At 52.6% G+C, this 57,671-nt stretch carries 50 protein-coding genes and 2 tRNA genes (1 of these 52 only partly in view); 33 read left to right on the top strand and 19 right to left on the bottom strand.

Features of this window, described 5'->3' with window-relative positions; translation table 11 throughout:
- The first annotated feature begins 64 nt into the window (after nt 1-64).
- The 3 genes from K5L82_RS01100 (at nt 65) to K5L82_RS01090 (ending at nt 3,019) form a co-directional block, all read left to right on the top strand.
- Nucleotides 65-140: transfer RNA gene (locus K5L82_RS01100), tRNA-Gly, on the top strand.
- A gap of 138 nt (nt 141-278) precedes the next feature.
- Nucleotides 279-1,076 (top strand): MOSC domain-containing protein, encoded by a 798-nt coding sequence (locus tag K5L82_RS01095; RefSeq protein WP_223132869.1) that lies wholly within the window; start codon nt 279-281, stop codon nt 1,074-1,076.
- Nucleotides 1,077-1,081: 5 nt separating this feature from the next.
- The gene (locus K5L82_RS01090) at nt 1,082-3,019 is read left to right on the top strand and encodes an ATP-binding cassette domain-containing protein (protein ID WP_223132868.1); all 1,938 of its coding nucleotides are present in this window, start codon (nt 1,082-1,084) and stop codon (nt 3,017-3,019) included.
- A 38-nt stretch (nt 3,020-3,057) separates the two neighbouring features.
- Here K5L82_RS01090 and K5L82_RS01085 read toward each other — a convergent pair whose 3' ends face one another.
- Both K5L82_RS01085 and K5L82_RS01080 read right to left on the bottom strand, forming a co-directional pair.
- Nucleotides 3,058-3,489 (bottom strand): universal stress protein, encoded by a 432-nt coding sequence (locus K5L82_RS01085; protein WP_133005341.1) that lies wholly within the window; start codon nt 3,487-3,489, stop codon nt 3,058-3,060.
- 121 nt (nt 3,490-3,610) lie between these two features.
- Nucleotides 3,611-4,429, bottom strand: a complete 819-nt coding sequence (locus K5L82_RS01080) for a hypothetical protein (RefSeq protein WP_223132867.1) — start codon at nt 4,427-4,429, stop codon at nt 3,611-3,613.
- 342 nt (nt 4,430-4,771) lie between these two features.
- On the opposite strand from K5L82_RS01080, the gene fadB reads away from it, so the two are divergent.
- From fadB to topA, 3 genes are all read left to right on the top strand, one after another.
- On the top strand, nt 4,772-6,919 hold the full coding sequence (gene fadB / locus K5L82_RS01075) for a fatty acid oxidation complex subunit alpha FadB (RefSeq protein WP_133005343.1): 2,148 nt from the start codon (nt 4,772-4,774) through the stop codon (nt 6,917-6,919).
- 33 nt (nt 6,920-6,952) lie between these two features.
- The gene (gene fadA / locus K5L82_RS01070) at nt 6,953-8,128 is read left to right on the top strand and encodes an acetyl-CoA C-acyltransferase FadA (RefSeq protein ID WP_133005344.1); all 1,176 of its coding nucleotides are present in this window, start codon (nt 6,953-6,955) and stop codon (nt 8,126-8,128) included.
- 265 nt (nt 8,129-8,393) lie between these two features.
- A complete protein-coding gene (gene topA, locus K5L82_RS01065; protein WP_223132866.1) occupies nt 8,394-11,036 on the top strand; it encodes a type I DNA topoisomerase in 2,643 nt (880 codons plus the stop codon).
- A gap of 95 nt (nt 11,037-11,131) precedes the next feature.
- On the opposite strand, the gene K5L82_RS01060 is transcribed toward topA, so the two are convergent.
- The gene (locus K5L82_RS01060) at nt 11,132-12,004 is read right to left on the bottom strand and encodes an NAD(P)-dependent oxidoreductase (RefSeq protein ID WP_223132865.1); all 873 of its coding nucleotides are present in this window, start codon (nt 12,002-12,004) and stop codon (nt 11,132-11,134) included.
- Between the two features lie 81 nt (nt 12,005-12,085).
- Nucleotides 12,086-13,360, bottom strand: coding sequence for a citrate synthase (gene gltA / locus K5L82_RS01055; protein ID WP_133005347.1), 1,275 nt, complete (start codon nt 13,358-13,360; stop codon nt 12,086-12,088).
- 476 nt (nt 13,361-13,836) lie between these two features.
- Here gltA and sdhC point away from each other — a divergent pair, with 476 nt between their 5' ends.
- The 13 genes from sdhC (at nt 13,837) to rluB (ending at nt 29,167) form a co-directional block, all read left to right on the top strand.
- The gene (gene sdhC, locus K5L82_RS01050; protein WP_114335565.1) at nt 13,837-14,214 is read left to right on the top strand and encodes a succinate dehydrogenase, cytochrome b556 subunit; all 378 of its coding nucleotides are present in this window, start codon (nt 13,837-13,839) and stop codon (nt 14,212-14,214) included.
- A complete protein-coding gene (gene sdhD / locus K5L82_RS01045) occupies nt 14,211-14,552 on the top strand; it encodes a succinate dehydrogenase, hydrophobic membrane anchor protein (protein WP_223132984.1) in 342 nt (113 codons plus the stop codon). The genes sdhC and sdhD overlap by 4 nt, the downstream gene beginning before the upstream one ends.
- A 3-nt stretch (nt 14,553-14,555) precedes the next feature.
- Nucleotides 14,556-16,328: a succinate dehydrogenase flavoprotein subunit gene (gene sdhA / locus K5L82_RS01040; RefSeq protein WP_223132864.1), complete on the top strand. Its 1,773-nt coding sequence runs from the start codon at nt 14,556-14,558 to the stop codon at nt 16,326-16,328.
- A gap of 15 nt (nt 16,329-16,343) precedes the next feature.
- The gene (locus tag K5L82_RS01035) at nt 16,344-17,048 is read left to right on the top strand and encodes a succinate dehydrogenase iron-sulfur subunit (RefSeq protein ID WP_262492454.1); all 705 of its coding nucleotides are present in this window, start codon (nt 16,344-16,346) and stop codon (nt 17,046-17,048) included.
- Between the two features lie 315 nt (nt 17,049-17,363).
- Nucleotides 17,364-20,201: a 2-oxoglutarate dehydrogenase E1 component gene (locus tag K5L82_RS01030; RefSeq protein ID WP_223132863.1), complete on the top strand. Its 2,838-nt coding sequence runs from the start codon at nt 17,364-17,366 to the stop codon at nt 20,199-20,201.
- 25 nt (nt 20,202-20,226) lie between these two features.
- The gene (gene odhB, locus K5L82_RS01025) at nt 20,227-21,450 is read left to right on the top strand and encodes a 2-oxoglutarate dehydrogenase complex dihydrolipoyllysine-residue succinyltransferase (RefSeq protein WP_223132862.1); all 1,224 of its coding nucleotides are present in this window, start codon (nt 20,227-20,229) and stop codon (nt 21,448-21,450) included.
- Between the two features lie 35 nt (nt 21,451-21,485).
- Nucleotides 21,486-22,928: a dihydrolipoyl dehydrogenase gene (lpdA, locus tag K5L82_RS01020; RefSeq protein ID WP_223132861.1), complete on the top strand. Its 1,443-nt coding sequence runs from the start codon at nt 21,486-21,488 to the stop codon at nt 22,926-22,928.
- Nucleotides 22,929-23,124: 196 nt separating this feature from the next.
- Nucleotides 23,125-24,291, top strand: coding sequence for an ADP-forming succinate--CoA ligase subunit beta (sucC, locus tag K5L82_RS01015; RefSeq protein WP_133005353.1), 1,167 nt, complete (start codon nt 23,125-23,127; stop codon nt 24,289-24,291).
- Nucleotides 24,291-25,163 (top strand): succinate--CoA ligase subunit alpha, encoded by an 873-nt coding sequence (sucD, locus tag K5L82_RS01010; RefSeq protein WP_133005354.1) that lies wholly within the window; start codon nt 24,291-24,293, stop codon nt 25,161-25,163. The genes sucC and sucD overlap by 1 nt, the downstream gene beginning before the upstream one ends.
- 194 nt (nt 25,164-25,357) lie before the next feature.
- Nucleotides 25,358-26,572 (top strand): tryptophan--tRNA ligase, encoded by a 1,215-nt coding sequence (locus tag K5L82_RS01005; protein ID WP_207924339.1) that lies wholly within the window; start codon nt 25,358-25,360, stop codon nt 26,570-26,572.
- Between the two features lie 41 nt (nt 26,573-26,613).
- A complete protein-coding gene (locus K5L82_RS01000; RefSeq protein WP_223132860.1) occupies nt 26,614-27,441 on the top strand; it encodes a segregation and condensation protein A in 828 nt (275 codons plus the stop codon).
- Between the two features lie 16 nt (nt 27,442-27,457).
- Entirely contained in the window at nt 27,458-28,120 is a 663-nt protein-coding gene (gene scpB, locus K5L82_RS00995) for an SMC-Scp complex subunit ScpB (protein WP_223132859.1), read from the top strand.
- Nucleotides 28,121-28,159: 39 nt separating this feature from the next.
- Nucleotides 28,160-29,167 carry a 23S rRNA pseudouridine(2605) synthase RluB gene (gene rluB / locus K5L82_RS00990; RefSeq protein WP_223132858.1) on the top strand — a complete coding sequence of 336 codons (1,008 nt, stop codon included), beginning with the start codon at nt 28,160-28,162 and terminating at the stop codon, nt 29,165-29,167.
- Nucleotides 29,168-29,178: 11 nt separating this feature from the next.
- Here the strand turns inward: rluB and K5L82_RS00985 are convergent, their stop codons facing one another.
- Complete coding sequence (locus K5L82_RS00985) at nt 29,179-30,105, bottom strand: GGDEF domain-containing protein (RefSeq protein ID WP_223132857.1); 927 nt, start codon at nt 30,103-30,105, stop codon at nt 29,179-29,181.
- 265 nt (nt 30,106-30,370) lie between these two features.
- Between K5L82_RS00985 and K5L82_RS00980 the strand changes: the two genes are divergently transcribed.
- From K5L82_RS00980 to K5L82_RS00960, 5 genes are all read left to right on the top strand, one after another.
- A complete protein-coding gene (locus tag K5L82_RS00980; protein ID WP_223132856.1) occupies nt 30,371-31,048 on the top strand; it encodes a GntR family transcriptional regulator in 678 nt (225 codons plus the stop codon).
- 1 nt (nt 31,049) lies between these two features.
- Nucleotides 31,050-34,544, top strand: coding sequence for a chromosome segregation protein SMC (gene smc, locus K5L82_RS00975; protein WP_223132855.1), 3,495 nt, complete (start codon nt 31,050-31,052; stop codon nt 34,542-34,544).
- A gap of 120 nt (nt 34,545-34,664) precedes the next feature.
- Nucleotides 34,665-35,642 (top strand): cell division protein ZipA, encoded by a 978-nt coding sequence (gene zipA, locus K5L82_RS00970; RefSeq protein ID WP_223132854.1) that lies wholly within the window; start codon nt 34,665-34,667, stop codon nt 35,640-35,642.
- 23 nt (nt 35,643-35,665) lie between these two features.
- Nucleotides 35,666-37,702, top strand: a complete 2,037-nt coding sequence (gene ligA, locus K5L82_RS00965; RefSeq protein WP_223132853.1) for an NAD-dependent DNA ligase LigA — start codon at nt 35,666-35,668, stop codon at nt 37,700-37,702.
- 154 nt (nt 37,703-37,856) lie between these two features.
- Nucleotides 37,857-40,526, top strand: coding sequence for a hypothetical protein (locus K5L82_RS00960; RefSeq protein WP_223132852.1), 2,670 nt, complete (start codon nt 37,857-37,859; stop codon nt 40,524-40,526).
- A 21-nt stretch (nt 40,527-40,547) separates the two neighbouring features.
- Here the strand turns inward: K5L82_RS00960 and K5L82_RS00955 are convergent, their stop codons facing one another.
- The 3 genes from K5L82_RS00955 to K5L82_RS00945 all read right to left on the bottom strand — a co-directional run bounded on the left by K5L82_RS00955 (nt 40,548) and on the right by K5L82_RS00945 (nt 43,778).
- Nucleotides 40,548-41,183, bottom strand: coding sequence for a CBS domain-containing protein (locus K5L82_RS00955; RefSeq protein WP_223132851.1), 636 nt, complete (start codon nt 41,181-41,183; stop codon nt 40,548-40,550).
- 97 nt (nt 41,184-41,280) lie between these two features.
- Entirely contained in the window at nt 41,281-43,173 is a 1,893-nt protein-coding gene (gene mnmC / locus K5L82_RS00950; RefSeq protein WP_223132850.1) for a bifunctional tRNA (5-methylaminomethyl-2-thiouridine)(34)-methyltransferase MnmD/FAD-dependent 5-carboxymethylaminomethyl-2-thiouridine(34) oxidoreductase MnmC, read from the bottom strand.
- Nucleotides 43,173-43,778 carry a peptidylprolyl isomerase gene (locus K5L82_RS00945; RefSeq protein ID WP_223132849.1) on the bottom strand — a complete coding sequence of 202 codons (606 nt, stop codon included), beginning with the start codon at nt 43,776-43,778 and terminating at the stop codon, nt 43,173-43,175. Before K5L82_RS00945 ends, mnmC begins: the two co-directional genes overlap by 1 nt.
- Before the next feature lie 214 nt (nt 43,779-43,992).
- Between K5L82_RS00945 and K5L82_RS00940 the strand changes: the two genes are divergently transcribed.
- A complete protein-coding gene (locus K5L82_RS00940) occupies nt 43,993-44,748 on the top strand; it encodes a pilus assembly protein PilB (RefSeq protein WP_223132848.1) in 756 nt (251 codons plus the stop codon).
- A 66-nt stretch (nt 44,749-44,814) separates the two neighbouring features.
- Here K5L82_RS00940 and K5L82_RS00935 read toward each other — a convergent pair whose 3' ends face one another.
- The 3 genes from K5L82_RS00935 to flgA form a co-directional block, all read right to left on the bottom strand.
- Nucleotides 44,815-45,285 (bottom strand): flagella synthesis protein FlgN, encoded by a 471-nt coding sequence (locus tag K5L82_RS00935; RefSeq protein WP_223132847.1) that lies wholly within the window; start codon nt 45,283-45,285, stop codon nt 44,815-44,817.
- A gap of 7 nt (nt 45,286-45,292) precedes the next feature.
- Nucleotides 45,293-45,613: a flagellar biosynthesis anti-sigma factor FlgM gene (gene flgM / locus K5L82_RS00930; protein WP_133005368.1), complete on the bottom strand. Its 321-nt coding sequence runs from the start codon at nt 45,611-45,613 to the stop codon at nt 45,293-45,295.
- A 127-nt stretch (nt 45,614-45,740) separates the two neighbouring features.
- Nucleotides 45,741-46,445 (bottom strand): flagellar basal body P-ring formation chaperone FlgA, encoded by a 705-nt coding sequence (gene flgA / locus K5L82_RS00925; protein WP_133005369.1) that lies wholly within the window; start codon nt 46,443-46,445, stop codon nt 45,741-45,743.
- 157 nt (nt 46,446-46,602) lie between these two features.
- On the opposite strand from flgA, the gene K5L82_RS00920 reads away from it, so the two are divergent.
- On the top strand, nt 46,603-47,532 hold the full coding sequence (locus tag K5L82_RS00920; RefSeq protein WP_223132846.1) for a chemotaxis protein CheV: 930 nt from the start codon (nt 46,603-46,605) through the stop codon (nt 47,530-47,532).
- Between the two features lie 37 nt (nt 47,533-47,569).
- Entirely contained in the window at nt 47,570-48,397 is an 828-nt protein-coding gene (locus tag K5L82_RS00915) for a CheR family methyltransferase (RefSeq protein WP_133005371.1), read from the top strand.
- A 32-nt stretch (nt 48,398-48,429) separates the two neighbouring features.
- On the opposite strand, the gene K5L82_RS00910 is transcribed toward K5L82_RS00915, so the two are convergent.
- Both K5L82_RS00910 and K5L82_RS00905 read right to left on the bottom strand, forming a co-directional pair.
- Nucleotides 48,430-49,083, bottom strand: a complete 654-nt coding sequence (locus K5L82_RS00910; protein ID WP_223132845.1) for a cupin domain-containing protein — start codon at nt 49,081-49,083, stop codon at nt 48,430-48,432.
- A gap of 18 nt (nt 49,084-49,101) precedes the next feature.
- The gene (locus K5L82_RS00905) at nt 49,102-49,632 is read right to left on the bottom strand and encodes an isochorismatase family protein (protein ID WP_133005373.1); all 531 of its coding nucleotides are present in this window, start codon (nt 49,630-49,632) and stop codon (nt 49,102-49,104) included.
- A gap of 190 nt (nt 49,633-49,822) precedes the next feature.
- Here K5L82_RS00905 and K5L82_RS00900 point away from each other — a divergent pair.
- Nucleotides 49,823-49,913: transfer RNA gene (locus tag K5L82_RS00900), tRNA-Ser, on the top strand.
- A gap of 58 nt (nt 49,914-49,971) precedes the next feature.
- Here the strand turns inward: K5L82_RS00900 and K5L82_RS00895 are convergent.
- Nucleotides 49,972-50,922: an AEC family transporter gene (locus K5L82_RS00895; RefSeq protein WP_223132844.1), complete on the bottom strand. Its 951-nt coding sequence runs from the start codon at nt 50,920-50,922 to the stop codon at nt 49,972-49,974.
- A gap of 101 nt (nt 50,923-51,023) precedes the next feature.
- Between K5L82_RS00895 and K5L82_RS00890 the strand changes: the two genes are divergently transcribed.
- A complete protein-coding gene (locus K5L82_RS00890) occupies nt 51,024-51,428 on the top strand; it encodes a DUF1330 domain-containing protein (RefSeq protein ID WP_133005375.1) in 405 nt (134 codons plus the stop codon).
- On the opposite strand, the gene K5L82_RS00885 is transcribed toward K5L82_RS00890, so the two are convergent.
- Both K5L82_RS00885 and K5L82_RS00880 read right to left on the bottom strand, forming a co-directional pair.
- Nucleotides 51,429-51,773, bottom strand: a complete 345-nt coding sequence (locus K5L82_RS00885) for a branched-chain amino acid transporter permease (protein ID WP_133005376.1) — start codon at nt 51,771-51,773, stop codon at nt 51,429-51,431. It abuts the gene before it with no gap.
- Nucleotides 51,766-52,470 carry an AzlC family ABC transporter permease gene (locus K5L82_RS00880; RefSeq protein WP_223132843.1) on the bottom strand — a complete coding sequence of 235 codons (705 nt, stop codon included), beginning with the start codon at nt 52,468-52,470 and terminating at the stop codon, nt 51,766-51,768. Before K5L82_RS00880 ends, K5L82_RS00885 begins: the two co-directional genes overlap by 8 nt.
- A gap of 77 nt (nt 52,471-52,547) precedes the next feature.
- Between K5L82_RS00880 and K5L82_RS00875 the strand changes: the two genes are divergently transcribed.
- From K5L82_RS00875 to pgsA, 4 genes are all read left to right on the top strand, one after another.
- Complete coding sequence (locus K5L82_RS00875; protein WP_223132842.1) at nt 52,548-52,796, top strand: hypothetical protein; 249 nt, start codon at nt 52,548-52,550, stop codon at nt 52,794-52,796.
- A 117-nt stretch (nt 52,797-52,913) separates the two neighbouring features.
- Nucleotides 52,914-53,576, top strand: coding sequence for a UvrY/SirA/GacA family response regulator transcription factor (gene uvrY, locus K5L82_RS00870; protein ID WP_133005379.1), 663 nt, complete (start codon nt 52,914-52,916; stop codon nt 53,574-53,576).
- Nucleotides 53,560-55,419, top strand: coding sequence for an excinuclease ABC subunit UvrC (gene uvrC / locus K5L82_RS00865; protein ID WP_223132841.1), 1,860 nt, complete (start codon nt 53,560-53,562; stop codon nt 55,417-55,419). Before uvrY ends, uvrC begins: the two co-directional genes overlap by 17 nt.
- A 7-nt stretch (nt 55,420-55,426) precedes the next feature.
- Nucleotides 55,427-56,008 (top strand): CDP-diacylglycerol--glycerol-3-phosphate 3-phosphatidyltransferase, encoded by a 582-nt coding sequence (gene pgsA / locus K5L82_RS00860; protein WP_133005381.1) that lies wholly within the window; start codon nt 55,427-55,429, stop codon nt 56,006-56,008.
- A 25-nt stretch (nt 56,009-56,033) separates the two neighbouring features.
- On the opposite strand, the gene K5L82_RS16765 is transcribed toward pgsA, so the two are convergent.
- The 3 genes from K5L82_RS16765 to K5L82_RS00845 form a co-directional block, all read right to left on the bottom strand.
- Nucleotides 56,034-56,549: an ABC-type transport auxiliary lipoprotein family protein gene (locus tag K5L82_RS16765; protein WP_410505841.1), complete on the bottom strand. Its 516-nt coding sequence runs from the start codon at nt 56,547-56,549 to the stop codon at nt 56,034-56,036.
- A gap of 89 nt (nt 56,550-56,638) precedes the next feature.
- The gene (locus K5L82_RS00850) at nt 56,639-57,577 is read right to left on the bottom strand and encodes an MlaD family protein (protein ID WP_223132839.1); all 939 of its coding nucleotides are present in this window, start codon (nt 57,575-57,577) and stop codon (nt 56,639-56,641) included.
- On the bottom strand, nt 57,577-57,671 hold the 3' portion of the coding sequence (locus tag K5L82_RS00845) for an ABC transporter ATP-binding protein (RefSeq protein ID WP_133005384.1). It continues 727 nt past the right edge of the window; the window shows 95 of its 822 coding nt (coding positions 728-822); its start codon lies beyond the right edge, outside the window; its stop codon occupies nt 57,577-57,579. The genes K5L82_RS00850 and K5L82_RS00845 overlap by 1 nt, the downstream gene beginning before the upstream one ends.

The raw sequence follows: 57,671 nt of genomic DNA, 5'->3' as shown, positions 1-57,671 counted from the left end.
TGACGGTCCAGCCGGGATCAGTAGAATACGCAGCCGTTGAGAGGCAATGCCTCACAGCTGAAAAGCGGGAATAGCTCAGTTGGTAGAGCACAACCTTGCCAAGGTTGGGGTCGCGAGTTCGAATCTCGTTTCCCGCTCCAGAATTTAGAAAAACCCGACCTTTGTGTCGGGTTTTTTGCTATTTGTTCTTGGTCTTTCGTTCCCTTTCTGCGTGAGCTGCCTACCTCGGTTATACTCTGCTGCTTCATTGATGTAATCGCGAGCTCGAAGAGTTCTTTATGAACGTACAGTCTCTCTTTATATACCCGGTAAAATCGCTTGCCGGTATTCCGATGTCGTACCTGGAGCTGGATGACTTTGGTCCTTCCGGGGATCGCCGTTGGATGATCGTTGATGCCCAAGGGAAATTTGTCACCCAACGGCGATTGCCACAGCTGGCATTGATTGCGGTCGTTCTGGATGATGGAGTGGTGACGATCCACGTGCCAGGTCAAGGCGAATTCGTGTTGACTCCCGCCTTAGAGCAGCAGCAAGTAACGGTTTGGCGAGACCAAGTGTTCGCCAGCTCCGCGCAGCATGTTGCAAATGAGGCGTTGAGCCGTTTCTGTGGTGAACCGTTGCGCCTGGTGTATATGCCAGACTCAAGCTTTCGTAGAGTGGATCCGGGTCGGGTAGCCGATGTACGCCGAGTCGGTTTTGCCGATGGCTTTCCTTTCCTTGTTGCTAATACCGCATCACTGGAAGAGCTCAATGGCCGGCTTGCGCAAAGGGTCGATATGCGGCGTTTTCGTCCTAATATTGTGATCTCCGGTGTGGAGCCTTGGGCTGAAGATGAGTGGCGTGAACTCAACATCGGTGGCGTGAGTTTCCGAGTGGTTAAGCCGTGTTCCCGGTGTGTCCTGACAACGGTTGATCCGGATACCGGTGAAAAAAACCCGAATACCGAGCCGCTTAAGACTCTCTCTGGTTATCGCAAAACCCCGGATGGCGTGATTTTTGGTCAAAACGCAGTGCACGAGGGGTGTGGAAGAATTGTAGTAGGGGATTCCGTTTCTATTATCGAGCAGGAGTGTTGAATACAGTGCCTTTGTTAACCCTGGATAAAATATCCCTGTCGTTTGGTATGCACCCGCTATTAGATGGTGCATCTTTGATTATCGAACCGGGTGAGCGAGTGTGTTTGCTTGGCCGCAACGGTGAGGGAAAATCGACGCTGCTCAAAATCGTCAAGGGTGATGTTACGCCTGAAAACGGGATCGTGCGATTGGAAGAGGGCGCTGTGTTGTCGGTGTTGCCTCAAAACCTGCCGTCAGAAGAATCGCGCACGGCTTATGAGGTGGTTGCGTCAGCGTTCCCCGAAACCGGCGAATTGCTTGCCCAGTTTCACCATTTATCTCAGCAAGCTGATGAAGCCAGCCTGAATAAAATGATGGCGGTTCAGGAGCGGTTGGAAGCTCTTGATGGTTGGCGGCTCGACCAGAAAGTGACCACCATTCTAGCTCAGTATGGTGTAGAGCCAGACCGGACTCTGGACACTTTGTCTGGTGGCTGGCAACGGCGTGTATTGCTGGCAAAAGCTCTGGTGGCTGAGCCGGATGTTTTGTTGTTAGATGAGCCGACGAACCATTTGGATGTTCCAGCCATCGCTTGGCTTGAAGAGGCGTTGGGCCAGTTCCGTGGCGCAATGTTGTTTGTGAGCCACGACCGAGCGTTCATTCGCCGCATGGCGACGCGAGTCGTTGAGCTGGACCGTGGGCAGCTCGTTAGCTTTTCTGCAACTTACGACAAATACCTTGAGCTCAAGGAAAAAGCGCTGGAAGAAGAGGAGCGGCAGAACGCATTGTTCGATAAGCGGCTCAAGCAGGAAGAAGCCTGGATTCGCCAGGGTATCAAAGCGCGTAGAACCCGGAATATGGGACGTGTGCGTCATTTGAAAGCAATGCGGGATGAGCACCGTCAGAGGCGCGTTCGCGGAGGAACCGCCAGTTTCGCAGTAGAAGAAGCTGCGCGCTCCGGAAAGTTGGTCGCCGAAGCCAGTCATGCTGATTTCGCTTACCCTGGGCAATCTCCAGTTATTCGTGATTTGGATCTAACCGTTCTGCGCGGAGACAAAATTGGTTTGGTGGGTGAAAACGGAACAGGGAAGACGACACTGGTTCGCCTGCTGCTAGGTGAATTGGAACCGAGTGCGGGCAGCATAAGGCTGGGCACTAACTTGAAGGTTGCTTATTTTGACCAGCTTCGTGGTGAGCTCGATCTTGAGAAAAACGCGCTTGATAATCTTTCTGAGGGGCGTGAATTTATCGAGATTAATGGCCAGAGCAAACATGTGCTCGGTTACTTACAGGAGTTTCTGTTTACTCCGGAGCGCGCACGCTCCCCGGTGAGCGTGTTTTCAGGAGGGGAAAGAGCGAGATTGTTGCTGGCGAAGTTATTCAGCAAGCCTGCGAATATCCTGGTGTTGGATGAGCCGACTAACGATCTCGACGTAGAAACGCTGGAGTTGCTTGAAGAGCAGGTATCGGAGTTCAAAGGCACGGTGCTTGTTATAAGTCACGATCGTGAATTTCTTGATAACGTCGTGACCGACGTTATTTTCCTGGATGGCACCGGTTCGGCAAGGGAGTACGTTGGCGGTTACAGTGATTGGCGCCGTCAGGGCGGGGCTTTCCCCTCGGAGGCATCCGGTAATCGCCCGGATAAACAAGATAAGCGCGGTAAGGGTGTTGGTGAAGGTGCGAGCATCAAACCCGAGGAAGCCCCTGTGAAGCAGTCGTCAAAGGCGAAACCGGTCAAGCTTAGCTACAAGCTCAAGCTTGAGCTCGAACAGTTGCCGGGCAGAATTGAGCAGCTTGAAACTCGCGTAGCGACATTACAGGAAGAGATTTCTGCTTCAAACTTCTATTCGAAAACGTCCGACGAAGTGGAGGCTACTTTGGATGCACTAAGTGAGGCTGAAGGGCAGCTCGAGACTGTGATTGAGCGCTGGATGGTCTTAGAGGAACAAGCCGGCCAATAAAGTCGGGGGCGTAGGTTTGCCCCCGTTTTTATTCAGACTCAGTGGATTCTGATGGCCATGACATCGCACTCTGTTCCGTGTAACACACCGTTGGCTGTGGAGCCTAAAAGTAGCTGAATGCCTTTGCGGCCATGACTGCCCACAATGGTAAGGTCAATATCGTGTTCGGCTACCAAGCGATGAATTTCAGATTCTGGCCGGCCCACTGTCACAATTTGATCTTCGTTGCTTATACCGTACTGCTCGCCGTATTTCCCAAGCTGTTCTCGCGCAGCCTTATCCAGCTGGTCCTGCAATTCCGACAGGTCCATGGGTATATCTCCACCATAGGCATAACCAACTGGCTCGACTACGTGTGCAAGGATCAGCGTTGCGCCGTGGGCTTCGCAGATAGCTTTCGCTTTGTCCAACACTTGCGGGGCTTCTTCCGTTAAATCGATCGCCACCAGCATTTTTTTGTACGTCGGCATGCGTTCACTCCTTTGTGATTGATAAGGCATGAATCAAGCATAGTACCGTTAACCAGTGGATGGAAGAGGAAAGTAGGTGGCGTTGGGGCAGCTGGAAGGGTCTGCCCTAATGATTGTGGGGTTAGCTATTATTGCCCATTAATTCAATGGCAGATGCTAATCCGTTAATGATGCCTTTCGAGTATCGGTCGATAATAAAGGAAACGTTATTGTCGTTGAAATTGACGTAGGAGCTCCGAATAAATTGCCACTTTGAAGAAACGTCGCTTAGAGTTTCCTTTAGCATGCCTGTGGGTGAGCCGGAGCTGACGTTTTTCAGGTAGTTGTCAAAGGTTTTGGCCTGTTCGTCCAGCGGGGTTTCGGTTGTAGCGCCTTGGAAGGTTTGCGATACGGACGAGTGAGTGCGAGCGGCGTAACGTGCCATCATTTGGGCCATAAGAACGGCCGCAGATCTGGCGGATTCAACGCGATCGTCGGCTTTAGCGCCGCTGTTTTGTTGGGCAACGCTGTACAGCTCGGTTGCTGTGGTGTTCATGGTTGAGGCTTGATCGGCCATATCTGCCATCAAGCGGAGGTCGGGGTAGCCTCGATCTCGAACTTCGTTGATATTGCTACGCATGAGATCTTTAAACTTATCAAAAGACTCGTTGAGTGTTTTGATCTGATCGCTGGAGAGCACGCCGCTCGTACTGGCAATCACTGAGTTCATGGCGTCATTTGCGTTGTTAATCGCCACTACAATCCGATTCAGGGTTTCGGTGTCGCCTGTTGCGCTGAAGCTGTAAAAGGCGTCTACGGCGAGGTAGTTATTGATGCGAAAACCGTGAAGGTCAGCCAGAAATTCGCTGCCGGCTTCTTGGGCGCGAGCGCCAAAGGCTGCTAGTGATAGAAATAGAATTGCCGAGATTATCGAGGTGAAGCGCGTGCGACTGCCTGTCATCGGAAGAGTCTCCGTAATGCGGTTTTATTATTGTGGACTATTGTCTTTCAGCGAAGTTAAAGTAACTTCATCGCCTTATCAAGTAGTTTCCGCCAGTTACAGAGGGTTCCGTGAGCTAGTTCCGCTCGAGCCACCGCGGGTTTTATGTTGGCTTCCGAAAGAAACAAATTGACAAACGCTCCGTTTTTTTTCATCGTGTCCCCTCACGATTCAAACAAGTGTATGAATCTTTGAATCGGAAAGATCGGGCAGTGACCGAAATCTCGCTGCACAAACAGCCGGTAAGGCGCATTAGCGTCCGCTGGTTGTCAGCAGTTCCAAACACAGACTGGAGATCAGTTGATGATTTACGAAGGTAAAGCCATCACGGTTAAAGAGATCGACGGTGGGATCGCTCAGTTGGACTTTGACTTGCAAGGCGAGTCAGTCAATAAGTTCAACCGTCTCACTATCGAAGAGCTAGGCGCCGCAGCTGAAGCACTCAAATCCCAGAAGAACCTGAAGGGTCTGGTTGTAACCAGCTCTAAAGACAGCTTCATCGTTGGTGCAGACATCACCGAGTTTACTGAGCTGTTTGCGGGTTCTGAGGAAGAGCTTGTCGCTAACAACTTGAAGGCGAACGAAGTATTTAACGCCATTGAAGATCTGCCGTTCCCGACGGTTACCGCTATCAACGGTATCGCACTGGGTGGTGGTTTCGAAATGTGTCTGGCCACGGACTACCGTGTAATGGCGCCCAAAGCCAAGGTAGGGCTGCCAGAAACCAAACTAGGCATCTTCCCTGGTTTTGGCGGCACAGTGCGTTTGTCTCGTCTTGTTGGTGTGGACAACGCAGTTGAGTGGATTGCTGGTGGTACTGAGAACCGTGCTGATGCCGCTCTGAAAGTTGGCGCTGTTGATGCCGTTGTTGCTCCTGACCAGTTGGTTGCCGCTGCAGTTGCCATTATTGAACAGTGCAATGAAGGCAAGCTGGACAACCAGGCACGTCGCGAAGAGAAGAAAGGCAAGATCAAGCTGAACGCCATGGAAAGTATGATGGCGTTCGAGATCTCCAAAGCGTTCGTAGCGGGTAAAGCGGGTAAGAATTATCCGGCACCGGTTGAAGCGATCAAGACCATGCAAAAGCATGCGGGCATGACTCGCGACAAGGCTCTTGAAGTCGAAGCCAAAGGCTTTGCCAAGATGGCCAAAACCAATGTTGCGGCTTGTTTGGTTGGTCTGTTCCTGAACGACCAGGCGCTAAAGAAGAAAGCCAGCGCTTGGGAAAAAGAAGCTTCTGATGTAAATCTGGCCGCTGTATTGGGTGCCGGCATCATGGGTGGTGGTGTTGCTTACCAGTCTGCACTGAAAGGCACGCCGATCATCATGAAGGACATTAACCAGGACGGCATCGCGCTGGGCCTGAAAGAAGCCAAGAAGCTTCTGTCCAAGCGTGTTGACAAAGGCCGTATGGACGCTGGCAAGATGGCCGACGTTCTGAATAGCATCACTCCATCCCTGAACTACGGTGATTTCAAGAACGTAGACTTGGTTGTTGAAGCAGTTGTTGAGAACCCGAAGGTTAAAGATGCTGTTCTGCGTGAAACCGAAGATGCGGTTCGCGAAGACGCCATCCTGACGTCCAATACCTCCACAATTTCCATCAACCTTCTGGCTAAAAACCTTAAGCGTCCGGAAAACTTCTGTGGCATGCACTTCTTCAACCCGGTGCACATGATGCCGCTGGTTGAGGTTATCCGTGGCGAGAAGACCAGTGATCGCGCTATCGCGACCACGGTTGCTTACGCCAAAGCCATGGGCAAGACTCCCATCGTTGTTAACGACTGCCCAGGCTTCCTGGTTAACCGTGTACTGTTCCCGTACTTCGGTGGCTTTGTAGGTCTGGTCCGTGACGGTGCCGACTTCCAGAAAGTCGACAAGGTTATGGAGAAGTTCGGTTGGCCGATGGGTCCTGCGTACCTGCTAGATGTTGTTGGCATGGATACCGGCAAGCACGCTGGTGAAGTCATGGCGGACGGCTTCCCGGATCGCATGAAGCACGCCGAAACCACCGCTATCGACGTAATGTTTGAAAACAACCGTTACGGTCAGAAGAATGACGTTGGTTTCTACAAGTACGAGTTGGACCGCAAGGGCAAGCAAAAGAAGGTTGTAGACGAAGAAACCTACAAGCTGCTTGAGCCAGTCGTACAAGCCAAGAATGAATTCAGCGACGAAGACATCATCGCCCGTATGATGATCCCTCTGTGTCTGGAAACTGTACGCTGCCTGGAAGACGGTATCGTAGAAGATCCGGCTGACGCGGATATGGGCCTCATCTTCGGTATCGGCTTCCCGCCGTTCCGTGGCGGTGCGCTGCGCTACATCGACGATATGGGTGTAGACAAGTTCGTTGAACTGGCAGACAAGTTTGCAGATCTGGGTCCTTTGTATCACCCGACCGAGAAGCTGCGTGAAATGGCCAAGACTGGCGAAAAATTCTTTGGCTAACCCTGAAAGAGATTTCCGAACGGAGAAAGATCAATGAGCCTTAATCCGAGAGACGTTGTCGTCGTCGATTGCGTACGGACTCCGATGGGTCGTGCCAAAAACGGTTGCTTCCGTAACGTACGTGCGGAAACCCTGTCGGCTACGCTGATCGACGCACTGTTCGAGCGCAACCCGAAGCTCGACCCAAAAGAAGTTGAAGATGTGATCTGGGGTTGTGTAAACCAGACTAAAGAGCAGGGCTTTAACGTGGCACGGCAGATTTCTCTGCTGACCCGTATCCCGCACGAGTCTGCAGCACAAACTGTTAACCGCCTGTGTGGCTCCGCGATGAGCGCCATTCACACTGCGGCCCAGGCCATCATGACCGGTAACGGTGATGTATTCATGGTTGGTGGTGTTGAGCACATGGGTCACGTACCTATGACTGCTGGCTTCGACCACAACCCGGCTGCATCCAAATATTCTGCTAAAGCGTCCAATATGATGGGCCTGACCGCAGAAATGCTGGCTAAAATGCACGGTATCACCCGTGAACAGCAGGACGAATTTGGTGCGCGTTCTCACCGCTTGGCTCACGAAGCCACGCTAGAGGGTCGCTTCAAGAATGAAATCGTTCCTGTGCAAGGTCACGATGAAAACGGCTTTGTTAAGCTGATCGAAGAAGACGAAACCATTCGTCCGGAAACCACTGCGGAATCTTTGGGCCAGCTGAAGCCGGCTTTTGATCCGAAGAGCGGTACCGTGACTGCGGGCACGTCTTCTCAGTTGACTGATGGTGCCGCTGCCATGGTGCTGATGTCTGCAGAGCGTGCTGAAGCACTTGGTCTGAAGCCAATCGCGAAGATCCGCAGCATGGCAGTAGCCGGTTGTGATCCCGCGATCATGGGTTACGGCCCGGTTCCGGCGACCAAAAAAGCGCTGAAGCGTGCAGGTCTGAAAGTCGAAGATATCGACTTCTGGGAGCTGAACGAAGCGTTTGCTGGTCAGTCTCTGCCAGTGCTGAAAGACCTGAAGCTTCTGGGTGTAATGGAAGAGAAGGTTAACCTGAACGGCGGCGCGATTGCTCTTGGGCATCCGCTGGGCTGCTCTGGTGCCCGTATCTCTACCACCCTGCTGAACGTTATGCAGGCCAAAGGCGGTAAACTTGGTGTATCCACCATGTGTATCGGTTTGGGTCAGGGCATCGCGACGGTCTGGGAGCGTCTCTGATCGATTAATTTAGATCAGTAATGCTTTCTCAGGAGGCCCGGCTTATGCCGGGCCTTTCTGTTTCTGGTGCTCTTTTTTGGTGCCAAAAAATCAGAAAAACACTGTTTCAAGTTAAAGAATGGGTTGTCTTGCCATTCTTGACCCTGTAAAACAGTGAGCCTATACATAATGGCAGCCCTTACGTTTCCAGTTGCCTGATTTTTATGCGAGTTTGCGGTTTGTTTAGTTAATAACCGATTCGCCGCCAAGGATATAGATCTCCGATATGGGTAAAAGTCTCGTTATTGTCGAGTCTCCAGCGAAAGCGAAGACCATCAACAAGTATCTGGGCTCTGACTTCATTGTTAAGTCGAGCGTTGGCCACATTCGTGACCTGCCAGTCAGTGGCAGTGGCAGTCAGTCTGACCCGAAAGAACGGGCTAAGCAGGCGGCTGCAACACGCAAGTTGAGTCCTGAGGAAAAGGTCGAACACAAAAAGCGCAAGGCCAAGGAGCAACTGGTTGCGCGCATGGGTGTCGATCCGGATCGCGACTGGAGTGCGCGATACGAAGTCTTGCCGGGCAAAGAAAAGGTGGTCAGTGAGCTGAAGCGTTTGGCCAAAAGCGCAGACCACATTTACCTCGCAACGGATTTGGATAGAGAGGGGGAGGCCATCGCTTGGCATCTCCAGGAGACTATTGGTGGTGAAGCAGACAAATACCGCCGGGTTGTGTTCAACGAAATTACCAAGCGTGCCATTCAGGAGGCGTTTGAGGACCCGGGTAATCTCGATACCGATCGTGTAAACGCGCAACAAGCTCGCCGTTTTCTGGACCGGGTTGTGGGTTATATGGTTTCGCCACTGCTGTGGAGCAAGATTGCCCGGGGTTTGTCGGCGGGCCGTGTTCAGTCTGTTGCTGTCCGCCTGATTGTTGAGCGTGAACGTGAAATCCGTAAGTTTGTACCGGAAGAGTTTTGGCAGTTGCATGCCGATCTGAATCCGAATAAAGCACAACAGCCGGTGCGCTTTGAGGTTACTCGGCACGCCGGTAAACCTTATCGCCCAGTCAATGAAGCTGAGAGTAACGAGCATGTGGCTCGCCTCAAAGAGGGTGGCTTCAAGGTTGCCAAGCGGGAAGATAAGCCGACCCGCTCAAAGCCGTCAGCGCCGTTCATTACCTCGACCTTGCAACAGGCGGCCAGTAACCGGATGGGCTTCAGCGTAAAGAAGACCATGATGTTGGCGCAGCGTTTGTACGAGGCGGGTTACATCACCTACATGCGTACAGACTCCACCAATCTGAGTAAAGATGCAGTCGAGAGTTGCCGGGAGTTTGTACAAAAACAGTTTGGCGATCGTTATTTACCGGACGCCCCACGCCTATACGGTAGCAAGGAAGGCGCTCAGGAAGCGCACGAGGCTATTCGTCCCTCCGAGGTGACTCGTAGGCCGTCTGATATTTCTGGTCTTGAGAAGGACGCTGAGAAGCTCTACGACTTGATCTGGCGACAGTTCATTGCATGTCAGATGGCCGATGCCGAATTCCTGAGTACTTCTATTGTGGTGGCTAATGGCGACTACGAGCTGCGTACCCGTGGTCGCATCGTTAAGTTTGAAGGTTTCTTGAAGGCGGCACCTCAATCCTCCAAGAAAGATGACGATGTAGCGTTGCCTGACATCAAAATTGATGAGGCGCTTGATCTGAATAAACTGGATCCCACTCAGCATTTCACCAAGCCATCGCCGCGCTATACGGAAGCGAGCTTGGTTAAAGAGTTGGAGAAGCAGGGTATTGGTAGGCCGTCCACCTACGCGTCGATCATTTCCACTATTCAAGACCGCGGTTATGTGCGTTTGCAGAATCGGCGATTCTATGCCGAAAAAATGGGCGAGATTGTTACCGAGCGTTTGGCCGAGTCGTTCCCGAATTTGATGGATTATGATTTCACGGCTCGCTTGGAAGACGAGTTGGATCATATAGCTGGCGGTGAAGTGAAGTGGAAAAAGGTGCTCAATGATTTCTACGCCAAGTTCCGCAAACAGCTCGACAGCGCCAGTCAGACGGAAGGCGGAATGCGTGCTAATACGCCGACTGAGACTGACATACCGTGCCCCAGTTGTGGACGGAATATGCAGATTCGTGTGGCGAGTACTGGTGTCTTCCTTGGTTGCTCCGGGTATGCGTTGCCGCCTAAAGAACGTTGTAAGACTACAATCAACCTCGTATCTGGCGATGAGGTTGTGAGTGCGGACGAAGATGTAGAAGGCGAGGGCGAAACTCGTCTCCTGCGAATGAAGCGTCGGTGCGGCAAGTGCGGTACCGCCATGGATAGCTACTTGGTTGATGAAGCGCGTAAGTTGCATGTGTGCGGTAATAATCCCGATTGCTCTGGCTATGAAGTAGAGCAAGGCACATTCCGGATCAAGGGTTACGACGGCCCTACGTTGGAATGTGATAAGTGCGGTTCGGAGATGCAGCTCAAGACTGGGCGCTTTGGTAAGTACTTTGGCTGCACGAGTGATGACTGTAAGAACACCCGTAAGTTATTGAAGAGTGGAGAGCCTGCTCCACCCAAGATGGATCCGGTGCCGATGCCTGAGCTGCAGTGTCAAAAGGTTGATGATACCTATGTTCTGCGTGATGGTGCCTCGGGATTGTTCCTGGCTGCGAGCAAATTCCCGAAAAACCGGGAAACTCGTCCACCATTGGTCATGGAAATCAAACCGCACCGGAAGGAAATTGATCCGAAGCACGATTATTTGATGGATGCACCGGAGAAAGACCCTGAAGGCAATCCAACCGTTATTCGTTACAGTCGGAAAAGCAAAGAGCAGTACGTTATGTCAGAAAATGACGGCAAAGCGACAGGTTGGTCTGCTTGGTACGAAGGCGGTCGCTGGGTGCCGAGGGATAAGAAGAAAAAGTAATTCGTTGTATCGAGCCCTAGGGGAGGCGCCGGAGAGAAAGGCGTTTCCCCTAGGTGTTTTATGGTTATTTTCGGTCTAACATGGTCCAATTCTGCTTACTTTTTACGTAAGCGTTGAATCAGCGACGACGTGTCCCAGCGATTCCCCCCCATCTTTTGTACATCCCCGTAGAATTGATCCACTAGCGCGGTCACCGGCAAGGTTGCCCCGTTGCGGGTTGCTTCCTGCAAACAGATTCCTAAATCTTTACGCATCCAGTCCACGGCAAAGCCGTAATCGAATTTCCCATCCGCCATCGTGGCTGACCGGTTTTCCATCTGCCACGATTGGGCGGCTCCTTTGGATATCACATCCACAACTTTCTGAATGTCCAGGTCAGCTTGTTCGGCGAAGTGCAGCGCCTCTGAAAGCCCTTGAATAAGTCCAGCAATGGCAATTTGATTTACCATTTTTGTTTTCTGACCACTGCCAGCAGGGCCCATTAGGTTGAGTGCCCGGGCGTAGTGATCCATGATTGGTGCCGCTTGGTCATAATCTGACTGGTTCGCGCCGCACATGATCGTTAGTTGCCCGTTTTCGGCACCTTGCTGGCCGCCGGAAACGGGTGCATCGATGAAGCCAAGGCCGGCTTTGGAGGCGCCCGCGAAAAGGTGTTCAGCGATACCGGCCGAGGCGGTTGTGTGGTCTATTAAAGTTGCGCCTTTGGGGGCGTTCTCAAGAATGCCGTCAGGGCCTTCGTAAACGGCCATAAGATCTTTGTCGGCGCCTACGCAGGTCATTATGAAGTCGGCATTCTGAACGGCTTCTGAGATAGTCTTACAGGCGGTTCCGGAGTATTCGGCGGCCCATTTTTCAGCTTTTTCTTCTGAACGATTCCATACTTGCACCGAAATGCCTGCGTTGGCCAGATGGCCCGCCATGGGGTAGCCCATAACGCCCAAGCCAATAAATGCAGCTGTCGTTGTCATTATTGATCTCCTTTTCTGTTACAAACACAAAGGCCGCTGAAATCAGCGGCCTTTGTGTATTCTTCGATGTTCCACAAGCAATTACTTGGTTGGGTAGTCGCGCTTCGGTGAGCCGGTGTACAGCTGGCGAGGGCGGCCGATGCGGTTGGCACCGCTGACCATCTCGTTCCAGTGTGAGAACCAGCCGATTGTCCGGGACATTGCGAAGATAACGGTAAACATGGAGGTTGGGATACCGATAGCTTTCAGAATGATGCCGGAGTAGAAATCGACGTTCGGGTAAAGCTGGCGCTTCACGAAGTATTCGTCTTCCAGAGCAATTTTTTCCAGGCGCTGGGCGATCTTAAGTAGTGGATCGTTCTCCAGGCCAAGTTCGCTCAATACTTCGTGCGCAGTCTCGGCCATAACTTTCGCACGCGGGTCGAAGTTCTTGTAAACCCGGTGACCAAAGCCCATCAGACGGAACGGGTCGTCTTTGTCCTTCGCTTTCGCGATGAACTTTTCAATGTTGGATTCGTCACCGATCTCAGCCAGCATATCCAGCACAGCTTCGTTCGCGCCGCCGTGTGCCGGCCCCCAAAGTGCTGCAATGCCGGAGGCGATACAGGCGTAAGGGTTAGCGCCAGTGGAGCCTGCGAGACGAACGGTTGAGGTAGAGGCGTTCTGCTCGTGATCTGCGTGCAGAATGAAAATCTTGTCCATCGCGTTCGCGAGAACCGGGTTTGGTTTGTATTCTTCGCACGGGGTGCCGAACATCATCTGCAGGAAGTTTTCTGCGTATGACATGTCGTTGCGCGGGTACACGAACGGCTGACCTACGGAGTACTTATAGCACCAAGCTGCGATGGTTGGCATTTTTGCGATCAAGCGGTGACCGGTGATCTCGCGCTGTTTTGGATCGTCAACATCCATCTGATCGTGGTAGAACGCCGACAAGGCGCCCACAACACCACACATAATAGCCATCGGATGCGCGTCACGGCGGAAGCCGTTAAAGAAGTTGCGCATCTGATCGTGCAGCATGGTGTGGTTTTTAATGGTGGTATGAAAGCGCTTGTTCTCTTCTTCGCTCGGCAGTTCGCCGTTCAGGAGGAGGTAGCACACTTCAAGGAAGTCAGATTTTTCGGCAAGCTGGTCGATCGGGTAGCCGCGGTGAAGCAAAACACCGTTAGCGCCATCGATGTAAGTGATAGCAGATTCGCAGGCCGCGGTAGAAACAAAGCCTGGATCGTAGGTGAAAACGCCTTCCTGGACTAGCCCGCGTACGTCAATAACGTCAGGGCCGACGGTGCCGGAATAAATCGGAAGCTCAATGGACTTATCTCCCACCGAGAGCGTGGCTTTCCTGTCGGTCATGGTGCTCTCCTGTTCTATTAGGTTTAGCAGCTCTTTGCATTTATCGATGCGCGAGAAGGCGCGTATTATCGCAAAACTGGCGGCAAAATATAGGGTGTCAGCTTTTTTTGTCAATCTATTGATGATGAAAACACGGATTTACACGGACAAAAGTAGGCTCTGGAGGGCCGGATTCCGGCGCTTGGCGCTTCTTAAATTGTTTGTCAATAAGCTCAATAGGTGAAGCTGGTGTGCGCCTGGCAAGGCTTTCGGAGTGGTTGCAGGTTTGTAATTACCGAGGTGTCTCCTTATAATCCGTAGCCCGGAATCGGGGATGCGCCTGCCTGCAGGCTAGAGCATAGCAAGCTATCGGGTAGTCATCCGCCCTCCTGAACCAATCGGTTATCGGTTTCGTATCGATTCTCCGGTCCCAACATACTAACCATCCGCTGCCAGAATATCGGTTTTGCGGAACCAAAAGAGAGTGTGAGAGCGCTGTGAATAGCAAACGACCAGTAAATCTCGATCTCGGCAAGTTCCATTTTCCGCTGCCAGCCATTACTTCGATCCTGCATCGTATCAGCGGCATCATCATTTTTGTGGGTGTTGCTTTCCTGATGTACGGTTTGGATCTCTCCTTGTCCGGAGAAGATGGCTTCAATCGTGTTAATGAACTGCTGGACAGCTTCCTAGCAAAGCTGATTACCTGGGGCATCCTGTCTGCTCTGCTGTACCACCTCGTAGCGGGTATTAAGCACCTGTTGATGGACGCTGGTATCGGCGAAGAGCTTGAGAGCGGTCGCCTTGCCGCGAAAATCACGCTAGTGGTTTCCATTGTTCTGATTATTCTGGCAGGAGTCTGGGTATGGGCATGAACAGTGTAACGAATATCGGTCGTAACGGGATTCAGGATTGGATCATTCAGCGTGCTACAGCTTATGTGCTGGCTCTTTACACGTTGTTCCTGTTGGGTTTCTTTATTACGACTGACGTTGACTACCAGGCTTGGGCTGCGCTGTTCAATCAGGGTTGGTTCAAGATTTTCAGCCTGCTGGCGCTGTTGTCCATCGCCGGGCACGCGTGGGTCGGTCTGTGGACTGTATCCACCGACTACATCAAATCGGCACTACCGCGCTTTTTGCTGCAGGCAGCCTGCATCCTTGTGATGTTTGTGTATGTCGTGTGGGGCATTCAGATTCTTTGGGGGCTTTAATCGATGGCTAACATCAAAACCATGTCTTATGACGCGATTGTTATCGGTGGTGGTGGAGCTGGTATGCGAGCCGCCCTCCAGCTGACCGAGTCTGGTCTTAACACCGCGTGTATCACTAAAGTGTTTCCGACCCGTTCGCACACTGTTTCCGCCCAAGGTGGCATTACATGTGCGATCGCGAGTGCTGATCCCAACGACGATTGGCGTTGGCACATGTACGACACCGTTAAAGGTTCTGATTACATCGGTGACCAAGACGCCATCGAGTACATGTGTTCTGTCGGTCCTCAGGCGGTATTTGAGCTTGAGCACATGGGTCTTCCGTTCTCTCGTACTGAGCAAGGCCGCATCTATCAGCGTCCTTTCGGTGGTCAGTCTAAGGGGCCCGATAACCCGACTCAGGCTGCTCGTACTTGCGCGGCAGCTGACCGTACGGGTCACGCACTTTTGCACACGCTGTATCAGGCAAACCTGAAAGGCGGCACCAGCTTCCTGAATGAATGGTACGCCGTTGATCTGGTTAAAAACTCCAAGAACGAAGTTGTTGGTGTTGTTGCTATTGAGATCGAAACGGGTGAAGTTGCCTACATTAAATCTAAGGCAACCGTTCTGGCGACCGGTGGTGCTGGCCGTATCTACGCGTCTACAACTAACGCGCTCATCAACACCGGTGACGGTATTGGTATGGCGCTGCGTGCCGGTTTCCCTGTGCAGGATATGGAAATGTGGCAGTTCCACCCGACCGGTATCTACGGTGCCGGTACTTTGGTGACCGAGGGTTGTCGAGGTGAGGGTGGTTATCTGATTAACTCCGAAGGTGAGCGGTTCATGGAGCGTTATGCTCCGAACGCGAAAGACCTGGCTGGCCGTGACGTTGTTGCGCGCTCCATGGTTCTTGAAATTCTGGAAGGACGCGGTTGTGGCCCTGAAAAGGATCACGTACTGCTGAAGCTGGATCACTTGGGTGAAGAAACTTTGAATCTGCGTCTGCCGGGTATTTGTGAGCTTTCACGTACCTTCGCTCACGTTGACCCGGTTAAAGAGCCGGTTCCGGTTGTGCCGACCTGTCACTATATGATGGGAGGGGTTCCGACCAACGTTGGTGGTCAGGCGTTAACCCAAGACGAAAACGGCAACGATCAGCCTATCCCGGGTCTGTTTGCTTGTGGTGAGGCTGCGTGTGTATCTGTTCACGGTGCGAACCGTTTGGGCGGTAACTCGTTGTTGGACCTGGTTGTCTTCGGTCGTGCAGCTGGTCTGCATATTGAAGAGCAGATTCGTGGCGGTTTCGAAGTTGATAACGCCAGCGATGAAGATATCAAGCGTGCCATGGCGCGACTGGATCGCTTGAACAGCGCTTCCGAAGGCGAGGACGTGGCAACCGTACGTAAGGATCTTCAGAACTGCATGCAGCTGTATTTCGGTGTATTCCGTGATGGCAAGAGCATGGAAGAAGGTCTCGAGAAGTTGGAAGCTATCGGTGAGCGTGTTCGCAAGACCAAGCTGGCCGATACCAGTCAGGCCTTTAACACCGCTCGTATCGAAGCGCTTGAGCTTGATAACTTGTATGAAGTTGCATTGGCAACTGCTATTTCGGCAAATGAACGCAAAGAAAGTCGTGGCGCGCACGCCCGTAACGACTTCACCGAGCGTGATGACGAGAACTGGCTTAAGCACTCCATGTACTTCCCACTCGAAAGACGCGTGGGCAAGCGTGATGTGAATTTTGCGCCAAAGACTGTTCCGACCTTCCAGCCGAAAATCCGGACCTACTAAGGGGAGATTCTGAATATGTTGGTAAGTCTCTATCGCTACAATCCAGAAGCTGATAACGCCCCTTATATGCAGGATGTTGAAGTTGAAATTCCTGCAGGCAAAGATCTGATGGTTCTGGATGTTTTGAACCTCGTGAAGGAGAAAGATCCTTCTATGAGTTACCGTCGTTCCTGCCGCGAAGGTGTGTGTGGTTCTGATGGCATGAACATGAACGGTAAGAACGGTTTGGCTTGTATTACGCCGGTTTCCGACGTAGTTAAGAACGACAAGTTGGTTCTGCGTCCGTTGCCGGGGTTGCCGGTCATTCGTGATCTCGTTGTCGACATGGGTCTTTTCTACAAGCAGTATGAGAAGGTCATGCCGTACCTGGTTAACGACAAGCCGGCGCCCGCCATTGAGCGTCTGCAGTCTCCAGAGGAGCGTGAAAAGCTGGACGGTCTGTACGAGTGTATACTCTGTGCATGTTGTTCGACGTCGTGTCCTTCCTTTTGGTGGAATCCGGATAAGTTCATTGGTCCGGCAGGGCTGTTGCAGGCCTATCGTTTTCTGGCAGACAGTCGTGATACCGCCCAGGCTGAGCGTTTGGCCGAGTTGGATGACCCATTCAGTGTATTCCGCTGCAGGGGTATCATGAACTGTGTCAGTGTGTGTCCCAAAGGTCTGAACCCGACCAAAGCAATCGGTCACATTCGAAATCTGTTGCTGCAAAGGGCCACCTGACCGGCAAATTTTGCAGAACTAGCTATACTGGTTATCCGATACCAGTTAGCACCTCTGAAGGCCTCGCTTATGCGGGGCCTTCAACCAAAGGCTTATAGTCAAAAGTCTTACCAGGATGCAAACTGATCTCGCTGCCTGGTTCCCGCTCTCTGGTTTCCTGGCAGTGTCGCTGAGTACAAAAAAATCATAGGGGACGGAATCTTCCGTAATGGTTGTGGTTTCCGGTTGTCATGCCGTAATAACCCGTATTGACTGGAAAATACCACTGGCCGACCATACCCGCTCCCCCGCACCAGCCAAGGTGAGCTATTCAAAATGCACGAAAGCATCATGGAGCAGTTATGGCAGACTTCCCACTTGCAGGGTGGGAATCTAGCCTATGTTGAACAGCTTTTTGAAACCTACCTGTCAGATCCCAATGCTATTCCTGAAGAGTGGCGGAGCTACTTCGATAAGCTCCCGAGCGTTGATGGCCAACAAGGCCGTGACGTTATTCACTCGACGATCCGTGAACAGTTTGAACACATTTCGCGAAACCAGCGTTTTTTGGCCAGTGGCGGCGTTCCGGCCAGCGCCACTTCCGATGCTGACAAAAAGCAGATTCGTGTTCTACAGCTGATTAACGCGTACCGTTTTCGCGGACACCAGGAAGCCAAGCTTGACCCACTGGGTGTCTGGCAGCGTGAACCTGTAGAAGATCTTGATCCGGCTTTTCACGAGTTGCATGAATCCGATCTGGATTTAGAGTTTCAGACCGGCTCGCTGAGCTTCGGTTCTGATACAATGAAGCTTCGAGACATCGTTGACGGGCTTCGTCAAACCTATTGTCAAAGTATCGGCGCAGAATACATGCACGTGGTAGACACGCGCATCAAGCGTTGGTTTCAGCAGCGTATGGAGCCGGTACGGTCCCGCCCTCAATACGAGACTGAAACCCGCAAGCATCTTCTGGAACGCCTGACGGCGGCTGAAGGGCTTGAGAAGTATCTGGGCTCCCGATACCCCGGTGTTAAGCGTTTCGGTCTTGAAGGCGGTGAGAGCCTTATTCCTTGTCTGGATGAATTGATTCAGCGTGCCGGCTCGTACGGCGCTAAAGAAATCGTCTTGGGCATGGCGCACCGTGGTCGTTTGAACGTGTTGGTCAACACGCTCGGTAAGAACCCAAAAGAATTGTTTGATGAGTTCGAGGGCAAAAAGCTCGCGGATTCCGGTTCGGGTGACGTGAAATATCACCAGGGTTTCTCTTCAAATGTCATGACTCCGGGTGGCGAAGTTCACTTGGCTATGGCGTTTAACCCGTCGCACTTGGAAATCGTTGCTCCGGTGGTTGTGGGCTCGGTTCGAGCGCGTCAGGATCGCCGTAAAGATACGGACGGAACCAAAGTGTTGCCGATCGTGATGCACGGTGATGCGGCCTTTGCAGGCCAGGGTGTGGTGATGGAAACGTTCCAGATGTCCCAGACACGGGGCTTCGGAGTGGGTGGTACCATTCACATCGTGATTAACAACCAGGTTGGTTTCACCACGAGCAGGCAGGAAGACGCTCGTTCCACGGAATACTGTACTGACGTGGCCAAGATGGTCCAGGCACCTATTCTTCACGTTAATGCAGACGATCCCGAAGCGGTGATGTTTGCGACCCACCTGGCCGTTGATTACCGCAACGAGTTCAAGCGTGACGTCGTTATCGATCTGGTTTGTTACCGCCGTCGCGGACACAACGAAGCTGATGAGCCAGCGGCCACCCAGCCGGTGATGTACGAAAAGATTCGTAAGTTGAAAACCACCCGAAACATCTACGCCGATCAGTTGATGCAGGATGGCATGCTCGGCGAAGATGAAGTCAAACAGATGGAAACTGAATACCGGGATGCGCTCGATAATGGCGAGCACGTGGTTAAGTCACTGGTTAAAGAGCCTAACAAAGACCTGTATGTCGATTGGACTCCATACCTTGGCCATGAGTGGACTGCCAAATGTAAAACCAGCGTAGCGGCCAAAACCATTAAGAAATTGGGAACGAAGTTGACGCAGGTGCCGGAAGGCTTCAGCGTACAGCGTCAAGTATCCAAGATCGTTAACGATCGCGAGAAGATGACGGCAGGGGCCTTGCCTTTGAACTGGGGTTACGGTGAGATAATGTCTTACGCAACTCTGCTCAACGAAGGGCATCAGATACGATTGATTGGCCAGGATGTAGGACGTGGTACCTTCTCCCACCGTCACGCGGTACTGCATAACCAGAAAGATGGTTCGTCGCATATCTCGCTTCAGTCATTGTCCGATGACCAGCCGAGTTTCGATATTTACGACTCCCTGTTGTCTGAAGAAGCTGTGATGGCGTTTGAGTACGGCTACGCGACAACCCAGCCGGACGCGTTGATTGTTTGGGAAGCGCAGTTTGGTGACTTTGCCAACGGTGCTCAGGTGGTTATCGATCAATTTCTGACCAGTGGCGAGCATAAGTGGGGCCGGTTGTGCGGCCTGACACTGTTGTTGCCTCATGGGTATGAAGGGCAGGGGCCAGAGCACAGTTCCGCCCGCTTGGAGCGCTTCCTTCAGCTTTCCGCGCAGCACAATATTCAAGTGTGTGTGCCGACAACACCGTCGCAGGTGTTCCACATGCTGCGTCGTCAGGTTAAGCGTCCGCTGCGGAAGCCTTTGATTGCGATTACGCCGAAGAGTCTGCTGCGTCACAAAGAAGCGACGTCCAACCTGGATGATTTAACGTCTGGCACTTTCCAGACCGTTTTGCCTGAAAAAGATCTTCCGGATCCGAAGAAGGTGACTCGCCTGATCATGTGTAGCGGTAAGGTGTATTACGATCTGCTGGATAAAAAGAAAGCAGATGAGCGTGACGACGTAGCGTTGGTTCGCATCGAGCAGCTTTACCCGTTCCCCGGTGATGATCTTGACGAAATCCTGGGTCAGTACCCTAAGCTGAAAAACGTGGTTTGGTGTCAAGAAGAGCCAATGAACCAGGGTGCTTGGTATCCGAGTCAGCACCATATGCGTAATGCGCTGCAACGCCTGAACCCAAAACTATACCTTCAGTATGCCGGTCGTGAGCCTTCTGCTGCTCCTGCGTGTGGACATATGTCCGTACACATTGAAGAACAGAAGAAGTTGGTTAACGACGCGTTCGAAATCTGACGAGCTACCGAGCTAAGGAATTGTAATGACAACAGAGATTAAAGCCCCAGTTTTCCCTGAGTCGGTCGCCGAAGGCACCGTCGCGACTTGGCACAAGCAGCCAGGCGAAGCCTGTTCACGTGACGAGCTGATTGTCGATATCGAAACCGACAAAGTTGTGCTTGAAGTGGTTGCACCGGCTGACGGCGTTATTGAAGAGATCGTAAAAGCCGAAGGCGATACCTGCGAAAGTGGCGAAGTGATCGGCAAGTTTAAAGAAGGCGCTGCAGGTGAATCCAAGCCGGCAGAAAGCAAGGAGGATAGCAGCAAGGACGAAGAAAAGTCCGATGCGAGTGAAGAGGCTCCTGCATCTGGTGACGCGATTCTGAGCCCGGCTGCTCGTAAGCTGGCTGATGAGAACGACGTTGATCCGGCCTCCGTAAAGGGTACCGGTAAAGACGGTCGGGTCACCAAAGAAGACGTTCAGAATCACATCGACAGTAAGAAGTCTTCGGGTTCTTCTGCGCCCCAGCCGGCAGCTGTACCGGAAGTAAATGTTGCGCCGGGTGAGCGCCCAGAGAAACGTGTTCCGATGACGCGTCTGCGTGCCAGCATCGCGAAGCGTCTGGTTGAAGCACAGCAGACCGCAGCGATGTTGACCACGTTCAACGAAGTGAACATGGCACCGATCATGGAACTTCGTAAACAGTATCAGGAAAGCTTTGTTAAGCGTCATGACATTAAGCTTGGTTTCATGTCGTTCTTTGCTAAAGCTGCGACCGAAGCGCTGAAGCGCTTCCCGGCAGTTAACGCATCCATCGACGGCAACGACATGGTTTACCACGGATACCAGGATATTGGTGTTGCGGTCTCTACCGAGCGTGGCCTGGTTGTTCCTGTTATCCGTGACGTTGACGCACTGGGCTTAGCGGATATCGAGAAGAAGATCGTTGAATACGGTACCAAGGCTAAAGGCGGAAAGCTGGGCATTGACGATATGACCGGCGGTACCTTTACCATCACTAACGGTGGTACTTTCGGATCGTTGATTTCTACGCCGATCCTGAATCCGCCACAGACAGCTATTCTGGGTATGCACAAAATCCAAGAGCGCCCAATGGCAGTGAACGGTAAGGTTGAGATCCAGCCCATGATGTACCTGGCGCTGTCATACGATCACCGTATGATTGACGGCAAAGACGCCGTTCAGTTCCTGGTAGCCATCAAGGAAATGCTTGAAGACCCGGCGCGTATCCTGCTGGACGTGTAAGCTGATACTCAACGAATCTGAGAACAGGAAAGATTATGTCCGATAAGTATGATGTCATTGTTATTGGTGCTGGCCCCGGCGGCTACGTAGCAGCTATCAAGGCTGCCCAGCTGGGCTTGAAAACTGCATGTGTTGAATCCTGGACTGCCGAAGACGGGAAAAGCCAGGTATTGGGTGGAACCTGCCTGAACGTAGGCTGTATTCCTTCTAAAGCGCTGCTGGAAGTGACTCACAAGTTTGAGGAAGCCAGCCACGACTACGAGTCCATGGGTATTTTGGCCAAGAGCGTTGATATCGACGTGGCTAAAATGATGGAACGTAAGGCGGGTATCGTTAAGCAGCTGACCGGCGGCATCGCTGGTTTGTTTAAGGCCAACGGCGTAACGTCGATTCACGGTCACGGAAAATTGCTTAACGGCCGTAAGGTCGAAGTGACTGATAAAGACGGCAAAACCAAGACCTACGAAGCTGAAAACGTGATTTTGGCAAGTGGTTCTAAGCCGGTTGAGATTCCGCCTGCGCCTTTTGACGGTGACTACATCGTAGATTCTGAAGGTGCGCTAGAGTTCACAGAAGTACCTAAGCGCTTGGGTGTGATCGGCGCCGGCGTAATCGGTTTGGAACTGGGCAGTGTTTGGGCTCGTTTGGGTTCAGAGGTCACCATTCTGGAAGCGCAAGATAACTTCCTACCAGTGGTTGATCAACAGATCGCCAAGGACGCGCTGAAGCAGTTCAAGAAGCAAGGTTTGGACATCATCACTGGTGCACGTATGACCAGTGCTGAAGTGAAGCGCAAGTTGGTGAACGTTAGCTACGAAGACTCTAAGGGCAAACAGGAAGCGAAGTTCGACAAGTTGATCGTGGCTGTTGGTCGTCGTCCTTACACCGATGGTTTGTTGGCAGAAGACTCCGGCGTGAAACTGGACGAGCGCGGTTTCATTTTTGTTGATGATCAGTGTAAAACCGAAGCACCGGGTGTTTGGGCGGTAGGGGATATCGTTCGTGGCCCTATGCTGGCGCACAAGGCCTCTGAAGAAGGTGTGATGGTTGCCGAACGTATCGCCGGCCACAAGCCGCAAGTGAATTACGATTGCATTCCGAACGTAATTTACACGACTCCAGAAGTTGCTTGGGTTGGTAAAACGGAAGAGCAGCTGAAAGCGGAAGGTGAAGACTACAATGTCGGTTCTTTCCCGTTTGCAGCTAACGGTCGGGCGATGGCAGCCAACGCCACTGGCGGTATCGTCAAGATCATCGCAGATGCGAAGACCGATCGTATTCTTGGTTTCCACGTTGTTGGGCCTCAGGCGTCAGAAATCGTTGCCCAGGGCGTGATCGCCATGGAGTTCGGTTCGACCGCTGAAGATTTGGCCTTGACGTGCTTCGCGCATCCGACTCTTTCCGAGTCCGTGCATGAAGCGGCTCTGGCCGTTGCGGGGGGGGCGATTCACGTCGCTAACCGTCGCAAAAAGAAGTAACGCAGACCAGAAGCGAAGGGGCGCCCGGAAGAGCGCCCCTTCGCTATAACAACAACCGATTTCTGGTTGCGGACATGGTGAGCTGAGGTGATCCCCTGCTCATCAAACCGAATTCGCGTTTAAGGCTTCCCAAGAGGGGAGTAGCGGGTTCTTCTCCGTACGTGGTTATCCTCCATCAAATAGCGGGACATTAACTATGAATTTGCATGAATATCAGGGCAAACAGCTATTCGCTGAATATGGCCTGCCTGTCTCACAAGGCATCGCCTGTGATACCCCGGAAGAAGCAGTGGCAGCGGCCGAAAAAATTGGCGGCAACAGCTGGGTTGTCAAGGCACAGGTTCACGCTGGTGGCCGTGGTAAGGCTGGCGGTGTAAAGCTGGTTAAGAGTACCGACGACATCCGCGCATTTGCCGAGCAGTGGTTGGGCAAGAATCTGGTGACTTTCCAGACCGACGAAAACGGTCAGCCAGTTAGCAAGATTCTCGTCGAGTCATTGACTGACATCGATCAGGAGCTGTACCTGGGTGCCGTTGTAGACCGTGGTACTCGCCGTATTGTATTCATGGCCTCCACTGAAGGTGGCGTTGAGATCGAAACGGTAGCCGAAGAAACACCGGAAAAGATCCTGCGTGCAGAAATCGATCCGCTGGTAGGCCCGCAGCCATACCAGGGACGTGATCTGGCATTCCAGCTGGGCCTGGAAGGCAAGCAAATCGGTCAGTTCACCAAGATCTTCATGGGTCTGGCGAAATTGTTCGAAGATTACGATCTGGCTCTGATGGAAATCAACCCGCTGGTTATCACTCCGGCTGGTGATCTGCACTGCCTGGACGCCAAAATTGGCGCTGATGGCAACGCTCTATACCGTCAGAAGAAACTGCAGGAAATGCGTGATCCTTCTCAGGAAGATGCCCGTGAAGCGGAAGCAGCTGCCTGGGAACTGAACTACGTTGCGCTTGAAGGCAATATCGGTTGCATGGTTAACGGCGCAGGCCTTGCCATGGGTACCATGGACATCATCAAGCTATCTGGCGGCAAGCCAGCTAACTTCCTGGACGTTGGCGGCGGTGCGACCAAAGAGCGCGTATCCGAAGCGTTCAAGATCATCCTGTCTGATGATGCAGTACAGGCCGTTCTGGTTAACATCTTCGGCGGTATCGTTCGTTGCGACATGATTGCTGAAGGCATCATCGGCGCAGTGAAAGAAGTAGGCGTTAAAGTTCCCGTGGTTGTTCGCCTTGAAGGTAACAACGCAGAGCTGGGTTCTAAAGTTCTGGCTGAAAGTGGCTTGAACATCATCGCCGCTAGCAGCCTTGCTGACGCTGCTGAGCAAGTCGTTAAAGCCGCAGGGGGTAAATAATGAGCATCCTGATTAATAAAGACACCAAGGTTATCTGCCAGGGCTTTACCGGCGCACAGGGTACTTTCCACTCTGAGCAGGCTATCGAGTACGGCACCAAGATGGTTGGTGGCGTAAGTCCGGGTAAAGGCGGAACCGAGCACTTGGGTCTGCCGGTATTCAACACCGTGCGTGAAGCTGTCGAAAAGACCGGTGCACAGGCTACCGTTATCTACGTGCCAGCTCCGTTCTGTAAAGATGCCATCATCGAAGCGGCAGATGCCGGCCTCGAACTGATCGTGTGCATCACTGAAGGCATCCCGACCATCGATATGCTGTACGCCAAAGAATACGTTGATCGTAAAGGCGTGCGCATGATCGGGCCTAACTGCCCAGGCGTAATCACACCGGGCGAAAGCAAGATCGGTATCATGCCGGGCCACATTCACAAGCCAGGTAAGGTCGGTATCGTATCCCGCTCCGGAACCCTGACTTATGAAGCGGTCAAGCAGACCACAGACTTCGGCTACGGCCAGTCTACTTGCGTAGGTATTGGTGGTGACCCAATTCCGGGTTCCAACTTCATCGATATCCTCAAGCTGCTGCAGGACGATCCGCAGACTGAAGCTATTGTGATGATTGGTGAAATCGGTGGTACTGCTGAAGAAGAAGCGGCTGCCTTCATCAAAGACAACGTCACTAAGCCTGTTGTTTCCTACATTGCCGGCGTAACTGCGCCTCCAGGCAAGCGTATGGGCCACGCAGGTGCCATCATTTCAGGTGGTAAGGGTACTGCGGACGAAAAATTCGCCGCTCTGAATGACGCCGGTGTTAAAACCGTGCGTAGCCTGGCTGAAATCGGCAAGGCTCTGCAGGAAGTGACTGGCTGGTAAGCCTTTTTACAACCTGAGAAAACCCCCGGATTCGAAAGAATACCGGGGGTTTTTTGTTTCAGGGCGATTGTTTTAAGCCTGTTTGTTTAACGCAAGGGGGTGTTAAGACTATAATGCTCGGTCAGCCTGATGACTAACCCCGTGACTTCACGCTCATTCAGGCGCTCTATAAATAGAAAGAAGGAGTTTGTGCTTTGAGTTCCGTCGATTCCCAGCAAAGAATTTTGTCCGGCATGCGTCCGACCGGCAAGCTTCACCTCGGCCACTACCACGGTGTGCTGAAAAACTGGGTTAAACTCCAGCACGAATTCGAGTGCTTCTTCTTCGTTGCCGATTGGCACGCGTTAACCACGCAATACGACGATCCCTCTGGCATTGAGCAAAGTGTCTGGGACATGGTTGTGGATTGGTTGGCCGCTGGTGTGAACCCGGGCTCGTCCACGATGTTTATTCAGTCCCAGGTTCCGGAACACGCCGAGCTACATTTGCTGCTTTCGATGATTACTCCGCTGGGCTGGCTCGAGCGAATCCCGACCTACAAAGATCAGCAGGAAAAGCTGCGCGAGAAAGATCTGGCCACTTACGGCTTCCTAGGGTATCCGTTGCTGCAAACCGCGGATATTTTGATGTACCGAGCCGGCAAGGTGCCGGTTGGAGCCGATCAGGTTTCGCACGTGGAAATTACCCGTGAGATTGCTCGCCGCTTTAATCACATCTATGGCCGAGAGCCCGGCTTTGAAGAGCTTGCCGAGGCAGCGATTGTCAAAATGGGTAAGAAAAACGCCAAGCTGTACCGCTCGCTGAAGAAGCGTTATCAGGAAGAGGGTAGCACCGAGGCACTTGAAATTGCCCGAGCTCTGTTGAAAGAACAGCAGAATATCTCGTTGGGTGACCGCGAGCGTCTGTACGGCTATATCGAAGGTGGCGGTAAAGTGATTTTGCCGGAGCCGCAACCGTTGCTGACGCCGGAGTCCAAGATGCCAGGGCTGGACGGACAAAAGATGTCTAAGTCCTACAATAACTACATTGGCCTACGTGAAGATCCAGACAGCGTTGCCCAGAAAGTCCGCACGATGCAGACCGACCCTCAACGTGTTCGCCGTACGGATCCGGGTGAGCCTGAGAAGTGTCCGGTTTGGGGTATGCACAAAGTGTATTCCGATGAAGCAACCTGTGCCTGGGTTCAGGAGGGCTGCCGCAGCGCCGGTATCGGTTGCTTGGAGTGCAAAACGCCACTGATCGAAGCCATCGTGGAGGAGCAGAAGCCGCTGCACGAAAGGGCCAAAGAATATGAAGACAACCCGGACTTGGTGTATTCGATCCTTCAGGAAGGAAGAGAGCATGCACGTGATGCAGCAAGGGATACCCTTGAAGAGGTTCGGGAAGCGATGGGTCTCAGTTATCGCTGAGTCAGGCCTGTTGGCTGCTCGTTGAAAGAGGCGACGGTGGTATGACGGACGAGATCAAAGAACCAATCGACGCTTCTTCTAGCGAAATGGAGCAGGTTCCCCTTGCGTTGGTGTCGGGCAAACCGTTGGTCGACGTTCCTAAGGATCTCTACATACCGCCCGATGCGTTGGCTGTCTTTCTTGAGGCTTTTGAAGGGCCTCTGGATTTGTTGCTCTATCTAATCCGGCGCCAGAATATGAATATTCTGGATATCGATGTTAGTGAAATTACCCGACAGTACATGGAGTACATCGGGGCGGTGGAGTCGATGCGCTTTGAGTTGGCGGCTGAATACCTCGTTATGGCCGCCACGCTCGCTGAGATAAAATCCCGGATGCTCTTGCCGCGTCAGGAAAGTGACGATGACGACGAGCTGGACCCCAGAGCCGAACTTATTCGACGGCTACAACAGTACGAACGCTTCAAAAAAGCCGCCGAAGATATTGATCAGATGCCGCGCGTGGAGCGTGACACTTATATCGGCTCAGCCGCCTTACCAAAATTGCCTTCGAGCCAGCCGCATCCCGACGTGGATATGCGCGAGCTGATTCTGGCGCTTCAGGGGGTTCTGAAACGTGCAGACTTGTTCACCAGTCATCATGTTGAGAAAGAGCGTTTGTCTACTCGGGAACGCATGTCCCATATCTTGTCGGTGCTTCAGGGAGATCGCTTCGTCACATTTGAAAGCCTCTTTTCGGTTGAAGAGGGGCGCTTGGGCGTTGTCGTGAGTTTTCTGGCAACGCTTGAGTTGGTGAAAGAGCAGTTGATTGAACTGGTGCAAGCTGAGGTGCTCGGGCCCATTCATGTCAGAGCGCGAGCCGTGAGTTGAAGGGTAATCAACGACCATGAACGAAGACGAAATTGTCAGAATTCAGGCGATCGCAGAGGCGGCTTTGTTGGCTGCAGGGAAGCCCTTGTCGATTGACCAACTTCGAGAGCTGTTTTTGGAAAGCGAACGGCCAACCCGGCAAGCTATGGAACAGGCCATAACGCAGCTGAAAGTGGCCTGCGAGGGCCGGGGATTTGAGCTAAAGCAAATCGCTAGCGGCTACCGATTGCAGGTCAGGGCTGAATTTGCGCCCTGGGTTGGCAGGCTGTTTGAAGAGAAGCCGCAGCGTTACTCACGGGCACTGTTGGAAACACTTGCTTTGATTGCATATCGACAACCGATTACTCGCGGGGAGATTGAAGAAATTCGAGGTGTTGCGGTAAGCAGCAATATCATTCGGACCTTGCTTGAGCGAGAGTGGGTACGTGTTGTGGGGCATCGTGATGTGCCGGGTAGGCCGGCCATGTACGCCACCACCAAACAGTTTTTGGATTACTTCAACCTCACCGGTCTCGATGAATTGCCCGCCTTGTCAGAAGTGCGGGATTTGGAAGAGATCGGCCGTGAGATTGAAAAGAATATGCAGGGCGAGATTAAACTTGAAGCTCCCTCGCCAGAAGGTGAAGAGGCCGATATGCAGAACTCTGGCGAGTCGCCCTCAGAACAGACACTTCACTAACCGCCACAAGGCGTCAGATACTCAGTAAGGAATGAATTCATGGCGGCATCTAGCCCCGGAAAACCACGTGCAGGCAAAAAGGCCGCACAGGGTGACAAGTCACTAACTGAAGGCCCTGAGCGCATTCAGAAGCTTTTGGCCCGCGCCGGAGTGGGTTCACGCCGGGAGATAGAAGGCTGGATGGACTCTGGCCGCTTGTTGGTTAATGGCCAACCGTCCGTGCCGGGTCAAAAGGCAACGATAGAAGATACCTTTGAACTGGACGGAAAAAAGTTGGACGTGGCATCTGCCGGCCAGGTTGTTCGCCGGGTTCTGATCTATAACAAGCCAGAAGGTGAAGTGACTACACGCAAAGATCCTGAAGGCCGGCCCACGGTTTTTGACCGATTGCCTCGCTTGAAAGATCAGCGCTGGATCTCGATCGGGCGTTTGGACTTGAATACGACCGGCTTGGTACTGTTCACCACGGATGGCGAGTTGGCGAACCGTTTGATGCATCCGTCGCGCCAAATCGATCGGGAATACGCCGTTCGAGTATTCGGCGAAGTAGATGAAGCCATGATTCAACGATTGCTTCAGGGTGTATTGTTGGAAGATGGTATAGCCCAGTTCTCCGATATCTCGGAAGCGGGTGGCAGTGGTATGAACAAATGGTTTCACGTCACTTTGCTTGAAGGCCGGAATCGCGAAGTGCGCAGACTTTGGGAATCTCAAGGCGTCCGCGTGAGCAGGCTAAAGCGTGTTCGTTATGGCCCTATCTTCCTGCCGAGCCGTTTGTCCTTGGGCAAGTGGGAGGAGTTGGATCAGAAAGCGGTCGATTTGCTTAGCCGTACAGTTGAGTTGCAATCGGTTCCGGTTCCCCAGAAAACGCCGGGAGAACAGGCTGAGCATGATCGAAAAATGCGGAAAAGCCCCGGTCGATCCGTGCAAAAATCCAAGCGAGGCAGTTGGCAGGTTAGCGATGCAGGCCAACCTAAAGCTAAGCGGGAAACCAAAAAGAAAACCGCTGGCGCATCACGCCCAGCGCGAAACAATCGGGGTAACTAACCCCGTTTGTATCATGGAATAGAAGCAAATACGCGGCTGCAGTTGCGGCCGCCGGCCTTTGCTTGATACAGAGCCTCATCGGTACGTGCTAGCCATTGCTCAGTTTTTTCGTTAGACAAGTGGGCCGCGATACCGCAACTGCCCGTTATTGTAATCGGAGTCTCGCCGCCGTCCACCCGGATGCTTTCCAAGGCCATACGAATTCGCTCGGCCACGGTTTTTGCTTCCTGTATATCCGTGTGCGGTAGCAAAACTGCAAACTCCTCCCCCCCGAAGCGGTACACAGAATCCGAGTTACGTATTGCCCGCTCTATATTTTCGGCGGCTTTTGCCAGTATGTGATCACCCACCACGTGGCCATGGGTGTCATTAATCCGTTTGAAATGATCCAAGTCGCATAAAATTAACGTGCAGGGTGCGTTCAGTCGATCTGAAAGTGAGCTTGCCCGGGTGACTTCTTCTTGAAGCGCTCGTTTATTACCGATTCCGGTCAGGGCATCCGTCAAAGCGGCTTGTTCAATAGCAATGAACTGGCAAGCGTTACGTAATGGGCAAATGATGGCTGAGAGCATCATTTCGACCCCGGACAGCTCTTCGTCGCTAAATTTATGACGCCGATGGAAGGTGAGCCAGCCGTAATGGCTGCCTTCCAGGGATAGCCTGTATTCGCAGCGGTGCGGGCCGCCAACACCGGTAGAAAACACAAAATCTTGGCGGGCAATCCGGTGACGGTATTGCAGCGAATCGAAGGGAATCGATGCCGAAATTTCCTCGGCAATTATCTCCAGTTGGCCTTCCAGCGACAACGTTGTTGAGAGTCTTTTTGTCAGTCGTGCCAGAGGGTCTGGTTCTTGGCTCCATGCCTGATATGCCTGTCTCAGTGCCGCCAGCTTGGCAGGTTTGGATCTTGAGGACTGTATGGATGTCAGGTTTTTCACGGCAGCTCGCTTGTTCCGTAAAATAAAGTTAACTGCACCTAAGCATTTTTGGTGCCAATTTAAATTTGTGCAGTAAATCCAGACAGATGAGGGCATTGTTTGCCGAAATGGCGGGTTGGGCCGATGACAGCGTCAATGTTTCGGCAAGATATTGCCGATTTCTACGCGCCCTAAATCAAAATGTCCTACAAGGGTGTAGGCCGTTTGAGCGCCTGTGATAAACTTCCGCGCTTGAACGCAAACGTCACAGGTGAGCAGTTTTAGCATGAGATTCGAGGCCCCAGAGAGTCTGTCTGAGCAAATAGCCCAGCACATCGGTCAACGCATTGTCGTCCGGAGCCTTAAGCCCGGTGAGCGCATTCAGGAGCTTAAAGTGGCCGGTGAACTGAATGTCAGTCGCGGCTCTGTGCGTGAGGCTTTGTTGATTCTCGAGCGCCGGCATTTGGTAGAGATCTACCCGCGAAGGGGAGCGGTGGTCTCGGAGATGACTGTCAGTTCTGTGAACGCTCTCTACGATATTTATATTGATCTACTGTGCATGCTCGGGCGCAAAGTGCTTGAGCGCTGGTCCGGGCATGAACTCAGTGGCCTGGCGGATCAGATTCGTAAACATGGCTCGCTGCTCGGCGCTTCGAATCCATTGGGCAATGACCCTGAACAGGTTATCGAGGCTGGTTTCGACATCGTCCGCAATGCCTGTGGAATGGTTGAGAATCCGTTCCTGCAGGAAACTCTCGAAAACTTCCGGCCCGCCATTAGCCGAACCTATTACATGGTGCTTGAGAATCGGCCGAGTGAAACGGCAGAAACCGGGCCGTTATTCCAGAAGCTGGCCGATGCCGCCATGCAGCCCGATGCCGCTCAGCTGCAGCAAGTTATTCAGCAATACGGCGAGCATCAACGGAAACAGATTTTGACGATTCTCACGGAGGAGAACGCCTGATATGAGGCTTAAGTCCATTAAGCTTGCCGGCTTCAAATCATTTGTTGATCCCACAACTGTGCCGTTTCCGACCAATCTAACCGCGGTGGTTGGCCCAAACGGTTGTGGTAAATCGAACATTATTGATGCCGTGCGCTGGGTAATGGGCGAAAGCTCCGCTAAGTACTTACGCGGAGAATCCATGTCAGACGTAATTTTCAATGGTTCGACGGCACGTAAACCCGTGGGCCAAGCATCCATCGAACTTGTTTTCGATAACGATGCCGGAAAAGCCCCCGGCGAGTTCGTTAAATTCAATGAAATTTCGGTGAAACGCCGGGTGTCTCGCGAAGGCCAGTCTGAGTACTTTCTCAACGGTTCCAAGTGTCGCCGCCGAGATATAACGGACCTGTTCCTTGGAACCGGCTTGGGCCCTCGTAGCTACGCAATCATCGAGCAGGGCATGATTTCCCGTCTGATTGAAGCTAAACCAGAAGAGCTGCGAGTTTATATAGAAGAAGCTGCGGGCATTTCGAAATACAAGGAGCGTCGTCGAGAAACCGAAAATCGTATTAAACGAACCCAGGAAAATCTGGAGCGTTTAACGGATTTGAGGGAAGAGTTGGGCCGACAGTTGCAGCATCTGGAGCGTCAGGCGGCTGCGGCTGAAAAGTATAAGGCGTATAAGCTCGAAGAACGGCAGAAAAAGGCCGAGTTAACAGTCCTTCGATGGAAAGCTCTCGACAACGATTTGCAAGCCGGGCGGGAGAAAACCCGGAATACCGAGCTAGAGTTAGAAAAATTACTCACCGAGCGGGTAAACCTGGAAACCTCGCTGGAATCCCTGCGTGAGGCACATCACGAGCGCACCGAGCATTTTAACCGTGCTCAGGCCAAGTACTATGAGGCCGGTGCCGATATTGCCCGCATTGAACAAAGCCTTGAACATCATCGCGACCGTAGCCGCCAAGCCGCTATGGAGCTGGATCAGTCGGTTTCAAATCAGCGCGAAATACAGCGTGAGCTCGAACAAGATCAAGAAAAGCTAGCGACCATTCTTGAAGAGCTCAACATGATTGAGCCCGAGCAAGAAGCACTGGCTATGCGATCAGAAGAGTCGAACGAGAAGTTGCAGCTGGCTGAGGAGGCCATGGCGGACTGGCAGCAACGTTGGGACGAGTTCAGTACACGCTCCTCCGATGCGCGCCGCCAGGCCGAACTAGCTCAATCGAGGATTCGTTCCTTAGAAGAGGCCATCGCACAGTTAAAGACACGCCATCAACGGTTGAAAGACGAGCAAGCGTTGTTGGAGGGCCAGCTGGACCGGTCTGAACTCGAAGAGTTACTTGAACAGCAGGAAACCTTGGAGCTTCAACGCGAAGAAGCATCGGAGCAAATTGAGTTCCTGAATGACGACGTCTATCAGGTCCGCCAGCGCGTCAAAGAGGCTGAAACCGAGGTGTCGGGCCAGCGTCAGCAAGTGCAAAACCTGCGTGCATCGCTTGAATCCCAGACAGTTCTTCTGGAGGAACAGATGGGTGGGCAAGATGATGCTTTGCAAACTTGGCTTGCCGAGCATGGTTTCATGGACGCACCTCGTGTTGCCACTCAGCTCAACATAGAAAGTGGCTGGGAGTTTGCCGTAGAGCAGGTTATTGGCCGGTTTACTCAAGGTTTGGCCTTACCGGGGCTCGAGGGTTTTGGAGATGTTATCGCCCAAGCGCCCAAAGGAGCTGCGGTAGTCGTTGAGGGGCCTGAGGACAGCGGAGATAAGTCCGGGCTCGCGGCCAAAGTCAGTGGTCTGGCGGCGATCGAAACGTTGATCCGCAATGTTGGTATCGTGAACTCAACCGAAGAAGCTCTGGCCAAGCGCGCCAGCCTGGGTGCATATCATAGTGTTATTACGCCGGAGGGTGTCTGGGTCGCGCGTGACTGGGTGCTGATGCCGAATTCCGATGCGGGTCAGATTGGCGTTATCGAACGGCAGAAAAAAGTTGATGAACTTCAGCGCGAACTGGCCGATGCCGAGGATAAGTTGGAGTTGGCCGAGGCTAAGTTTGAACAGCTGAAAGAGCAGGGCGAACGTGCCGAAACCGCTCGAGAAGGTGCCCAGGGCCGTTTGAGCGAAGTTCAGCGCGACCTGTCGGGCTTGTCCTCACAGGTCAGCGGATTGGAAGCAAGAGCCGAGCAGATTGATGCTCGTATTGCCCGTATTCACGATGACATTGAAGAGGTGGCTGGCAACCTTGAAGAACAGCAGATTCAGCTTCAGGAAGCCAAGGAAGAATGGGATATGGCGCTGGCTTCGAGTGAAGACAGCGATGACGAGAAGGAGCGTTTACTTGAGCAGCGGGATACGCTTCGTGAAAACCTTGATCGATTGCGTCAGGATGCGCGCCACGACCGAGATCACTCGCACCAATTACAGCTTCAGCTACAAACACTGCACAGCCAGCATGACGCTTTGAAGCAAACCATTGAGCGAATGCAGTTGCAAAAAGAACGCCTCGAAGAGCGCCTTGAGGTGTTGCGAGAAACCCGCGAAGGCTCTGAAGAACCGATTGAAGATCTCAAATTGCAATTGGAAGGGTTGCTGGAACGGCGCTTGGCGGAAGAAGAAAAGCTAAGTGCGGCCAGAGATGCCTTGGAGGACATTGACAGAGAAGTCCGAGACCGGGAACAGGGGCGTAGTCGCACTGATCATGTGGTTCAGGATGTACGGGCGAATCTTGAAAAACTGAAAATGGAGTCCCAGGCGCTCGAGATTCGTTCGGGAAACCATATTGAGCAGCTTACAGAGCTGGGTGTAAAGCTACAGGAAGTGCTCGGTCAGCTACCTGAAGACGCCGAAGAACAGGTTTGGGCGGAAGAGCTCACCAAAATAGGTAATCGCATACAGAGATTGGGCGCAATTAACCTAGCAGCGATCGAGGAGTATCAGGTCCAGAGTGAACGTAAGACCTATCTGGACGAGCAGAACGACGATCTGATGGAAGCGTTGGAAACGTTGGATAACGCCATTCGCAAAATTGATCGGGAAACTCGCCAACGATTCAGGGAAACCTTTGATCAGGTTAATGGTGGGTTGCAGGCACTGTTTCCGAAGGTGTTTGGCGGGGGGAGCGCCTATTTGGAACTGACCAGTGACGATCTTTTGGAAACGGGCGTTGCCATTATGGCGCGGCCGCCCGGAAAGAAGAACAGTACTATCCATTTATTGTCCGGTGGTGAAAAAGCGCTGACCGCCATTGCTCTGGTGTTTTCAATCTTCCAGTTGAATCCAGCGCCGTTTTGTATGTTGGACGAAGTGGATGCCCCGTTGGACGATGCCAACGTCGGGCGCTACGCAAATCTAGTGAAAGAAATGTCCAAACAGGTACAATTTATCTACATTACTCATAATAAGATTGCCATGGAGATGGCGGACCAGCTCATGGGGGTTACTATGCATGAACCGGGCTGCTCCCGACTGGTAACTGTGGATGTAGACGAGGCGGCAGCCCTGGCTGAAGCCTGAGGTTGGTGGAAAAGCCACCAACCATGACAATACGGCCATCTGGGCCCGGTGTGCGTTGTATTCGCTACGGGCTTTTTTTAGAGTAGCAACGTTGCAAACTGCAAACAGGACAGCAGAATTATGTCACTTAGGGAATGGTTAATTGCCATAGGTACCCTGGTTATTATCGGAATCGTCGTCGATGGTATTCGTCGAATGCATCGTGCCCGAAAAGAATCTATCGCCATATCGTCGGGAATGGGCGTCGATGAACTGGACGATTCGCCATTGGACCAAGATTTTAATCCCGAGCTACCCAATGGTGGGGCGCGAATTATTTCCAGAGGAACACTGGAAGAGCAAGGCTATTTGAAATCGGATCATTCGGAGTCATTGAGCAGTCTAGATGACGACAACGATTTCTCCGCGGAGTCGGGGTGGGGCGCTGAGCGGGACGAGGTATATACCCCAGATGACCCGGAAGAAGCCACTCGCTTGAGCGAGGCCGAATCGGTGGATAAGGCCGAGGAAGGCACCGAGCACTCAGCCGCGGAACCGGCTTCAGAGCCGTTAGCGCAAGCCCCAAGTGTGGACGAGGTGGTTCACGACGTTCAGGAAGACACCGCAAACCGGCAAGTCGCTCAGCGCGATGCCAACCGGCCTTTAGCCGGTGCCAACCGACCTGAAGCTAAGGAAGTTTTGGTCATTAACGTACTTGCCCCCCAGGACAAGCCGTTTGAGGGCGCGGTTCTGAAAACGTTGTTTGAAGCGTGTGGCTTGGAATTTGGTGACTTGGATATCTATCATCGTCATGAAGGCAGCGATACCACGACGCCCGTCCAGTTCAGTGTTGCCAGCGCCGTCGAACCGGGTACGTTCCGGCCCGAAGAGATGCCTGCATTGAGTACGCCCGGCATTAGCTTTTTCATGAGTATGCCCGGCCCAACCAATGCGCTGCAAGCCTTTGAGTTTATGTTGGAAACCGCTCAGTGCGTAGTTCGTAACATGGGTGGCGAGTTGAAAGACGAACGTCGAAGTGTCATGACGCCGCAAACCATTGAGCATTGTCGCCAGCGCATTCGCGAATTTGAACGTAAACAGCGTTTCCATCGGGTGTAACGCTTAACCAGGACACCCACCTGATGACACAGATCCCCTCAGAAGTGCAGCAGCGCGTAGACGAGCTACGCGCTGCCCTCCATGACCACAACTACCAATATTACGTGCTGGATGACCCCAAAGTTCCGGATGCGGAGTACGACCGTTTGTTCCGGGAGTTGCAGGCATTAGAAATTGAGCACCCAAAGCTCGCCTCGGACGACTCACCCACGCGTAGAGTGGGTAGTACGGCCAACACCAGTTTTGCCGAGGTAACCCACCGTGTACCGATGCTCTCTCTGGACAATGCCTTCAGTGAGGAAGAGTTGGAGGAATTTGATCGCCGGGTGCGCGACAGACTCGGAGCTGAAGAGCCGATCGAATACGTGTGTGAACCGAAGCTCGACGGGCTGGCTGTAAGCCTGCATTACGAGAAAGGCTTGCTTACCCGAGCGGCAACTCGCGGTGACGGAACGACCGGCGAGGACATCACAGCCAATATTCGAACCATTCCATCGGTGCCGCTGAAGTTACGTGGGAACGATTACCCTGATCTTGTGGAGGTTAGGGGAGAAGTTTATATGCCTAAAGCCGGTTTCGAAAGGCTCAACAAGGGGCTGGCGGACCAAGGTGAGAAAACCTTCGTAAACCCCCGTAACGCAGCCGCCGGCAGCTTGCGGCAAAAGAAATCGACCGTCACGGCGAAGCGGCCTTTAGAAATGTGTGCTTACAGCATGGCGGTTTTGGATGAAAATGAGTTGCCAGCCACCCATTGGGAGAGCTTGCAGCTGGTGAAAGACTGGGGCTTTCGGATCAACCCTGAAATGCGAGTGGCGACTGGGGCCAAAGCTTGTCTTGAAGCCTACAACGACTTAATGGATAAGCGGGCCAGCTTACCCTATGAGATTGACGGCATTGTGTTCAAGGTGAACCGGCTGGATCTTCAAACGCAACTCGGCTTTGTGTCGCGGGCACCCAGATGGGCCATTGCCCAGAAATTCCCGGCTCAGGAAGAGCTCACCACCATTGAAGGTGTTGAATTTCAAGTGGGCCGGACCGGTGCGGTCACCCCGGTTGCGCGTTTGAAACCTGTATTTGTAGGCGGCGTGACCGTCTCGAATGCCACGCTTCATAACATGGATGAAGTGCGACGGCTGGATGTGCACATCGGTGATACGGTCTTTATCCGCCGGGCAGGCGATGTTATTCCGCAGGTTGTTAAAGTGGTACCCGAGAAGCGCCCCGAGAATGCTGAAGGGGTTGTGATGCCCGCGCAATGTCCTGTGTGTGAGTCCGACATTGTGCAAATCGAAGGGGAGGCGGTGGCACGCTGTTCAGGGGGGCTATACTGCCCCGCACAGCGTAAGGAAGCCATACGCCACTATGCGTCTCGTAAAGCGCTCGACATCGAAGGCTTGGGTGATCGGTTGATTGAAGTGCTGGTTGATGACGGCATGGTAACGACCGTTGCCGATCTTTATCGTTTAACCAAATTCCAGGTCTCCAGCTTAGAGCGAATGGGCGATAAATCTGCCAGCAACCTTATTGCCGCGATTGACCGCTCCCGGAACCCTGTATTGTGGAAATTCTTGTACGCACTCGGTATTCGGGAAGTCGGTGAGGCTACGGCGAAATCGTTGGCGGCGTACTTCGGTACTTTAGAGGCGATTTCTGAGGCGACTGAGGAGACGCTCCAGCAAGTACCGGATGTCGGACCAATCGTTGCGGGGCATATTCGCAGTTTCTTCGATCAGCCTCACAACCAGGAAACACTTGCAGCCCTTCGGGAAACGGGAGTGGTCTGGCAAGAAGAGCAGGTAGCTTCCGCCGATGAGCAGCCCTTAGCGGGCGAAACCTGGGTCCTGACGGGTACGTTGTCACAGATGACGCGAGATCAGGCGAAATCAAAGCTCGAAGGATTAGGGGCAAAAGTGGCGGGCAGTGTCTCCAAAAAAACAGCTTGCGTGGTCGCCGGTGAAGCGGCGGGCTCAAAGCTCGCGAAAGCGGAACAGCTTGGCGTCAAAGTGCTTGATGAAGATGAGCTTTTGAACTTTTTTGGCGAACACGGCGTTGAAATTTGATCACATGCCTGCCGGGTGAATCTGAGAACTCGCGCAGGTCCTGCCTTGGGCAAATTGGCTACCATGACGTTGATCTGTAACGGTGTGTAAGTGTGCTGGATATATGAGCGCCTGACCTCCGTCCTAACAATAACGTCAAGAAACGGATTTTTGCATGCGTGCCGATTTGTCTTCTCGTATCTGCTCGGCTGGCCGCTTGGCCGGCGTTGCGCTCATCGCTTTAGTGGCTGCTGGCTGCAAAACCGAAAAAGATCCTGATCAACCGACTTTATTGGGGGCCCCAGCGCCAACGGCCTATCTTGGCGTAGAGTATTATTATAACTGGGGTGTATACGGCGGTGAGGATATCCTCGATTACTCGCTGGTTAATGCGCCCTCTTGGCTTGCTCTGGAAGATACCTCAAACAAAGCGCGGCAAGGCATTATCATGCGCGGCGTGCCCGGTCTTTCCGGGGGAAACCGCGGTGATGCGGACCTTGGCAAGAACACCAATATCGAAATCGTCACAACGGACGGAAAAATGGCCGGCTTCCAGCCGTTCGATGTTGAAGTGAAGCCTAACGTGATATCGATCGAAGTGGATGAATTCACAGAGGGGGAAGCGGCCAACGTTGCACAGAAAACAAGCGCCAACACCTGTGCCGTGCCGGACCTAAGCAACCTCGGAAAGCACTCTTTCGACTTGAATACGTACGAGGAAGATGGCGCCTACAAACAAACTGATCAAGTCAACAGTACGACCCACCGCACCTACGCCAAGGTAACTCTGGAAAAGCCTTCTGTTACTCGCATCCGCGTTGCCTATCAGCTGGATAGCGACTTCGATTCTGAAAACTGTGATGCAGGGGTTAGCGCTCCGCATCAAAAATGCGAATACGGTACGTCAAATATCGGACGGGCGATTGTCGGTCATGACATTGTCGTGCTGGGCTCTGCCTCTGATAAAACGGTGGACGAAGAAGGTAACCCGCTCACCTACATTACTTACCAACAGAACAACGCCAGTGTTTACGACCGAGGCGTGCTCACGTTTGAGCCGGGTATCACCGAATGCTATATCCCCCTTGAGGTCGTGGACGATCGCATCCCCGAACCTGGTGAGCTGGCATTTATTCGTCTGACGGAAGTTCGCGAAGGTATTGCTTCTTTGGGGGTGACGAACGCCGGTGCGCAAGCGGGTATCACCATTCTTGATAACGAGCCCGTAGTTTCTGTACAAACGCTAAAGGGCGGAGTAAAGGACACGATCAACGCCGATGATAACGCGGCTGCCACTCCCTATAAGGCGATACTGACAGGTGAGCGAGATGGCCCGGTGATGGTTCGTTTTACCGATCAGGGTAAAAGCTCCGGAGCCAAAAAAGACATTCATTTTGAGATTGTCGACGACAATGGCTTGCCACTTTTAGAGCTTGTCTTTCCCGAAGATCAGAACGAGATCGAGTTTGGTGTTCGCGGGAGGGCATACACCGTGTCGGCAGACGACGGCTACGACGATTTGTTTTTGAGTCTTTCCGTAGATGATGCCTATCAGGCTGGCAGACAAGGCTATGCAAGAGCAGACAGCGACAGTCTGCTGCGGATAAATTTGAATCGCTTGATCACAGCGCAAACCTTTACTGACTTTACGCCAACTGACTTAGAACTAGGTCATACAAGTCGATTGTTTGTAGCGGGCTACACCGATACAGCTCTGGAAGTTCGCATCTACGATCAGGCCAATACCTTGCTGGACATCGTGACGGTTGCTGCGAGAGTAACGAACACTGACGTATACATCAGTGTCGCTGAGCGTGTTGATAGCACCGCAACCCCGCGAGTGACTTACCAGGAGTTTGCGGTGGGTTATTCGGCGCCCGGAAGCAAAGGTGGTCAAGATGTATTTGCCAAGTTATTCCGATTCGATGGCACGGACTATCTCGCGGCTTGGAGTACTGCCTATGAAACGGGTTCAAGCGAGGATGATTTTGTGCGTTGGGTTGGACTGAGCGCAGATCGATCCCAACCTCTTGTTACTCTGGCGGGGAGTACCGCGGGCAGTTGGAGCGAGGAGAACAATACCGGTGGCACCGACGTATTTTTGCTCGAAATCGAAGAGGAAGCGGGCTCGCCCAGAGAGAAAGCATTGCGGTTTGTTGGTTCCAATGCAGATGATCAATTGGCGGCAGGTGATTTGAACGCGTCCTCGTCGGTTCTGTTCGGTCAGGCGCCCAGGACCCTCGATGGGACCAGTGCAATCGGACCTTTCTTTGCCACCGGCAGTGCAACTGCTGAGCTTAACGTCGTGCAGGTTGGAGGAGAGCCCTCAGAGACATTGCGTCATGGTGTGTACGGTTCTGGCCTGGCCTGGTTGGTCGGTGATTCTAATGGCCTTGCTTACACGGTTACAGAAGTGGAGGGCGCTGACAACGAACTGACACGAACTCGCAGCCAAAATAGCCAGGCCGGGTTCGTTTGGGGCGTAGCGGGGAATGGTGTTCCGAGGACCGTGTACCAAGTGAACGATTTTGCCGATGCATCAACTGAAACACTCACGCAAAGCTTGCTGTTTGATGGTGACATTGTGCTGGCAGGCAACACCGATGGCCAGTTGGACGAAGGTACACCGGCCGTCACTGATAACGATGGTATTCTGGCTCGGAGAAGTTCACAGGATGGCCTGGCATACCGGAACTGGAATACGCAGATCCCCAAAAACATGTCATTCCTCGATATGGTGAATTATCGTGATGACGAGGTCATGGCGCTGGTGGATGTGGCTGGCGATCGGCAGCTGGTAGTGTTCAGTCCCGAAGGTCGCTTACTTACACCTCTTGCGCCTTAGCGGGTATCGGACGGAGGGTGCCTAAACAGCACCCTCTTGCTGGCTTGCACTGGCGTAGAGCTTTAAATAGTCGGTGCTCGTTACAATGCCAGAAGGCTGACCGCTAGTGCCATCAACGATCAACGCAGCGTTAAGGCGGTGCGCCAGCATCAAGCGGGCGAGTTGGTGGGCATCGGTTTCCGGAAAAGCGGTGAGAAACGCCGGTAGCTCGATGTTTAACAGGCTTTGAGTATCTGTTTCGTTAGGGTTCTCGTGTATCCAGGTCAGCAGCCATCTGAAGTCGATCAGCCCCGCAACATTGTCATCCGACATGATCACCAAGTGGTGTACGGCATTATCTTCCATCACCGCAAATGCTTGGTTCATGGTAGCGGTCGCCGGAACTATATATTGGGCCGGAGATGCTATTTCTGAAACCGGCAGATACACCCGCTCTTCCTTACGCTCTCCTGCAGCAACCGTTCCGTATTGTTGTAGTGCCCGATGCCGTCCACTGTTTGCCGCCTGTTGAAATTCTGCATCCGTGGCTTCGTTGTGCGAATTAGACAGTGCGCTCGAGGGTTCTAGTTCAGTAACATCGCCTACCGTTCGATTCCGAAAAATTTCCGGAAGGCGAGTGCCGATGGGACGGCCGGGTTCACTGACATGAATCGACATAACTACACCTTTAGTGACGGCTTCACCGTATTCTTGTGAGCTTCGTTAATCGTTTATCGGCATTTGCCTGGAAAACTTCAGCGATTTGACTTAGTCGCTAAAACTCTCGTTTTGGATAAAGGCGAAGTGTATCAATGCGCCGAGTCAGGTGAATTGGCAGACAAGCCGGTTGTCCGGTCAATTTGTCCGCAAGATATTCCGCTAGCAAAGGCCCCCAAACCAGCCCCTTACTGCCGAGCCCGGTAAACAGGTATGCGCCTTCTACTTTGTCGCCGGATTCCGTGCGCAGTTCCCCCGCGACCGGTTGATAGTCGTGGGTAGTGCATCGAAACGCAACGCGACCTCGCAGGTCTTCAGCTGCTGGTGCTTGGGTTACCGGAAGATTCGGTAGCATGCGTAAGAGCTCGTCCAGATTCTCTTGATGGCCTTCGGCGGTAACCTCAGGGTTGTCGTTCCTGATGTCGAATGTGGCGCCTATGGTTGCTTGCCCTTGGCCAACCGGATTTAAGTATTTGGAGCCACAGATGACGGTCGCGGGCGGGTTGACGCTGGCCTCTGGTAAATAGGTGACCTGCCCACGAATCGGTTTCAACCGCAGTTTGCCCGTCACAGGGGCAATCTCCGCAGTTTGGTGGCCACAAGCGATGACCAGTCTTGAAACCTTCAGGCTTGGATGATGAGCACTCTGAAGTGACCAGCCTTCTTTGAGGCGCTCGATATCCCGAACCTCTACGTTAAATTGGGTAGTGATCAGCGGATGCTGGGAAAGTCGCTCGCAGGCTTTTGCAGGTTCAAGCCAGCCTGACTTGGGAAACCATAATCCTTCGAGCGGGATCTCGATGCCGGCGAGTAACGAGGCTTTTGCAGCGCTAACCGGCGTCAGAAAGCCTTCGGGGTACTGGTTTCGTTCACAGAATTTTCGTTGGCGCTCGGCTTCCTTTGCCGTCGTGGCCAATTGCAATAAGCCGGTGGGGTGCCAAAAATCACCCTCCCACGGGCGATAGTAGCGCTGACTGAAACTCAGAGCGGTTGCGGCCAACTCGGCTTGTGCGTTGTACTCGATGCCGAGCTTTGCATAGAGTGCGCCCTGAGCGTTACCGGAAGCTGCGGAGCCAGCATTCGCGGCTTTGTCGATCAATAGAACAGGGACGCCGCGTTCAGCCAGGTTTCTAGCTAAAAGCGTCCCGGCAATACCTGCTCCTATAATGGCCACCGGGTCGGTGGGGGCGGCCGCCACGTTTGAGAGACGGGCATCGTTTCTGACGGCGCCAGCGAGCATTTCACGTTTTCGGCCGAAGCCCGGTTGCTTTGTAACCTCAAATCCCGCGGCTTCAAGGGCGCGTCTAACCCGGCCCACTGCGGTAAACGTCGAAAAGGTTGTACCTGGCAGGCTGTGATCCCGAACAGATTGAATCACTTCATCAGACCACATGTCCGGGTTGTATTGGGGGTCGAAGCCGTCAAGAAACCAGGCATCCGCAGCAAACGGCAGTTGGTCCAGCCCGTCTTGGAGTTCACCAAAAAACAGGGTAAGCCTAACCCGCCCACTATCGAAAACCAGGCGGTGAACGCCTTTCATCAGGGGCGGGTATTGGTCTATTAGTTGGTCTGATACCGGAGCGAGTTCCGGCGAGCGTAATAGGGCCCTTTTTAGTTCGTCACGAGTAAGCGGATAGCGTTCAAACGAAACAAAGTGCAATACCGAGTGTTTATGGTCTTCTGTTGCCCGTTTCCAGTCTGCCCATGCTGTTAAAAAACTAAGGCCCGATCCGAACCCGGTTTCGCCAATCACAAAATGGCCATGATCCGGGAGTTTCTCGAAACGTTCACAAAGATTGTTAGGCTCTATAAACACATACCGTGTTTCAGACAGGCCATCGTTGCGATTGAAGTACACATCACCGAAACGGGTGGATTCCGGAATGCCGTCTTGCCAAATTAATTCCGCCGGCTCTGTGGCCGGCGGTTTGGGTGCTACAGATATAGCCATTAGTCTTCAGTAGAAACCTTGGTCACCCTTTTTATCACAACCGGAGATAGAGGAACATCGCCCATGCCCTGCTTGCGCCCGGTCTGCACAGAGGCAATTTTGTCGACCACACCCATGCCGTCGGTCACTTTTCCGAAAACCGCGTAGCCGGCGCCTCGTACGCCTGCGTTCAGGAAGTCGTTGTCGACCAAGTTGATGAAGAACTGTGAGGTGGCAGAGTCCGGGTTGTTGGTGCGGGCCATGGCAATAGTGCCGCGGAGGTTAGGAAGGGTTTGGCTGCCTTCATTAACGATAGGAGCTTTCGTGGGCTTCCGGCCCATGTCCTCGGTAAATCCGCCGCCTTGAACCATAAAACCTCTGATGACGCGGTGAAAAATGGTGTCGTTGTAAAAGCCATCTTCTACATAGTTCAAGAAGTTCTCGACCGTTTTTGGCGCAACGTCGGGGCGAAGAAGAAGTTCAAACGCGCCTTCTGACGTAACGAAGCGTACTTTGGGCAAGTCTTGGTTGGTGTCCGCATGCGCCGCGGCGGAGAAGATTAACGCCGACATAATTAACAGTGCGGCATAAATCACAAGAAATGGTTGTTTTACGGAGTTTGTCATTTAAAGGCTGCCCTTTGTTTCAGTGAGTGTCGGAATAGCTGACATAATTCTATTTGCTACAAAGCAGTTAACGATATTAACAGATCCTTACGCCGATAAGAGTAAAAGCAAACAGCAAGCCGGGGAGTCCTCGGCTACGCTTGCTACAGGGTGCACTAAATCACAATGCCGGGCCTGGTTGTACGGTGTTCATGGCGAACACAGGAGAACACGAGTGAAAGTCCAAAAAGGATTTGAAGAAAAATCACGGCTTGGTCGGTTATTGATCAATCGCGGGTATCTAAAGGAGTCGGAGCTTGAAGATGCCCTGGCGCTTCAGCGTACGTCAGGGGAGCGCTTGGGAGAGGTTTTAGTTGCCTCGGGCCGCATTACCGAAAAAGAGTTGATTCGGGTGTTGAAACACCAATCCCGATACCGCAATACCGCTGCACTGGTAACGATGGTGGCATTGCCGTTTCAGCCTCTTGTATCTTTTGCATCTACGACATCAGACAGTGACGATGCAGACGCTGTGGCCAGTGCAGGGCAATTGTATAAAGGGTTCGGGTTCGCAGCCTTGACGGATGTTGAAATGTCGTCCGTATCGGGGCAACGCAACATTGGCTTGTTCGATCATATTGAAAACGTCGCGGCCGCGCCCGGGAATGCTGCGGATGCAGAGGGTGATAATGCCAATGAGGTGGGATTGGATGCGGTTGAAAGTGTGCGGCTGGCGGCTAACGTGTTTGTGCCGGTGTTAAGCTTTCTTGATTCCGAACTCACCATCTCGGGTGTCAAATACCGTGAAGGCGAAGAGCGATATTCAATCCGGGACGATGGAGCGATTACCTTGGCGCTGCCGGAGCGAATTGAAGAAATCCGAATGGATAATATCCGGGTCGCTGGCGGTCATGGTGCGTCGATGGGTAGCGTCAGTATTCAGAATATTCGTTTTCACCCCGCATCGAGCATGACCATCTACACTCGATAAAACTTAGCGGCGATCAATACAAAAATGCCCGGCTAATAAGCGGGCATTTTTGTTTGCGCGCAAGCATTAGGCGCTTGCAAAAACGGTACTGCTTGAAACATTGGTTTGCTGGCCTTGCGCACCGTACAGCTTTTGTTGGCTGGACGCACCGCGGAAGATGTCGGCTACCCGTGCGAGGCGTTTTTGCAGGTGCCCAACCACTCTCCCGTTATTCTGGTTCAGTGACTGGCATTCTCGAAGTTTTTGATCGGCAGCTTTCCATAGTTGATACAAATCATCCATGCCGCCTGCCCGAATAAAACGTGAGGGCTCGCCGGCATCCGGGCGGTACCCCATGTCTACAAGATGATGAATTTTCTGGCGAGCTCGATCACGGATTGTTCCGAGAATCTGGTTTTTTTCTTCCGTCAGCTTATGAAGGGGGCTGATATCCGCAGAGGCTAACGCCTCTTTCTCCCGAAGGAGAAGATCCGCCAAAACGTCCAGCTGGCGGATGTCTTCATTTAAAAGGATCTTCAACTCGTCGATAGCGGCCATACTCTACTCACCCAAAAATACTTTCATCCATCTCAAGCATTTTCTGGGCCAGTTTTTCTGCGTCAATCTTGTAAGTGCCGTTATCCAGTGCGGAGCGGATCTCTGCGATGCGGTCGTCGTCCATTTCCGGGTAATCGCCGAGCTTTTCCTCGAGCTGTTTCAGGTTTTTTGCCTGACTGCTGAGGCTAACGTTTTCGTCACGGCCGGCCGGGCCTTGAGCTTTGGTTTGGTCTGCTGCCGGCGCTGGTGCTTTGTTCGTCGTTTTGTCGGCCTGGGTTCTGGTGGTGTTGACCTGGCCTGGGCCAATTCCATTTAAGTCAACTGACATAAGGTTACCTACTTGCCTGAGGCCACATTTGACAGTGGCGGAATCGGGTTTATATCTTGTTAACGGCAAATGATTGCCGGACTTTAGTCTATTGAGGAAAAAGTTTTCCGCCCGGTTCTTCCGTGCATTATTGCATGGGGATCTCGACCCGTCCCGGCGCGACCACCGTTGCTTTGACGGTTCTCGCGGAACGAAGATTTTCTACCAATACCTGCTCACCAATGCTTGCGTTGCCTAGAGCCTTACCACGGGAACTCACGGAAAAAGAGCCGGCTCGGGCCAGGATAATAACATGGTCGCCTCGCTCTATGGCATCGGGGGCTTCTAGCAAATCCGGTGTCAGCACGGTACCTGTTCGCACAGGGCGTCGAACCATCATCCCTTGAATATTGTCTATGTCGGTGAGCGCGCCTCTGCGGCTAGCGTTCAACTGAACTTCGCTTGTGGTTAATGCTGCGCTCGTTAGCCGCTCCCCCCGGGTCAATGGGCGCGCGGCAACGATCGCGGGTCCGTAGGCCTCGACAGAGGCCGTTACATACATTCGCCAAGGGCGGTTACCCCCACAGCTAATAAGAATTGAAGGGCTGGGTGTTCGCAGAGGATCACTCACGAACTCCAGCTTAGGCTCACCCTCGCATGGCGCCAGTTTCAAACGCCGGTCCACGTTACCGATTTGGTATTCAATGCGTCGATTAAGATCCCTTTGATCATCCGCCCACGTTTGTAAAAATCGCTCGGCCATTTCCTGGATATCACTCGCGGTCGTGGCTTGCTCGGCGAACGAGTGCGAACTGAAAATTAGCGCCAGCGTAAATAAAATGAGGGTACGCATTTGAGGTGCTTTGTCCTATGCTGTCGGTAAGTCTGCCGCCCATTAAAAAGTTAAGAATCTGGGCATGTGGCCGTTATGCTATGTCTGAATTCATGGCCTTTGAGCTACAAAGAAAGCAAAATCAGTGCCGTTCAGGGCACGCCAGGAGAAGAACGACATGACAGGGGTACTTCAAAGCGTTAATCAGCGCACCCAACTGGTCGGCCAGAATCGGCTAGAGCTATTGCTGTTTCGGCTCCGTGGCCGGCAGGTGTACGGGATTAACGTTTTTAAAGTCAAAGAAGTATTGCAGTGCCCGAAACTGTCGTCTATCCCCAACAGCCTTGCGGTTGTGCGTGGTGTTTCTCATATACGGGGAGAAACTATTCCAATTGTTGATATGAGCATGGCGATAGGGTTGCCGGGTGTCCCTCAGGAGGAACTCGCGACAAGCTTCGTCATCATCACCGAGTATAACCGAAAGACCCAGGGCTTTTTGGTGTCTGGCGTTGAGCGGATTTTGAACATGAATTGGGAAGACATTATGCCGCCACCGAAAGGAGCGGGCAAAGATGTTTACCTGACAGCGGTTACAAAAATTGATGAAAAACTGGTAGAAATCATTGATGTAGAGAAGATTCTTTCAGAGGTTTCTCCGCTTCGTGAAGATGTTAACGAAGAGCTGGTGAGTCGGAGTGCGGCTGACACCAAACGCCATTTGCCGGTTCTAGTGGTGGATGATTCCGCCGTAGCGCGGCGCCAGATCAGCCGATGCTTAACCGCGATCGGAATGGAAGTGATTACCCATAACGATGGCAGGCAGGCGTTGAACTATTTGCAAAGCCTCACTCAGGATGGGTCTTCCATTCGGGATCATCTATCTTTGATTATCTCTGATGTAGAAATGCCCGAGATGGATGGCTATACGCTGGTTACGCGAATCAAAGAAAATCCAGCGTTAAAAGAAATCTTTGTCATGCTGCACACATCGCTCAGTGGCGTTTTCAATCTTGCCATGGTGAAGAAGGTGGGGGCCGATGATTTTATGGCAAAATTCAGCCCAGACGAGTTGGCCGAACGCGTTATGGAATTGATCGGTCAGGATTGATGCTCCGTTTAATCGTTTTACCCTTGATAGAGATGCAATGAGCGCGGAAATAACTCCCCAGGAATACGAAGATTTTAAAACGTTCTTGCAAGATGCATGTGGCATTCTGCTAGGCGATAACAAGCAGTATCTCGTAAAAAGTCGATTACGCAGAATTCTTGAAGATAACGGCTTGAACTCGTTTGGTGAGCTTTTGGAAAGACTCAAGCGCTCTGGGCGTATGGGTTTGCGTGAAATTGTGATCGATGCAATGACCACCAACGAGACGCTTTGGTTTCGGGACAATCATCCGTTTCGTATTCTCCAAGATAGATTGTTGCCGGAATTCGCGGAACGAAAGTCTATGCAGCCCCTGCGGGTCTGGTCGGCTGCATGCTCAACGGGGCAAGAGCCATACTCGATTTCGATGGTGCTAGACGAGTTCCGTCAGGCCCGGCCGGGAAAACTTCGGGACGTTCGTATTACGGCGACGGATATCTCGAAAAGCGTTTTGGAAGTGGCGCGCAAGGGCGAATATGAAATGATTGCGATTGGGCGCGGCTTGTCACCCGAGCGCCAGAAACGGTACTTCAAACCGTCTGTGAACGGTGGTTGGCAGATTAACGAACAAATAAAGCGGATGGTGGAGTTCAAAGAGTTAAATTTGCTTGAGCGTTATATGCTTGGGAAGTTCGACATAATTCTTTGCCGAAACGTGCTTATTTACTTCTCCGCCGAATCGAAAAGAGACATTTTGACGCGTATGCACGGAGCGTTGAATCCAGGTGGCTACTTAATTCTTGGAGCATCGGAGTCTCTAAATGGGATGCCGGAGCTTTACGAGATGGTGCAGTGCCAGCCCGGCATCGTTTACCGAAAAAAGTAGAAGCGGTTTGTTCGCCCGGGCTTGCCGCTGGATTATTCGAGTGGCAGATGGCCAGTCTTAACCCAGATAACGGTTTCCTGATCCACGAAGGGGTGGTGTTGGCTCATATGTGGTGAGCGCATCCAGGTGTCTTTCGGATATCGACCTTGGTCATCGCAAAACTCTCCCGCTAGCACCAAAATTTCCTCGCCTCCAAAGTGTCGATGCGGTTGGAACGCTTCATTGGCAGGCCACTTCACGAGCGCTACGTGCTCATGTTCGAAATCATGAAGTGGCATAACTTGAAGGCCGCCGATACCGGGTAGCCACTCCGCGGTGGTGGTATCGATACATACCGTTGCGCTGTCGCGCGGATCAAACTGGTGTAGTTTGACCAACAAGGTACAGCCTTTTTCGCTAAAAGGGGCGTGGCCGCTACCCGGTGGGTTACGAAGGTAAGTGCCGGCGGGATAGTGGCCGTTCTCATCGGAGAACGTACCCTCAAGTACCAGAATCTCTTCACCCAAAGGGTGTTCGTGCCGGTTAAACGAGGCGCCCGGTTTATAGCGAACAATGCTGGTTGCGTGGCCGCGTTCTGCTTCTTCCCGGGCTAAGGGTTTACGTTCGACACCGGCTGCCGGGCTGGATACCCAGTCAATTTCGTGAGTGCGGATAACCACGCGTTGGGTAAAGTCCATGTTTAACATTAAGGCGCTCGCTACGGGTTATTTGATCAACTCTTGAATGTCGCGGAAGTGGGGGTGCTTGCAATGTCCCATCCATTCAAAGGCGACCATTTCGGTGGTTACAATCCGCGCACCGCTTTGATGCAGACGGTCGAGCGCGACATCGCGGTCGAGATCATTGCGTGAACCTGTGGCATCCGCCACGACCCAAACTTTGTAGCCTGCATCCAGTAAGCTCAACGCGGTCTGCAGCATGCAAACGTGGGTTTCGCAGCCACCGACAATGATGTGCTGTCGGCCTTCGGGAAGTTCATCGATAAGGCCATCCGGGCAAGCATCAAAATGGGTTTTGCCCACGGTGGTGTTGCATAGCTCTCGAATGGATTCGACATTTTCACCCAGCTTTTCTGGTAATTGCTCGGTGCCAATTACCGGTACTTCAAGAAGACCCGCGATAATTGCGAGCGTTGTGCAACGATCTATTACCTCTGCGCCCTGGCTGATCGCCGGCATCAGCTTTTCCTGTACGTCGATGAGTAGCAGGGTGGATTGCTCGGCTTTCATCATCATGGTGTTTTCTCCGGAAATGGTGGGCGTTGGCCGTTAAGCATAGCGAAAATAACGAGCGAATAGGGGGTAAAGGCGATTAGGAAATAAATTTTCGGAGAAATTTGCGGATACAGTTGCCAAACGCTGCCAAAACAATTAAAGTTTGCGCCCTTAAATGAGCGACGAGTTCGCTGATTTGAAACAGTTTATTGGAGAGGTGGCCGAGTGGCTGAAGGCGCACGCCTGGAAAGTGTGTATACGTTAATAGCGTATCGAGGGTTCGAATCCCTCCCTCTCCGCCAAATTAAACCCCAGCAGAGATGCTGGGGTTTTTTGTTTGTGTCGAAAAAATAGGGGGGGTCAACCGAGTCCGGTCGAACTCAACACGAATACCCCCACGGTCACACTAATGCTTGCCATCAGTGTGGTTAGCGCAATGATATTGGCGGCCATGCGATCGTTGCCGCCTAACGCCTTAACCATGACAAAGCCTGCCGCTGCAGTGGGGCTAGCAAAGAACAAAAACATCAGTCCTAGCTCGCGGCCTTCAAACCCAAATAACCAAGCCGCGAATGTACAGGCCACCGGCAGTGTCACCATCTTCCATGTTGCAGCCCCTAACGCAGGCCCACTGTCGTCGCGAATGGCTTTCAATGACACGGCGCCGCCGATGCAGAGCAGGGCGAGTGGTAGGGTGAGTGAGGCAAAGTAGTCACCACTGGTCATTACCCAATCGGGCAGTGTCACCTTTAAACCGGCGAAGGGTATAGCGACGACAACGGCGATGATTAATGGATTCCGGATAATGTCCCTTAGTGTGGTAGCTGCATTCATTTGTTTGCCCGGTTGGTAGGCGAGCAATACAACCACCGATAGGATGTTGTAAGAAATGATGATCAGGCCGAGCAACAGGCCCCCGGCCGAAAGGCCATAGTCGCCATACAGATTGGCAGCAAGCGCGAGGCCGACAATGCCGCAGTTCCCTCTAAATGCACCCTGCACATAAACTCCTCGGTCGCTTCTGGGAACACGTTTGATTGCCCAGAGCCAGGCCGCACAAAAACTCACGAGCGTTGCAGCCAAATAGAACATCATCATCCTGATGTTCAGTGTGGCGCTTAAGTCGGCCTTGATGATGGAGAGGAAGACCAAGGTGGGCAGGGTCGCTTTGAATACCAGTGCGGATGCGGTGGATATGAAATTCTGATCAATCCAGCCCAGCCGGCGGAGGCCGATTCCCAGGAAGACCATGGCGAAGACGGGCAAGGTGGTTTCCAGTGTGTAGCTGAATGTGGCTAGTAATCCGCTCAAAGTGAAGTACTCTCTCGAAGTGCATGACCGATAAAATTGGTTTATGGTGCGAAAGTGTTTGCGAACTTTCGCACTCTCAATAACAAATAAAAAGGATACTTATGGCGACTGTTGACTCTTCAGAGGAAGAGCTGAAAAAAGTCTTGCAGGAAACTCCTAAAGACCAGCCGGTCGTCATGCTTAACTTGCTACGATTCCGCGATTGGGCGGAATATCAGGATGCCAGTGAAGCGTGCTCTGGGCGCGATGCCTACAAACGTTATATGAAAGAGGCCGCGGCCTGCGTCAAAGCGGTTGGGGCCGAAGTTATCTGGTCTGGCCGAAGCGTCGGTTCTCTAATTGCGCCCCCCGAGGAGACTTGGGACCAAGTTTTACTGGTTCGGTACCCCTCAACGGATGCCTTTCTGGCCATGATTGGAGACCCCGATTACAAAGGGGTTCTCAAGCACAGAACCGCCGCATTGGAAGACTCCCGATTAGTGGCCAATGTTGAAAGTGGCGTGTAATCAGGCCCCAGTCACAACCATCGCGGTTTGTTGAATGGCCATATAGGCAATGGTGCCCGTTGCAATCGACAGTAAAGCATTACTACGCCAAAGGTGAACCGCTACCACCAGCAAACCGGGGATCAAGGCATCTAAGCCGAATATTCCGGTATCCCAGTTGCCCGACCGTTGTAAAAAAACTGTGGCCAGAAGGGCCATTACCGCGGCAGGCAAAAAACGCCCCAAATGCTTAATAAGTGGGTGATCAGTATGACGTTCGAAAAACAGAAAAGGCACCACGCGCGTGGCGAAGGTTGCTAGCGCCGTGATCGCGATGAAAGCCGCCAAATAATAGCTTTCACTCATGGGTGACCTCCGGTTCAAGAGCGGTGTTGCGCTGGTAGCGATACTGGATCAGCAGCACCGCAGTAACAATGGCAATAGCAGCAATTAGTTGATGCGTGGCAGGTATTAGTAACATGGCAATGCCCGCAGCGAACGCACCGGCCCAGATTGGGAATGAGTTTCCTAAGGCCTTGAACTGCTCGATGGTCAATACAATGAACAGGGCGACCAGCGCGAATTCGATACCGGTGCTATCGAAAACCACCCATTCACCCAATAGGGCGCCTAAAGTACACCCGGCAATCCAATAGAATTGATTGAAGGCGGTAATGCGAAAGTCAATTTCCTGCTCGCTGCGCGAATCCCCTGAGCGTGCTCGGCTAGTAAGCAGCGAGTAGGTTTCATCGGTGAGCCCGAAGATAAGGTACCCTTTGCGCCAGCCGGCACCGCGAAATTGGCCAAGTAATGACAGGCCGTAGAACAAATGGCGGGCATTAAGAGCCAGCATGGCAACGGCCACTTCGAGCAACCCGGCATTGGCTGCCAATAGGCTAACGGCCAGAATTTGCCCGGCACCGGCATAGATTACCAGGCCCATAAGCGGCGCTATCCACCATGCGTAATCCAGTTGCGTGGAAAACAGCACGCCGAAGGCCATCCCTAGCGGCAGGTAGCCAAACAGAATAGGGAGTGTTAGCTTGAAGACGTTCTGGTTCATTAGCTTCCAAACTTTGAGAAAGGCACGATGATAATGAATTGCTTGTGGCTTTTGAAGATAGTGCGAAAGGATTATTGATGAGCGATTATGCTAATGGACCTGAGTCGGACCCCCGGCAGGAAATGTTTGTTGTGGATGCTAGCTTGCTCACGGCGGAACAGCTTGAAGGGCTAGCTGACGAGTACTGCACGCGTTATCACGGGCTTAACGACACGGAAAATCCTCTGGCAGAGCGTAGTCGGGTACTTGCGGCCGCTCGAAAGGGCGAGTTGGTGGTTTGGTTTGATCCGGTCGAAAATACGGCAAGCTTAGGCTTCCCAGCGTGATGCCTTGAGCGGCAAGGTTTGACGAAGGCCAAGGTTTTGAACGCGTTACCTATGCGGTGAGTCCGGTAATGGGTACAATTACTAAGCGTTGTATTTATTCTGTTGGTGAGGTGAGCTTTGATCAGGGTTCTGGTTGTTGATGACCACGAGTTGGTGCGCTCCGGCATTACCCGTATGTTGGCTGACAATCCTGACATTGATGTGATTGGTCAGGCGTCTTCTGGTGAAGATGCGATTGATTTTGTGCGCAACGCGCGACCGGACATTGTTTTGATGGATATCCGGATGCCAGGTATTGGTGGACTTGAAGCCACACGACGAATTCTCCGGTTGGACGATTCCATCCGGATCATTGTTGTGACCGCGTGTGCGGACGATCCTTACCCGGCGCGGGTGATGCAAAGTGGTGCAGCAGCTTATATCACCAAAGGCGCAGATATTCAGGAAATGGTGCGCGCCATTCGCAAGGCTCATTCCGGCCAGCGTTACATTAGCCCGGAGATAGCCCAGAAGATGGCGCTGAACTCACTGGGTGGTGGCGACCGGGATGAAGACGGCGAGCTGTCGAAGTTCGAGCGCTTATCCGAGCGTGAAATGCAGATTGCCATGATGGTGGTGGAATGCCAGAAAGTTCAGGATATTTCGGACAAGCTCTGCTTAAGCCCGAAAACTGTGAACAGCTACCGCTATCGGATTTTCGAAAAGCTCGAGATCTCTAGTGACGTAGAACTGGCGCTAATGGCAGTACGGCTTGGGTTGCTGGATGCCGACACGGTCTGACCCCAACTACACTCCAGGGGAGTTCGACAGCAAGAGCTTCCTGAAACAACTTTCTGAGCGCGCCGGTGTCTATCGTATGTACGATAGCGCAGGGGAGATCCTGTATGTTGGCAAAGCGCGAAATCTCAAAAATCGTGTCAGCAGTTACTTCCGAAAAACCGGACTAGCCCCGAAAACCGAAGCCTTGGTTGGCAAGATTCACGGCATTGAAGTAACCATTACCGGCAGTGAAACCGAAGCGCTTCTGCTTGAGCAAAATCTGATCAAGTCTCTGAAGCCGCCGTACAACATTCTGCTTCGGGACGATAAATCTTACCCCTATATTTATTTGTCATCCCATGATGATTATCCGTCTCTTACCTTCCGTCGTGGCCGTACGAAAAAGGGCGGCGGAACTTGGTTTGGGCCCTTTCCGAGCTCTGGGGCGGTTAAAGAAAGTCTTAATATTCTACAAAAAGTATTCAAGGTAAGATCCTGTAATGAAAGCTATTTCAGAAACAGGAATCGACCTTGCCTCCAGTATCAAATTAACCGGTGTACCGCGCCCTGTGTGGAATACATAAGCCCCGAGGAATATCAGCAGGACATCCGTCGAGCCACCATGTTTCTGGAGGGCAAGAACCCGGCGATCATTCGCGATCTAATGAACGCGATGGAAGACGCGGCCTCAAAGCTCGAGTTCGAGAAAGCGGCGACCTATCGCGATCAGGTCAATCACTTGCGCCATGTTCAGGAGCAGCAGTCCGTTGACGGCGAGGGTGGTGATGCCGATGTGCTTGCCATTGCCCAGGACGCCGGTGTGGTGTGTGTTGTGGTGATCATTGTGCGGGGTGGACGGGTGTTGGGTACCAAGGACTACTTTCCGAAATTCTCGTTGGAGCAGACAGAAGGGGAGTTGTTGGCATCGTTTCTTGGTCAGTATTATTTCGGCGGCGATACTCGCAGGGAGATCCCGAAAGACATCTTGGTGCCGGTGAAAGTGGACGGGCAAGAACTGCTGGCCGAAGCGCTTACCGAAGCTGCCAACCGAGAAACAAGAGTGCGTGGTAATGTGCGTGGCGAGCGTAAACGCTGGCTTGAATTGGCAATGACTAACGCTCAACAGACACTGTTGAGCCATCTTGCCAGCAAGGAAACGGTGTATCGTCGTTTGCTGGCGCTTCGAGACTTGCTGGAATTAACCGAAACACCCAGCCGAATGGAGTGTTTTGATATTAGCCACAGTCACGGGGAAAATACCGTCGCATCCTGCGTGGTTTTCGACGAGAATGGCCCGCTGAAAAGCGACTACCGCTTGTATAATATCGAAGGCGTGACAGCCGGTGATGATTATGCGGCCATGCGTCAGGTTTTGACTCGCCGTTACCGCCGATTGGTGAATGGCGAAGGCAAGAAGCCGGATTTGGTGTTCATTGACGGCGGTAAAGGCCAGTTGAACATTGCGCGAGAAGTGTTTGATGAACTTGAGATTTCAGACATTCCGCTAATCGGCGTGGCAAAGGGTGTTACTCGCCGGGCAGGCATGGAACAATTGATCGATGCCATGACCGATGCGGTGTTCCGAGTGCCGGCTGATTCTCCCGCCTTGCATTTGATTCAGCACATACGGGATGAATCGCATCGGTTTGCTATTACTGGCCACCGGGCGAGACGAGATAAAAAACGCCGGCAGTCCACCCTAGAGGGCATTGAGGGTGTAGGTCCGAAGCGCAGGCGAGAATTGATACGTTACTTCGGTGGAATACAAGGTATCCGAAAAGCCGGAGTGGATGAGATAGCCAAGGTGCAAGGTATCAGCAAAGCATTGGCCGAAACCATTTACGCAGCATTGCATAACGAATAGGAACACAATGAATTTACCGAACCTGATTACTCTGTCGCGCATCGTCATGATTCCGGTGTTCGTTGTGGTGTTTTATTTGCCCACGAGCTGGAGTTACATGGCTAGCGCTGCGATTTTTGCGTTGGCAGGGATCACGGACTGGTTGGATGGCTATCTGGCCCGGCGATTGAACCAAAGCACACCGTTCGGCGCATTTTTGGATCCGGTCGCCGATAAGTTGATGGTGGCTGTTGCGCTGGCGGTTCTGATCGAAGGGTACTCTGCGGTTTTGCTGACGATCCCCGCGACAATCATTATTGGTCGTGAAATTGTGATTTCGGCTTTGCGGGAATGGATGGCTGAAATCGGCAGCCGGGGCAGCGTGGCTGTTTCCTACATTGGTAAGATTAAAACCACCGCTCAGATTGCGGCTATTGTGGGTTTGCTGGCCTTCCCACCGGGAAATCTGCTGGCCGATATCGCTGTTGGGCTGCTGTATGTGGCGGCGGCACTGACGCTGTGGTCGATGTACCTGTACTTGCACGCTGCTTGGGGCGATCTGTTCCCGAAGGCGGGTGATGTAGCCGAAGAAAAAAATACTGAGCTTTAACGACACTTTCATTTTGGGCGCAGGTTTACTGCGCCCGTTGAACACAACTCCAGGCCCATTGAGTCAGTTCGCCCGCGAGTGTATTGCTTGCTCGAGAGAACGCTTCTACCGCCGACTTCAGTTCTGAACTTGCGGCTACTTCTTGAATTGACCAGCTGCGGATACATAAACTGTTCCCGCTCTGATCGTTCGTCACCTCCGCATGCAGATCAAGAACGACCTGATAAATGTCCCCGCTCTGCTCTACCTGAAATGCCGAAAGCTCTGTGAGCAAGGAATGCTCGGTATGGGCTGCACTGGTGTCGATGACAACATTGTGGAAGCCCTTACTGTCTCGAAGGTGACGAGCTAGATGGTCCCTAATTAGAACTGGGGCGCTGTCTCGCCACCTGGTTTTTTTAAAAGCCTGAAACTCGTAGGGCGTTGGTTTCAGCAGAATAGTCGAGCTGTCTACTGGGTTCGAGGCGAGTGGCGTGTTAATCCGAACGCTGCTTGGTAATGTCTGATCAAACGGTTGCGAGCGTTCTGTAGCAAGGTCCATCACTCTGGGTGGCTCAGGTCGCGGAAGAACCGTGCAGGCGGTCGTTGTTAACGTGGCGAATAGGAGCGTAGTCCAAGTGAAGCCTGTTCTCATTGTTCAAACTCCTTAATGGTCGGCCCACCCCACAGCGTGCCCGCAGGGTCCTGCTCAAGCCGGCGAGTAAAGCTATTTAGATGCCGTAAGGTAGATTTCAATTCCCGAAGGGCAGGCCCTAGCTGAGAGAGCCCCTGAAGCCCGGCGTTTAGCGAGTGCTCATTGTTGGCGGTGATCGTATCAACCCGCTCCAGAGAGGGTTGCAGGGTTGAGATGGCGGTTTCCATGGTGTTCAACACTGGCACAATCCGGTCGTTCAAGACCGTTCGGGTTCTATCCGATACGCCGGAAACCTTGATCGAGGCCTCTTCTGCGCGCACTGCGGCGGCATTGAACTGATCCATAAGAGCAATGAGCGCTTCACGGTTTGCAAGAAGCGACTCGCTTGCCTCACGTGCGTTATGAATCAGGGCAGAAACATTGTCGACATTTTCTGTGGCTAGAAGGCGGTTCATGTTGGTGAGCAATAGTTCTGCCTGAGCGAGCATAGCTTCACCATTATTCATGAGATTGTTCAGGGCAGACGGCTCTGCGTGAATCAACGGTGGGTTACTGCGATCGCCTTGAAGGTTTGCTTTTTGCGGTGTTCCACCGGTGAACTGAATACTCATGCTTCCTGTGATGTTAGCCAGCACTAATCCGGCTTTGGTGTCTTCCCGGACGGGTATGTCTTGCTCAACGCGTACCAAGACACGAACGTGGGCCGGATTATCCGGTGCCAAAGTCAGTTCCAATACGTCACCCACTTGAATTCCGCTGTACAGCACAGGGTTGCCTTTGGCCAAACCACTGACTGGATGATCAAAATCAATCTGGTAGTAGGCCCACTCCCGATCCGACGAGGATTTACCTAGCCATAGTGTAAATAACAGGGCGGCGGTCACGGCGGCCAGCGTGAAGAATCCAATAATAACGTGGTGGGCCTTCGGCTCCATTAATGGAACTCCTCTTGAATTGGTAACGATCCTGCGAATTTAGCAGCTCGGCCGCGCGGGCCGTGAAAATATTCCTGTATCCAAACGTCATCGG

Source organism: Marinobacter sp. AL4B, assembly GCF_019916045.1.
GTDB lineage: Bacteria > Pseudomonadota > Gammaproteobacteria > Pseudomonadales > Oleiphilaceae > Marinobacter.
The sequence above is the reverse complement of the archived record's forward strand: the minus strand, read 5'-3'. Positions and strand labels throughout refer to the sequence as shown.

Excerpts from the sequence above, each read along its gene's own strand:
- K5L82_RS16765 (WP_410505841.1), bottom strand. The coding sequence starts at position 56,549 with ATGGACCTTGCTACAGAACGCTCGCAACCGTTTGATCAGACATTACCA.
- gltA (WP_133005347.1), bottom strand. The coding sequence starts at position 13,360 with ATGACCGACAGGAAAGCCACGCTCTCGGTGGGAGATAAGTCCATTGAG.
- sucD (WP_133005354.1), top strand. The coding sequence starts at position 24,291 with ATGAGCATCCTGATTAATAAAGACACCAAGGTTATCTGCCAGGGCTTT.
- K5L82_RS01095 (WP_223132869.1), top strand. The coding sequence starts at position 279 with ATGAACGTACAGTCTCTCTTTATATACCCGGTAAAATCGCTTGCCGGT.
- K5L82_RS00935 (WP_223132847.1), bottom strand. The coding sequence starts at position 45,285 with ATGGCCGCTATCGACGAGTTGAAGATCCTTTTAAATGAAGACATCCGC.
- lpdA (WP_223132861.1), top strand. The coding sequence starts at position 21,486 with ATGTCCGATAAGTATGATGTCATTGTTATTGGTGCTGGCCCCGGCGGC.
- K5L82_RS01060 (WP_223132865.1), bottom strand. The coding sequence starts at position 12,004 with ATGACAACGACAGCTGCATTTATTGGCTTGGGCGTTATGGGCTACCCC.
- K5L82_RS00980 (WP_223132856.1), top strand. The coding sequence starts at position 30,371 with ATGAGATTCGAGGCCCCAGAGAGTCTGTCTGAGCAAATAGCCCAGCAC.
- fadB (WP_133005343.1), top strand. The coding sequence starts at position 4,772 with ATGATTTACGAAGGTAAAGCCATCACGGTTAAAGAGATCGACGGTGGG.
- uvrC (WP_223132841.1), top strand. The coding sequence starts at position 53,560 with ATGCCGACACGGTCTGACCCCAACTACACTCCAGGGGAGTTCGACAGC.
- K5L82_RS00910 (WP_223132845.1), bottom strand. The coding sequence starts at position 49,083 with ATGTTAAACATGGACTTTACCCAACGCGTGGTTATCCGCACTCACGAA.
- sdhD (WP_223132984.1), top strand. The coding sequence starts at position 14,211 with ATGAACAGTGTAACGAATATCGGTCGTAACGGGATTCAGGATTGGATC.
- K5L82_RS01085 (WP_133005341.1), bottom strand. The coding sequence starts at position 3,489 with ATGCCGACGTACAAAAAAATGCTGGTGGCGATCGATTTAACGGAAGAA.
- zipA (WP_223132854.1), top strand. The coding sequence starts at position 34,665 with ATGTCACTTAGGGAATGGTTAATTGCCATAGGTACCCTGGTTATTATC.
- K5L82_RS00885 (WP_133005376.1), bottom strand. The coding sequence starts at position 51,773 with ATGAGTGAAAGCTATTATTTGGCGGCTTTCATCGCGATCACGGCGCTA.
- flgM (WP_133005368.1), bottom strand. The coding sequence starts at position 45,613 with ATGTCAGTTGACTTAAATGGAATTGGCCCAGGCCAGGTCAACACCACC.
- K5L82_RS00955 (WP_223132851.1), bottom strand. The coding sequence starts at position 41,183 with ATGTCGATTCATGTCAGTGAACCCGGCCGTCCCATCGGCACTCGCCTT.
- mnmC (WP_223132850.1), bottom strand. The coding sequence starts at position 43,173 with ATGGCTATATCTGTAGCACCCAAACCGCCGGCCACAGAGCCGGCGGAA.
- sdhA (WP_223132864.1), top strand. The coding sequence starts at position 14,556 with ATGGCTAACATCAAAACCATGTCTTATGACGCGATTGTTATCGGTGGT.
- K5L82_RS01080 (WP_223132867.1), bottom strand. The coding sequence starts at position 4,429 with ATGACAGGCAGTCGCACGCGCTTCACCTCGATAATCTCGGCAATTCTA.
- K5L82_RS01000 (WP_223132860.1), top strand. The coding sequence starts at position 26,614 with ATGACGGACGAGATCAAAGAACCAATCGACGCTTCTTCTAGCGAAATG.
- K5L82_RS00875 (WP_223132842.1), top strand. The coding sequence starts at position 52,548 with ATGAGCGATTATGCTAATGGACCTGAGTCGGACCCCCGGCAGGAAATG.
- rluB (WP_223132858.1), top strand. The coding sequence starts at position 28,160 with ATGGCGGCATCTAGCCCCGGAAAACCACGTGCAGGCAAAAAGGCCGCA.
- K5L82_RS00960 (WP_223132852.1), top strand. The coding sequence starts at position 37,857 with ATGCGTGCCGATTTGTCTTCTCGTATCTGCTCGGCTGGCCGCTTGGCC.
- K5L82_RS01035 (WP_262492454.1), top strand. The coding sequence starts at position 16,344 with ATGTTGGTAAGTCTCTATCGCTACAATCCAGAAGCTGATAACGCCCCT.
- pgsA (WP_133005381.1), top strand. The coding sequence starts at position 55,427 with ATGAATTTACCGAACCTGATTACTCTGTCGCGCATCGTCATGATTCCG.
- odhB (WP_223132862.1), top strand. The coding sequence starts at position 20,227 with ATGACAACAGAGATTAAAGCCCCAGTTTTCCCTGAGTCGGTCGCCGAA.
- K5L82_RS00850 (WP_223132839.1), bottom strand. The coding sequence starts at position 57,577 with ATGGAGCCGAAGGCCCACCACGTTATTATTGGATTCTTCACGCTGGCC.
- ligA (WP_223132853.1), top strand. The coding sequence starts at position 35,666 with ATGACACAGATCCCCTCAGAAGTGCAGCAGCGCGTAGACGAGCTACGC.
- topA (WP_223132866.1), top strand. The coding sequence starts at position 8,394 with ATGGGTAAAAGTCTCGTTATTGTCGAGTCTCCAGCGAAAGCGAAGACC.
- smc (WP_223132855.1), top strand. The coding sequence starts at position 31,050 with ATGAGGCTTAAGTCCATTAAGCTTGCCGGCTTCAAATCATTTGTTGAT.
- fadA (WP_133005344.1), top strand. The coding sequence starts at position 6,953 with ATGAGCCTTAATCCGAGAGACGTTGTCGTCGTCGATTGCGTACGGACT.
- K5L82_RS01030 (WP_223132863.1), top strand. The coding sequence starts at position 17,364 with ATGCACGAAAGCATCATGGAGCAGTTATGGCAGACTTCCCACTTGCAG.
- K5L82_RS00920 (WP_223132846.1), top strand. The coding sequence starts at position 46,603 with ATGACAGGGGTACTTCAAAGCGTTAATCAGCGCACCCAACTGGTCGGC.
- K5L82_RS00890 (WP_133005375.1), top strand. The coding sequence starts at position 51,024 with ATGGCGACTGTTGACTCTTCAGAGGAAGAGCTGAAAAAAGTCTTGCAG.
- flgA (WP_133005369.1), bottom strand. The coding sequence starts at position 46,445 with ATGCGTACCCTCATTTTATTTACGCTGGCGCTAATTTTCAGTTCGCAC.
- K5L82_RS00905 (WP_133005373.1), bottom strand. The coding sequence starts at position 49,632 with ATGATGATGAAAGCCGAGCAATCCACCCTGCTACTCATCGACGTACAG.
- K5L82_RS00915 (WP_133005371.1), top strand. The coding sequence starts at position 47,570 with ATGAGCGCGGAAATAACTCCCCAGGAATACGAAGATTTTAAAACGTTC.
- sucC (WP_133005353.1), top strand. The coding sequence starts at position 23,125 with ATGAATTTGCATGAATATCAGGGCAAACAGCTATTCGCTGAATATGGC.
- K5L82_RS00945 (WP_223132849.1), bottom strand. The coding sequence starts at position 43,778 with ATGACAAACTCCGTAAAACAACCATTTCTTGTGATTTATGCCGCACTG.
- K5L82_RS00880 (WP_223132843.1), bottom strand. The coding sequence starts at position 52,470 with ATGAACCAGAACGTCTTCAAGCTAACACTCCCTATTCTGTTTGGCTAC.
- scpB (WP_223132859.1), top strand. The coding sequence starts at position 27,458 with ATGAACGAAGACGAAATTGTCAGAATTCAGGCGATCGCAGAGGCGGCT.